The sequence below is a fragment of the Clostridium sp. CAG:221 genome (assembly GCA_000435835.1).
Lineage (GTDB): Bacteria > Bacillota > Clostridia > Clostridiales > Clostridiaceae > Clostridium.
Genome location: FR883398.1, coordinates 1 through 57,671, shown reverse-complemented (window position 1 = coordinate 57,671; position 57,671 = coordinate 1). Strand labels below are relative to the sequence as shown.

Below are 57,671 nucleotides of genomic sequence, written 5' to 3'. Positions count from 1 at the left end.
GTAAGACCACCTAAGATCTTATACTCTTCCATACTTTCTTCAACCTTTAAAATTGCTAATTCTGAAGTATACTTAGAAACTACTTTTGGTTCAATAAACACTGTTGTTCCTCTTGAGGAAGCTTCAATTATTGTTCCTTCCACATACTTTTTAAACTCTGCTTTTATAGGAATGGTATACTTTCCATTTCTCTTACTAACAAAGAAATCTTGAATATATTTTTTATTTTCGCTATTCTTTAAGAACTTTTCCAATCTTTCTTTAATCTTAGCTTCACATTCTTCAATTAATCTTCTTATCTTTTTAAGGTTTTTACTGGCATTGGAATCAACCATAGACCCTCTAATACTTCTATTAATTTCTTCTTCAATATAACTTAAATCAGTAATATTTTCACCATAACTGCTTAAGGTAGGAGCATATCCTTCCTTATCTTTAATAAAAGATTTTACTTTTCTACTACCTCTTAAAAAGCTAGACATAGTAGTTAACTCTTCTGGCTCTAAAGATAAACCTTTTTCAATTTTATCAATATAAGGTACTACATTAAAAATCCCCTCTAAAGGTATATTATATGATGCATCTATGAGCCTTCTACCTTCACTTGTTTCATCTAATCTCTTATTTACTAGCTTTATATTGCTGCTAGGTTCTAATTTATCAATTAAAGCCTTTCCTAAGCCGCTTACACAATATTCTTTAACTATTTCTTTTAATTCAAAATAATTTAATTTTTCTAATGTTGTCTTATCCATTTTTCAATAATCCTTCCTTGTATATAATAGATACAAGTCAACGAAACCTTGATAGATTTCATTTGCTAATATATTTTTGCATATAAAAAGCTGTGGATACTTCCACAGCTTAAAATTCAACTTTAAATAAAGGTATACAATTATACCTGTACATAGTAAATTCGTGGACTTGTATCATATAGTTTAATTAATTCCATAACAAATAAAGGCACAATCACCCCATTTTTTTGGAATCAATATTAAATTAACTATTTGATACTAAACACTCACAAAAATACCTCTCTTCTTTGAAATCTATCTTAATTCTAATATATTAATTAAATTCTATTTTGTCAATATAAAAAGGAGTATGGTAGCTGAAACACCATACTCCTTTTCTCCTAATAATTTACCACTTCATAAATTATACCTGAAAAAGGTTTTAAATTAATACTTAAATTATATAAATTATCATCTTCTTTTGTTGTAGTAACATCACTTCTCACTCCCCATGTACTACCACCATAAATATCACTATCGCTATTTACTATTTCTCTTAACCTAAGCTCCTCTTCAACCTTAAAAGTAAATGGAGCATATTCATTATCAGAAAAATTAAGTGCTACTATGATTCTATGATCATCACGGCCACGTTCATATATATATACTGATTTTTCTGGTGCATTTACTTCTAACCATTTAAAATAACTACTATCATATTCATTTTCATATAGAGCTTCATAGTTATCATAAACTTCATTTAATCTCTTTATATATTTATTAAAAGCATCATGTAATGGCATCTTAATTAATTGCCAATCCTGTTCTCTCTTTTCATCCCATTCCCTAAATTGTGCTATTTCATTACCCATAAAATTTAGTTTCTTTCCTGGATGAGTATACATGTACATATATAATGCCCTACATTGTTTAAACTTATCGTCATAGTCTCCCCACATTTTTTGAATGATAGTAGCTTTTCCATGAACCACTTCATCATGTGAAAAAGGTAATAAAAATAATTCATTATAAAAATATTCCATTGAAAAAGTTAACTTGTAATAATGATTCGGTCTCTCTTTCGGTGGTATCTTAAAATATTCCAATGTATCATTCATCCAACCTAAATCCCATTTATAATCAAAACCTAATCCATTATATTCTACAGGTGCAGTTACTTTGGGATATGCAGTAGAATCCTCTGCTATTATCATTGCAGTAGGATGAAGTTTGTGTAGTCCATCATTCATATTTCTAATAAAATTAATTGCACAAGAGTTTACCCCCCTTGCAGGATTTCCTTGCCAATATATAGCTCTACTTATTGCATCCATTCTTAAGCCATCAAAATGATATTCTTTAAGCCAATAGTTTGCTGATGATTGAAGGAATGAGCATACTTCTCCCCTAGAATGAATAAAGTTGCAAGTTCCCCACTCACTAGCCCCTACATCCCTATGTGGATATTCATAAAGTTCTGTACCATCAAATTTTGCTAGTCCATAATCATCTACAGCAAAATGTACTGGAACAAAATCTAATATTACTCCCACATTAGCTCTATGACACTTATCTATAAGCTCTTTAAGATCCCTATTTGTCCCATATCTAGATGTTGGACTAAAAAATCCAGTGTTTTGATATCCCCATGAACAATCTACAGGATGTTCACATAATGGCATTATTTCAATATGAGTAAAACCATTTTCCTTAACATAATTTATAAGTGTATCAGCAATTTCATTATAACGATACCAACCATTATTAATATCTTTATCCTTTCTAGTCATCCATGATCCCATATGGATTTCATAAATATTTAATGGTTTATTATAACACTTATCCCTGTTATTCATCCATTCATCATCATTAAACTTATATTCATCTAAATCTACTATATATGAAGCAGTATTTGGTCGTAATTCCATTGCAAATCCATATGGATCACAATGATAAACTACTTGTCCGTCTCTTGTATGAATACAATACTTATACATCATTCCTACTCGTGCTTTTTCAGATGTAATACTATATATCCCACTTTGATGCTGTTGTTCCATTGCTTCTTCTTGCCAATCATTGAATTCGCCTACTAATGATACCTTTGCTGCATTTGGTGCATATACTCTAAATAAAATTTTGTCACCTATTTTATGTGCTCCAAAAAATTCATATGCATCAAAAGACTTACCTATATAGAAATCTTGAATATTCATATTGACTCCCCCCAATTATTACAAATACTTCTTTTAACCTCCTATTACTCTTCACTGGTATCTCTTTAAGCTTTTGGGTCTTATATCAATAATATTTCAAAATATAATCACTTGCTTTTCTTTCATCACTTTTATTTATACATTAAAAAAGAGACCTTTGTCTCCTATTATTTCCTTATCCTATGTATATCCATATGTACAATTCTTATGAAAAATCTTATATAATAGTTATCTTTTCTATTATTTAATACTATTCCTCATTATTAATAAGTATGCTAGTCAGTTAAAAATCATTTAAAAAGGCTGGATATTTCTATATCCAGCTCTTTTAATTCACCTTATTTTGTACTTATATTTATTTTATTATACTTCAATATGTTTTATATAAAAATCTATATCCCCATAGCTTGGAAGATTATAAAATCCATTTTTAGAATATTTTTCTAGACTACTCTTAAACTGATATATGTCATCAATATTTTTGATAATTTTTTTAACATTAGCGTTATTTCCATTTACAAAGGTACAAATAAGCAATATTGCTTTATTTGCCTTTGCTTTTCTTGCCTCTATCAATATTCCACTAGATGCTTCTAATAATTGATATGATACATTGGGCATTTGCTCCATATTCCCACCATACAATTCTTTATTAAACTGCCCTATTCTCTCTCTTAAATTATCACTTATATTCTTTGATAAAATAGATAGTACTTTACCACCAAACTTTTCATCAACTTTTGCTTCAATTCCAATGACAATATCATTCTTTTTCACCAATAGTAAATCATGATGTAGCCCTACTCCTTTAGTATCAAATATAGTAACAGCTTCTGGCTCAGCAAAAAACGGCTTATCATTTTCACACTGAATATTGATTAATATATCTTCAATTTCTTTAGGAATATATCCCTTAGCTGCAATAAAATATTCTGCAAGCATTTTTATAGTTACTTCATGCCTCCAATGATTATTTTTCTTAGGTGGAACATATTTAAACCAGTCAGCTTCAGACTTAATATAGTTATTACCTTTTTTCAATACAAGCTTATACATAATTAATTCACCTCTTGCTATATAATTATGCTTAAATAACATAATTTAATATCTATTCTCCACTTTTATGAAAAAATAAAGAGCTATAAATATGCTTTATAACTCTCTTAGCCCAGTAAAAAATATATTCTATGATATACTATTAATCTTGTTACATAACTTATCACATTCATCTACAGTGTATGCCCCCAAAGATTTTGAATGCAAATTCATGGTAAATCTATCCATCCATTCATTTAGAAACTCCTTATCACTACTTCCTTCATAAACTAAAGCAATATTCCAACTTTTATTATACCTGCTTATGTGCCTCATTGTCCCCTTTGATATCCTTGTATATGGAACTGCTAATGGAAGAAGTCTATCAATTATATTTTTCATTTTATATGAAATAAATCCTACATTTCCCTCTGTAAGAAGTATAATTGAATCAGAATTAATAAAATCCATAAAAATTTGATTGAAATCATCATTTACAAGACAAATTCCTGGTGTTTTAATCCAACAATCAGTACATCCTATACAACCATTAATCTTTGTACCATCAGTATTTATTACTTCTAAATTCTCAATTCTTTTTTTAAATACCTGTACTGCATTCATAGCTATAAGATCGTTATTGTTTAAAGTATTAATAAGCAGGTTCCTCTTCATATCACACCTCATTAATAATCATACTTATCTCTTTTAACTATATTCTTATGAAAAAAATAATATACCACTACACTTTTAAACATTTTTTAAACTTATATAAAAAAATAAGAGATGTATTAGAATAATAATTTATTTTTATACATCCCTTATCACCTTTATTTAATCTTCATTATAAAATTATTTATATAAATTAAGTTATTCTATTTTATATTTTTAATATCTTAATATTGTAGATAGGCTATTTTACCTCTTTTCTACGCTCTGCAATAATCAGTATACCTAATGAACATAACACTAGAGAAATCCATACAGATGTTTTCCAATCATCTCCTCCAGTGGCTGGAATTTTACCCTTTGAAGAAGAATTACTTGAATTAGAACCATTAGATGATATGGAATCACCTAAATTAATATTTCCTGATGATGCTCCATTAGATCCTGAACCACCTTGGTTGCTTGGTTTGTCTACATTACCTGGTTTATTTGAATCTACTGAACCACCTTGATTGTCTGAATCATCTGAATCACCAGGATTGTCTGAATCATCTGGATTATCTGAATCTCCTGAGTCACCTGGATTATTTGGTTTATCTGGCTTATCTGGATTATCTATATCTTCTGATTTACCTTCTACCTTAACAATACAGTAATTAGTTATAGAATTATCTGTAGCTAGTTCAACTTTTACATAAGCATACCCCTCTGAAACTGCAGTAATAGTTCCATCTTCTGAAACTGTTGCAACTTCTGGATTAAAGCTAGTCCAAACTAACTCTTTATCTGCTTCAAGAGTAGGCATTGGAGAAATTGTTGCTCCTAAATTAGTTGTTTCACCAACTTTAAGTTGTGCTTTATTTTTATTAAGAGTAATCTCCTCTGCTTTAACTGGCTCAGAAACTACAGCAAAATTCACAGAGTACTGTCCATCTTTCGTAGTAGCTGTAATATAACTTACACCTGGCTCTGATGGAGTGTAAGCAGCCCCTTCCTGTACTGATCCACTAACTTCAACTGGTCCTACCTCTAAAGCACCATTTCCTTCTGTAACTTTCCAATCAAATGGTCCGTATAATTTTTCTGGTCTAGTATATGTGGCACCTGACATAGTACCTGCAGCAACTCCTGGACTTTCTATTCCATTTGCTACAATAAGAATCTTATTATCTGCTCCAGTTGGTGCATAACGAATATCTATTTCACCTGTAGTAGAATTATATGTGAAAAATGTCTGATATGGGTTATTTATCATTTCAACTTTATAACCGTCTGGATACACAGTGTAAATTTTAATGTCAGATGGTAATTTATATCCTTCTTCATTTACTAGCTTACCAGTATAACTACCACCTATATTAAAGAAATCTGCACCATCAAGTTTAACACCAGTAAACTCTGTAGTTATATCTCCTACTTCATGAAGTACATTTTGTCTGTATTTTGCTATAAGATTAGCTGTTTCACCTTGTGTTACATAAATTGTTTGCTCATTATAATTTCTAGCTGAAATAATATCATCTTGATTTCTTTTACTGTAAATTTCATCCCAATTAATATCCATAGATTTTTGTATACCATCTATAGTAACAGTTAAAACTGCATGACCTGCTGGAATAATATCTTCTGAATAATTAACTGTTAGGAATAAGAATCCTGAAAGAGCATCTGCAGTATTTTTACTTACTGAAATAAGTCCAGCTGCATAATCATTGGCAAAATCCTCATCTTCTAAAACTTCCCAACGTATATTTTCTATTTTAGCTGTTGCAGGTTGAATATTAGTTACCTTTACAACAACCTCTCCATCTGGCTTTAATCCTGAGAATTCTTCAATAGATAAATCAAAATCAATAAGTTTATCATTTTTTTCTTCAACTGCTACTACACAAATAGCAGATGAACCACCTGCAGAAACTGTAATAATTGTTTGCCCTGGTGCAATAGCTTTAACAACTCCATATTCATCAACTGTTGCAACTTCTGGATTGCTTGATGTACGTGTAATAGTATTATCTATACCATCAGTATTATTATTAACGCTTAACTCAAATTGTTGTCCTGGGTGTAAAAGTGCAGATGTTTGAGAAAGAACAATTCCTTCTGTAGCATCAACTTTAATAGCATAGCTTCTCTCATTAGCACCATAATCCCCACAAGAAACAACAACATTTCCAGTCCATTCATATTTATAAGTATCATGTTCACCTGGATATGCTTCTTTATGAACATATTCTGTTACATCTGCAGTAAATGTAATTTCTTTAGTTCCTGCGTCACTAATATTATTTACATAGAATGCATTAGCTCTATCAGGTTTTGTTTGAGAATAATTTGGGTCACCAACTCCATCCTGATAACTACGTGTTACTATAGGTGCAACTTGAACAGATGCAATAGATCCATCTTTATCAACTATCTTACCTGTAATAAATGTGCGTCCATCTTTTTCATATATACTAACAGCATTATTTTCAAGTTTAGGTGCAACTGTATCTATAGTAACTGGGAATGAAATAACATCTCCAGTCATATCCATTTCATGTCCATTGAAAGTAGGTTCATTTTCTCCTGGTATTATTGACTCAAAATTTGTAACATCTTTTCCTAATGTATCATCATAAATTTTGTCACCATACTCACCTTCACCATAAGCAGTTATAGTATAAGTACACTTAGTTCCACTAGGTAATACTTGTCCATCCATATCAGTACCATACCAAGTTGGGTATGTGCCATAAAGACTAAATGGAACAAAGGTAGCATAACCTGGATCATAAGTACTTCTGTATGAATAAGATGCCCAATCACGCATATAAACTTCACCTGTTTCATCATCTTTTACTTCAAAAACTAAAAGTTTTGCATCACGAAGTTGATACAATTCTGAATAATCTATACGATCAAAATATTCATCTCCATTAGGTGATAATGTTATATTTTCCTTATGATATACAATTGGATTATTAAGTGCATTTGCATCAAAAGCATTTAAGCCTAGTGGAAGATATCCTATAGTACCAAGCACATCGCTCCTTTGTGTAGATCCAATTATACTAGTATATAAAGAATTTTCATTATTTATTGCTGTAATATCATCTTGTGGTTTATCAAGCCAAGTAGCACTATCAAATATTGGAGATTTAGTCCAGTCACCATAGAATGCTAACATAGGAAGTCCAAGGTCAGGGTTTCCTTTCTTAGTGGCATCTGTTAAAATTACATATCCTTCAATATAAGTTCCATTTTCAAATATTTTATTAAGTTCTTTCTTTTGAGCTTTTTTCAATGAAACTGATTTATCAAAGCTTGTACTACTATTAGGTGCAACACGTATTTTTCCTAAATTAAAAGTTTTTATTACAACATCATTATCAGCAATTACTTCACGCTTACCCCATGCACTTTCAACTATAGTTGTATCAGGTCTCATTAATACTACTTCAACATTATACTTTAACTCATCATCTGACATATTATTTAAATTAAAGTTAATATCATAAACACCTGTCTTTTCTGGATCATCACCAAGTTCTAATTTACCTACAGTTTGGCCATCAACAGTGATATAAGCTGGAGTTGTCATAGCAGCATCTGTATTTACTAATCCTGAACCTTGTTGACGTGGAGAATAATAAACTCCATTTTCATCTTTTTGCGGCACAGCAGTACTAACTAATAATTGACTTACTAAATCAGAAACCTCTTTAGAAGAAATTCCTTCAAAAGCAGTTTGCTTATTTATATATTCACGAACTAAAAGTCCAATACCACTCATATGAGGAGTTGCCATAGAAGTCCCACTCATCATAGCATAGCTTCCTGTGTATACCTCTCCACCTGCAGTAGCTCCTCCTGCTACAGTAGACCAAATATTACCTCCTGGCGCAGTGATTTCTGGTTTTAACTCAAGAGCTTGACCTGATCCCCATGAAGTGAAGGAAGACATTTGTCCTGCTGTAGAATTATCAATTGTAGCATCTTCTTTATAAATTTTTATCTTAATTTCATAGCCTTTTTCTAAAGCTCCAACTATTGTGGCACCATCTTTTCCTGAAATAAATGCTGAACTCATTGCAGCACCATCAGTACTCATTGTAATAAGACTTGTACCATTAGGATCATTATCATAAACTATAACTCCTAGTACACCATAAGGCTCATTTTGGGAATTTACTCCAGAAAAACTTAGGGCATTATTAATCTTATCAGCGAAAGATATTTCTCCACGCTTTACTAACGCAAATCCTGTTTTACCATTATTATATCCATTATTAAATCCTACTTTAGCGTAATCATCATAAGTACCAACTCCATCTACGGCATAAATTGGATATTCCTCATTACCATCAAAATTTGCTTTTAGTGCTCCTGAAGATGAATTGTTATAATAAACATTATGTTCTACACCATCTTCATCTTTCCATGAAAGATAAGGTTGAACAGCAATAGTATTATCTATAGATGCAACACTTAAATTACTTTCATAAATAGCTGGTGAAGACATCATAGATTCATCTGGATTAGATGTTAAACTATTTCCACCATAGTTATTATTGTCAGATGACTTTTCGCTATTACCTGCTGCAGTCATAAGTACAATTCCTGCATTATTTACACGTTTATAAAGTTCCTTTTGCATTGAATCATCATCTGCAAAGCCATTGTCAGATCCTAAACTTAAATTAATCATATCTGCTCCAAGTCTTAAAGAGTCTTCAAGAGCATTAATAAGAACGCCTTCTTGTGCTCCACCATCTGCATCTGGGAATACCTTCATTGCTAATATTTGTGCATCTGGAGCAATACCAGAGAACTTAACTTCTCCTTCTTCTGTACTTGCAAATCCTGCAATTGTACCTGCAACGTGAGTACCATGATTACTGCTAAGTGGAGAAACATCTAAGTCACCATCAGCATAGTCAGCTGCATAAGGTACCTTCACATTCTTATAAAGCATGTTATTATCATAAGTTATATGACTTCCATCTGCTCCTGTAGTAGAGATAAGTTGATTATCTTTTAAGAATTCTTCAAGACTTTCATTTGTATAACGTAAATCCCAATCATCTACTCCGTCAGTTGGATTTCCACTTTTAAAAGAATTATCAGTAAATGCTTCATGGACACGTGAAATTTGTGCATCCCACCAATTTCTTTTTATATCAAGTCCACTATCAAGAACTGCAACTAGCATACCCTTTCCTGTATACCCTTGGTTCCAAGCTTCCTCAACACCTACCATATCATAGCTATATGAATATGTTGCCTTACCTTCTTCTACTACAGAATTTTCAATTGGTTCAGGACGGTCATATACATGCTCAACATAAGCACGCTTAACTCCATCTAAAGCTCTTATTTTATCTAGCATTCTGTATGGTACACGGATAGATATAGCATTAACGATAGTTGTCCAATTATTAATAACTTCAACTGTTTCTTCTGATATTGAAGCCACATTAACTCCCTCATTAGCATTTTCATTAACTAATGTAGTTATTTCAGAAATTATATTTTTTTGATTATCAAGTAATTCTTCAGATACTTCTTTTATATCATCTGAAGCTAAAAATTTAGACACCGATTCTCCTGATGAATTTTCTTCATCAAGAGAAAAATAAGAACTACTATCATAATAGTCCATAACTGGAGCTTCCTCTAACTCCACAATAGCTGTAACAAACTCATCATCCCCATAAAGAGCTTGACCTTTTACCTCATTTATGTTTCCTTCTAATTCGTCAAGAAGAGAAGTCCCTTCAAGCTCCACTGCTGTAAGCATAGTATTATCTTTTAAATCAGCTTGAACATTTGTAGGTAAAAGTCCAGCTAACATAAAAAATGAAATAGTACTGGCAAAACAGCGATTCATTTTTCTCATATTTATACCCCCTTTTTATTTATATCTACAGATTATTTATTTAGTAATTCTATAAAGTATATGTTATATACATATTGTTACTTTGTTCTATGCAGATATTACATTACTATATTACACCTATCCCCCATTTATTGTCAATACTATAATTTTTTCCCTTATTCATCTTTTAAATGACACCTCTTGACAAAGTAAATATCATATGCAATACTCAAGACAACATTTAAAAAAAATAAGTCTAATGGCTATATTATGGAGGGAATTTATATTATGGACTATAACAATTCACCTAATCTACTGCTAGAATCCCTTGCATATTTGGGAAGAAAGGCATCCAATAATACTTGGAAAGTCACTGAGCAAAAGATAAAAAAAAGGAAAATTGAAAATAGCATTTCATTTTATAAAGTATTTGATAAACTTAAAACTCTTACAATTAAAATAGATGAAAATATTTCTATTAGTGATGATATACTCTCTAAATTCTTTTCTAATATTGAAGGATTTCCCTTTAATACTATTGGTTCAACATCAATTGCTTTTTTAATCTTTTATGGAACTTTAGAAAGTTTTAAAGGTAACTTTACTGAACATATTAAAGAAATTCATAAGCTTTCTAATACCAATATTGCTTATAATATTGCCCAAGCTTTAGATATAGCTGATAGCTATAATACTGAAAAATCCATGGACATAACTAAATTTATGGATGGAGTTCTTGCTCTCTCTATTCCTGATAATAGCAAAATAGCTATTTTAGATACTTATAGTAATTACCATAAATATGTTGATGAAATTAGTATTCATTTAAAGGCTTCCATTGATGCTTTAGAAAAAGAGGAAGAATCTATATCTGATTTACTAAATAATTTCAATGATGAAGTAACAACTGTTGGATGTAAGAATTTCTTTAAAGAAATTTCTCAACTTAAACCAATAGATGATGTAAATTATCATATGAAGCCATTTATTTTCGGTATGGATACTAATATAACTTCAAATGATTCTATTAATGATATTAATATTTATTGTGGTATCCTTCGTAAGGAACTTCTAGATATGTTGAATAAACAACATTCCTATATAGATGAAGTTTATGAAGGTTATAATTTACTAGGAGATCGTACAAGGTTTGATATTCTATGCTATATTAATAAGCAAAATGCCTATGGCCAAGAGCTTTCAAAGCACTTTAATCTTTCTAGAAATACCATTCATCATCATATGAATAAACTCATTAATTATGGATTAGTAACTTGCACAACTGATGGTAATAGGGTTTATTATTCGATTAATACAGAAAGCTTTGAAGAACTAATTTCACATCAACAAAAGTTATTTTGTTCTAAAAAGTAAAAAATAAAACTGGAAGTCTTTCTCCCAGTTTTATTTTTTATATTATTTTAATACAGCTTTAATATCATTTACTATTAACTCTTCAGTTAAGTGGTAACGTTCATATAATTCTGCAAGTGGCACTCTATTAGTGAATTCCTTATATGCTCCAAAATTTAATACCTTCATATCCTTATTACCATAGAAGCTTGCTATTTTTTCACCAAATCCACCATTAATAATTCCATCTTCTAAAGTAATTACCACTTGATGATTTTCTGTTAACTCTTCTAACATTTCTTTATCTAAGCCAGTTATATATCGAGGATTGATTAATGTAGCATTGATACCCATTTCTTCTTTTAACTTTTCTTTAACTTTCTTACCTAAGTGATAGAATCTTCCTAAACCTAAGATAGCTATGGTATCTCCTTCATAAGTCTTTTCATAAGTATTTATGTTATAGAAGTTAGGTTCAATTTTCTCTCCTGTGTATACCACTTCCATATTAGGAACACGTATAGCTACTGGATATTTATTTTGATCTATTCCCCATTCCATCATGGCAAGATATTCTTCTGCTGTTGTTGGTGCCAGATATACTATATTAGGAATATTAGCTATTAAAGGTATATCAAAAATTCCCAAGTGAGTAACATCACTTCCTGTAATTCCCCCACTATAAATCATAATTAATGCTGAATTATTATTTATAGCAAGATCTTGTGATAATTGATCATAAGTTCTTTGCGCAAATGAACTATGTAATCCTAATACTGGCTTACAACCTTGTGAAGCTATGGCTGAGGCCATTGCTACTGCATGTTCTTCTGCTATACCTACATCTAAATATTGATCTTTTAATACATTTCTAAAATTCTTTAAACCTACACTACCAGGTGTTGCTGCTGTAATGCCAATAATTCTCCTATCAGCTTTAGCCTTTTCAATTAATAATTCTTCTCCTAAAACTGCGTAAGTCTTTTTACCATTTCCTTTAACTAGTGGTTCTTTAGTTTCTAAATTAAAAGGCATTACCCAGTGGAAAGCTTCTTTATTTTCTTCAGCATCCTTATACCCTTTACCTTTTACTGTATGTATGTGTAATACCACAGGATGATCTACATCTTTCACTGTGTTAAAGGCTTCAATTAATACTTCCACATTATTTCCTTCTTTTACAAAATGATAATCAAATCCTAAAGATTTAAAGAAATTATTTTCAGCTTCTCCATTATTTTCACGAAGTAAAGCTAAATTCTCATAAAGACCTCCATAGTTTTCAGCTATAGACATATCGTTATCATTTACTAAAATAATAATATTTTTCTTAGAAGCTGCTGCATTGTTTAAACCTTCATAAGCTTCTCCACCACTTAATGATCCATCGCCAATTACTGCTATAATATTTTCCTTTGTGCCCTTTAAATCTCTAGCTTTAGCTAATCCACAAGCTAAACTTATTGATGTAGAAGTATGCCCTACTATAAAGAAATCATGAGCACTTTCCTCTGGTGCTGTATATCCTGTAACACTTTTATATTCCTCTGGGTTAATAAAGGCATTTTTTCTACCAGTTAATATTTTATGTGGATAACTTTGATGAGACACATCATAGACAAATTTATCTACTGGTGAATTAAATACATAATGCATAGCTATGGTAGCTTCCACCATTCCTAAGTTAGGGCCAAAATGTCCACCTGTTGTACTTACTTTCTTTATTAAAATTTCTCTTATTTCACTTGCTAGTTTCTCTAACTCTTCTATAGAAAGATTTTTTAAATCTTTTGGTTCATTAATATTATTTAAAATACTTAACATATAACAAATACCTCCTAAATATATTTTAAGCTTATATTCCTATTCTTTATTAGTATATATGTTAGAGTAAACTCCAAGTCAATACTTTTTATACTTCAATCTTGTAAGTTACCTATATGCTAGACACAAAAAAGTGCCTGCTAAATAATTTGACAGGCACTTTATTATATTTAATTAATGATCTAAGCTTGGTTCTAATTCTTCATCTAAATCACTGTTTAAACTAGATTCTTCTTTAAGCAACTTTTTATCATACATTTTTATAAATGGGAAGTAAATTAAAAATGCAATAACTCCATTTATTAATGCTAATAATAATGCTCTCACATCTCCTGCTGTTCCAATAAATGCTCCAATTCCTATTGGTGATGGCCAAGGTACTTGTGCAATAATTGGACTTACTAATTGTAACTTAATTGCCCAGTAAGCTGTTGATGCACAAACCATTGGTGCTAAGAAAAATGGAATTGCAAGGTATGGGTTGTATATTATTGGTAAACCAAAAATAATTGGCTCATTAATGTTGAAAATTGAAGGTACAATACCAGCTCGTCCTAATACTTTCAATTGTTCTGATCTAGCTAAAAATGCTATAAAAATTGTTAAACCTAAAGTTGCACCTGAACCTCCCATAATAACAAATGAATTTTGGAACTCACCAGCAAAAGGAATATTAGCACCTTGAATATTAAGTTGCATATTAGATAAAACAATTGGAGTTAAGAAAGCACCTATAATATTTGCACCATGGATACCTACAATCCATAAAGCAGATATTAATAAGTAGATTACAATAATTCCAAGCCAGCTATTAGTTAAATTACTTACAAATTTAAAAGGAACAGCTATTACTTTGAAAATATCAGTACCTAATGCAATAAATGCACCATTAATTACTAATACAACAAAAGCTACAAGGAAAGCTGGAATTAAAGCAGTAAATGAACGAGATACTCCTTCTGGAACTGATTCAGGCATTTTTATAATTAATTTATGTTTAACACAGAAACGATAAATTTGCACTGCCACAACAGCCATAATAATTGCAGTAAATATTCCAGTAGTACCTAAACGACTTACACCATCTGAACCAATATTCCATCCATTAATAATATTAGTACCTTCAGTTATTTCATTAATTAATGTAATTTTCCCATCTGATAACACTAATTCTGGAAGTGTCATAAAGAAAGCAAATACTGAAAGGAGACCTCCATTTAGAGGATTTAGATTAAGTTCCTCTTCATCAGCAAAAATCTTTGTATATTCATAACCAATAACAATACAGAAATATAAAGCTAAAACTCCCATAGTAGCCTTATTAGCTAACATATACAAATCACTTATACGGAAGAATGTATTATTAAAGAATCCTTCTAAAAAAGGCATTGTTTGTGGAAGTATATTTAATACCAAAAACATAGAACCTACAATTGTAAAAGGTATAGATGCCATACCAGCTGCCATAACAGCACGTACAATACGATATTGTGATATCTTACCCATAGGTCCCATTAAATATTTCTCTAAAAATTGAAACCCCTTATTTGTGTTTTCCATAGATATTCTCTCCTTTCCCACTATACTTCAATTAGAATTCTATATTCTTACCCTAATTGTCTTTTCAAATTGTTTAGCATACTTATATTGTTTATCTTTACGGTCTTTAATTTTTTGTAAACGTTCTAAACAAATGCTGCATAATATTATTCCAATAGTAATGATACTTAAAATAAGCATTTTAGATTTCATATTATTTATTAAGAATGGAAATAACTGACTAAATAGTGGTGAAATCACAGCTACCATAAGAATTGCATTTATGATTAAAGCTATTTTATATGATATTATGCTCTTTTTTGCATTATCAGTAGGCGCATTAAAAAATGTAAATTGCTCTAAAGCGACTACAGACATACAAATTAGCATTCCACCTGGAACAACTGTCGCTACTTTATTACTTATTAATAATGCCGAAAACCAATATAAATTAGAAAAAAATAAAATTGCTGTAATATAACGAATTAATAAAAATCGATTAAAATACATTGTTTTTAAGCTTGTTTCTTCACGACTTTTTTGAAGTTTTTTCTTGCTTGTACTATTCATTTTAAGATTCCCTTAACTTTCTTAATTCAGACATCTCTCTATATACATGTAACATTTCAACAGCCATTTCTCTTAGTACCATGGTAGTCATTAAATGATCCTCTGCATGTACAATAATAACTTCCATTACTATTTCTTCACCATTAACATAATCTTGTAATAAGCTTGTTTGTGCCTTATGAGCTTCCATAAGTTCATTATTAGCATCATCTAATTTCTTCTCTGCTTCTAAAAACTCACCTTCACGCATTAACTCAAAAGCTTCATGTAACATAGTTCTAGCATTTCCACTGTGTAATATTATGTCAAATGAAACTACTAGTAAATTCTCTTTGTTCATATAAATTGCTCCTTTTATTAACTAAATTAAAACCATATTCTATTTTACATTTTGTAATATTAACTTAGCCATATTTGCTATTCCTGTTGGTATTGGAACATATGCTTGTGGTGGAATATTTAACACAGATTTATTAACCTTATTACCTAATTCTGCAAACTTATCATAATACATTCTTGTTTGAGGGCTTACTAAAAACAAATCAAAATCGCTAGATTCTATCATTTTATTTCCTTCTGTTGCTGATACAGCATCTACTGTAATATCATGTCCTTTACCATTTAAAAATTCTGTTGTCTTCTTAGCCATTAAAGATGATGACATTCCTGCTGCACAAATTATTAATACTTTTTTCATTCAACTCACTCCATTTTCATATATTAATTTTATTTATAATCACTTTAATCTAAAGCTTTAACATTTGTTTTAATAACCTTTTTATCATAATGTACTGTGCCTTATTTACCACCTTCTAATTGATGAGTAGCTACTGCTCCTTCCAAAAGAAAATTGTCTGGTAATTTCGTCACTATAATCTCCATCCTCCTTCAATATCCCCCTTACGTTTTATTATACAACCATTTTACATAAATTGGAATGTGTAACTTTCCAAATTTTCTTAATAATTCCACTTCTTAGCATACTTCTATTTTTTCTGGTTATCTTCTTTTTACTAAACTTTTCATTAAACTCCTGTATTTCATCATATGAGTGCTATTCCTTTTTCTTTTGCTAATATAATTCATTTTTATCTCACCATATAATAAAAAGGACTATGAATATCTATCATACTCCTTATTACTTAGCTATATATTGTTATTAACATCTTAGGTACTACTATTACTTTTAAATTAACTTCTATACATTTTGTTATATAAACTTTGTGATAAATTATTTATTAATTTCTTATTTTTTATTGCCTCTATCCATTCATTTGGTATTTGATCCATACCATAATATATACCAACAAGTCCTCCTGTTACTGCACCTACTGTATCAGTATCTTGACCTAAATTTACAGCCTTAAGAACAGCTTCTTTATATGAATTTGTTGTTAATACACACCATAATGCAGCTTCTAATGTATCTATTACATATCCTGAAGATTTTATCTCACTTTCATCTAATTTATAAATATCTCCTGATAATACTCTATTAAAGTATTTTAATTCTTCTTCATCCTTATAATATTCTTGTATAATACCTACTGCATCTAAATATGAATCTTTTAAACTCTTTCCTTTTATTAATCTTATAGCCATTTCAATATAAAAATGACAAGCAATTTTTGATCTCATATGACCATGAGTAATTGATGATACTTCATATATTTTTTCAACTCTTTTTTCTATATCTTCTTCATCTTTTAAGTAAAATGCCAATGGTAATATTCTCATTAACGATCCATTTCCATTATCATGCTCTGATTTTCCACCTGCATCTACTGGATTAATTCCACTTATAATTCTATTAATAGCATCATATGTAGACCTTCCAATATCAAACATCTTTCCTGTAGCTGTATATTCTGATTTTTCATACCATTTAACAAATTTATTAGCCAAACTAGTAACTTTATATTCTCTTTCTATTAAAGCTTCTAATAAACATAATGTTAAACTTGTATCATCTGACCAAGTTCCTTCTGGTTGATTATAAGTCCCATATCCCATCATTCCTTTAACAGGATTATTTCTTAGATTTTCTCTTGATTCAAATTCCACTGGTACTCCCAATGCATCACCTACAGCTAATCCCATGATTCCATCAAGTACTACATTCTTTTTTACTTTAAAGAATTTACATTCTTCATTTCCTAAAAGTATTTTACTGGGAATTTCATCTTCATATTTACTACAAAGCAATACATCATTAGCATCCCTATATACGCAAGATTTGCATATTACTTGTTTTATAACAAATTCACCTTCATCTAATCCCCATCTCTCAAACATTTTATTCTCCTTCTTATTTATTTAATATCCTAACCACTAATTCTAACTGACCATTATCCAATTGAGTGGCACTTTTTATCATCATTTCTTGCCCTTTATCAAATAGCACTTCATATTCAGTAAAACATCTACTTAAATCTGCAATATATGCTGCTGTTGAGCCCTTTGGTGCTTCAATAATCAATTTTAGATTACCAGTAAAAGTACTTTTTTCCAATAAAGATGTACTCATAAATGCCTTCTCTTTAATAATATTATCAACCATATCTTCAAGCGGTAAACTTTTAATATCACCTAATATAGTTTGACTAGTAATTCTATGAACTATTATATCTTCTGGTAACTCACATTTATTTAAGGCCTTACTAATATTTTCTACTATTTCAGCATTTCCTACATGAAACTCCTTCTCAAGTCCTCTTAAAACTGAATTAATATTTTTATAATATTTATTTTCTGTATAGCAAGTAATGGCATCTGCTTCTTCATCTAAAAGATCAAACGACCAATCTTCAAACTCTTGCCCCCACTCTATAACACTATCTTCATCATAAAATCGCCTAAATTTATCAGAAACCTTTTTAGACAGGTTCTTACTTGTATTTTCAACAGTTTCTATGAAGTTTACTCTTGCTTTTGAAACAACATCATCTAATTTGCTAAAGCTACCTGTTTCTAAACATAATTCTAGTTTATTGTGTGGTAATATATCATTTATTAAAGTTATTGTACCATCTTTTAATTTTACAATACTATCTTTACCACAATCTATTACAGAAATAATATTATCAAACTTTCCGCTTTTAATTACCTTACTTATCTGTTTACTTAACTTCTCTGCAGTAATTTTAGCTACTGAATTTACCTTACTTAAGCATTCATCACCGTATTTAAGAATTCCTTTAGCACTGTCTGCATACTTTAATGATTTAAGCATATCTCCTAAAGGTAATATTGCTAACAAACATATTGCTGCTTCTAAGTAATTTCCCCTACATAATGAAATTAAAAAATTAAGTGTATCAGCTGGCTCTCCTATTATTGGTAGCCATCCTGCAATATCAAGACCTTTTTGAATATTATCTAATAATTCATCAATAGCAGATGTAATTTCTATATTATTTTTCTTACAATATGTTTTTACATCTGAAGTAAACTTTTTAGCAAGTTCCTTATCAGTTGTTTTTACATTATTAATGAATTTACTAAAATCACCACTAAACTTTTCCATTTCATTGTAAGCATCTTCTGCTTTTTTCTTTTGTTCATATAACTCATCTAATATGGTATTTGTCTTGCTGTATCTCACATTTAAAGCTTCTATTTCACTAATTGCATTTTTAATTTGCCTTAACTCTTCATTTAAATATTCTAATGAAGAATTAACATTATTAATTGCTATAGAAGCTTGTCCATAATCTACAACTAATTTTCTCAATTTTTCCTCCACTTTCTTTTATACACTTTCTAATTAATTTTACCATATTTTACTTTTTATTACATTGTTTTTTTCTATTTTACTTACAAAAAAGTGTTCATTATCAAACACTTTTTTTATTACATATTAAGTTTACCCATTTAACTTCATTTACTCTACCTAATTTATCCTCTGTTATATATAAACCTAAAATATTATACTTTGTATTTTCATTTATAAAACTAATTATACTTTCATCTGTAAAACAATTAAAATATCTGTTTTTATCATCTACATATTCTTTTTCTCCATATTTAAAGGACATATAGAATACTCCATTATCCTCTAAATTATTATATAAATTATTTAATACTGTTTTTAAATCTTCCCTTTTTATATGAAGTAATGATGCACAGGCCCATATTCCATGGAACTTTTCTTTTAATTCTAATTCTTCAAAAGTGCTTGCTATTACTTCCTTTCCCAATAAAGCTGAAGCCTTTTTTGCTAATTCTTTTGATCCATCTACAGCTGTTACCTCATATCCTAGCTTCATAAAATTCATACTATCTCTACCTGATCCACAACCTAAATCTAATATTTTTCCACCTTCAGGTACTAACTTTAAAAATTCCTTATATGTATTAGTCATATCAACATTTAAAGTTGAATTAAAATATTCTTCACTATTTTTATTGTAATAATCTAAAGTATTCATCTTAATATCTTCTCCTCTTATGTATATATTTTATTTTACTATAAATGTATTCATTTAAATAAAAAAATCAATATGTACTTAAACATACTGATATAAGATAAGCTATTGACATTATATAATTAGAAATATACAATATTTATTCAATAAAAAACTTAAGGTGATAATATAATGAAAAATAAAACATTAAAAAAACTGTCTTTTGTGATACTAGGCTTAATTATTGTTGGTTTAGTATTCATAGCCTCATTCTTTATGAGTTCTTATAGTCCAAACAGTATAGCTATGGATAACTTGGAAGATTCTCAATTGGTAGATGTAACTGTAGATGACTTTATAACATTTACTCCTGAGAATGTAACTGCAACAACAGGATTAATAATATATCCTGGAGCTAAGGTAGAGGCTGAAGCTTATGCACCACTTGCTAACAAAATTGCTCAAGCTGGATATGAAGTTATTATAACTCCTATGCCACTTAACTTTGCTATTTTTGATTACAATATAGCTAATGAAGTAATATCAAAATTCCCTAATATTAAAAACTGGGCAATTTCTGGACATTCTCTAGGTGGAGTAATGGCTGCTAAATATGCCAGTGAAAATAGTGATATTGAAGGTCTTATTCTATATGCTTCATATCCACAAGGTGATGAGCTTAAAGATTCTGATATTGCTGTTACATCAATTTATGGTTCTGTAGATGGTGTAGCCAATTTAGAAAAAGTTAAAGGTGCTAAGGATCTTTTACCAACTTCTACAACTTTTGTTGAAATAGTTGGTGGAAATCATGCTCAATTTGGTAGTTATGGTGAGCAATCTGGAGATAACCCTGCTGAAATATCAGCTGATGAACAAATAGAACAAGCTTCCAAGGCTTCAATTGATTTATTAAATAAAATTTCTAAATAATACAAAAGTGTTGAAAAATTAAGAGAGCTAAAAGTTTAAAAGCTGATTTCTGAAAAGTACAGAAATCAGCTTTTTATTATATATTTAAACATGATTTAATTTTTATGATTTTATATTATTATTCAAAAAACTCTTTGCAATAGCTTACCATTCCACATATATCTTTAAGTTCATTTTTCTTTAATTCTAATGCCATGAAATTTTCACTTGGTACATCAAATGGTGCAGTTATTTTATACTTTGCTGCTTCTTCAAATCCAAAGCGAGGATAATATTTTTCACTACCTAAAACTATCACTGATTCATATCCCAATGCTCTTGCTATATTTAATGATGTATTTACAAGATGACTTCCTACACCTTTATTTTGATATTCTGGCAATACTGATAATGGAGCTAGTGCAAGTGATTCATATTTTTCTTCTCCATTGACAATATGAACTTTTGTATACATAATATGTGCTGCTATTTTTTCATTATCTTCTGCCACTAAAGCTAATTCTGGAATAAAGCTTTCTGAGTTTCTAAGCTTATTAACAAGGTTATGTTCCTGCCCATCTGAATGCTCAGCATTTTTAAAGGCTTCTTTCACTAAATTATATATTTCTTCCTTATCTTTAAGTTCTTCTTTTCTAATTATCATAATGCCTCCCTTACCGCCTTAATAAATTTACCATTCACTTCTAAGTTTATTATATAATTTATTTATTTCATTTAATATGATTTTATTTATTGATTTCTCTATATCTTCTATCTCATCATATGAAATATCATCAATTTTCTTATCAGTAACCTTCCATGATTTCACAACTTTCCATTGCCAATCATTCTTCATTTCTTTTGTTGGAGAAATTATATTAAATGCCTTCTCACAACGCTTTTTAACTTCTTCCGGCTGGTTTATTGAGGTAAGAACAAATGCTAATCTAATACTATCTTTAATTTGAAATTCAAAACAGTATGGTGTTGCACATCCCCATCCACTTTTCACACGCCTCCATTATCACACCTCCTATAATAAATATATATATATATATTATTTTTGAATATTCTATATTTTTACTCTAAAAAAATATCTCCTTTTTAGTAAACATTCTTTAATACTATTCCTTCATACTATTCTCCGCCCCTCCATTCTCCTACTATTTTCTCTTTTGCACCATTTTCCTTAGTTTTTATTAAATCTGCATAGTCATAGTTCTCTCCTAAATATCTATATTTATCACTTCTTAAATATTCAAACAATATTAGAGAATTTTTTATTTTATCATCTCACTTTCTCACTCCAACTTATACCATTTTATCATAACAAGAAAAAGATCTGCTTACACAAAGTATAAACAATTCTCTTTGCTTAATTGTTTTATTTATTGATAATACTCCAAAAATCATCTTCAGATATTAATTTAACTCCATACTCTTTAGCTTTTTTAATTTTTGTTACTCCTGGTTCATATCCTACAACCAATATATCAGTTTTCGCACTAACATTAGTTGTTGTAACTGCTCCATACTGTATTGCCACAACTCTCATTTCAACTCTACTTTTTGTCATTTCTCCAGTAAAAACTACTCTTTTATTTTTAAAAATATCTTCTATTTTATTGTTCTTTGCATTTTCAAGTAATTCCTTTTCCTTTTCTTTTTCAACCTTATCATGCTTCTGAAACTTCTTTCTTACATACCCTGTTAAATCATCATCATCCATAGTTTTATAATTAACTTCATTAGTTAATGCAACCCACTTCTGTGGTCTAGTTATTTTTAATAATTCACATAAATCCAGAACATCTTGCACTGCATTATGCTTTTGATCATTACTAATATTATAGTATTTTAATAAACCTTCCAATGTATAGCTTTCTAATTTTATTATTCTTTTTATGGTATTCATGCTACAATAAAATAACTGATTTTTATCTATCCATTTCCAGTATCTTAGTACATTTCTATCAAACGCTGCATTATGAGTAATTATTGGGTACTTATATGTTTGAATAAATGCTTTAAATTGTCCTTTTAAAACTTCATCTCTTTCAATTGGCTCTAACCCTTGCCCATATCCTCTAACATACATCTCCTTATTTCTTATTCTTGCTAAATGTATTCTGTCTATTTCTCTATAATCCTCTAAAGCTATTGCTGATACCTCTCTAATTCCATCTTTTGGACTAAAACTCATTGGGGTTTCTATATCTAGTATAATAAACCTTTCCTTTTTTTGCATTTCAGCTAAATAATCTGGATGTATACTATGAAGCATATTGTTTATGCTTATAATAACTTCATTATCATCGACATATCCAACAACATCACATTCCATTGTTTTTTCACTATATGCACCTTTATAGTATATTTTTATATTTTTTTCTGCTTTGGGATATATTATTTGCCACTCTTTTAACTTATTTATTTTTTCATCCACAGATAAAAATCTCTTCCATCTTCCCCTAGGTTCTATCATTATTATTTATTCATCTCCTAGATTATGAAATTTCAAAAGCTTATCTACAGTAATATTAATTATAGAACCTTTAAAATTATTATAATATTCATCAATGAATTTAATTTCATTTCTATAACGCCTTAATTTTCTTCTATCTTTTATTTCTATGTCATATTTTGCTTTTAAATTATTAATGGTATCTATATTAAACCAATCAAATATTTTTTCCATTTGATTTTTAAGGTTCTTTAAACTATCAACTGTTAATCCATTTTTATTAATATCTTCTATTATTTTTATAATAGAACTTCTACTAGAACATATAACTCTAAATTCATCACTTACTTTTTCACTATCTACTATCATTCGTTTATACTCATCTTTTTTCCACCTCTCCTTAATTTCATTATTTATTTTCTTCTCATTTAATACTGACAATAAATCATCACCCTTTTTTACTTTTAATATTCTTTATGAATTTTATATATAAATAATTACTTTATCTTTAACTCTTTAATAAAGAAAAAGATATACATGTCTATGACATATATATCTTTTTACCATTTCCATTTTTAATTTACTCTACAAATTTTTAATAATTCATAATTATAATACCCCCAAAAAGTAACAGGAATCATATAACTATTTTCAGCAATCTTAATTACAACAAATTCATCAAAAGCTCTTTTTTAACTATATTTTCTTTCTTATATCAATATCTATTACATTGCCCATTTTAACTTTATCTTTATTATGTTTTATTTTTATCATTTCTGCCACCTTTTAAGTAATTTATTCTACGTCTATATAATAAACTTAAATGGTCACCTATATGGTCCCTTTAAAATATTTTTTAAATTTATTTTTCTTCATTTTCAGTCCATGAATACTCTTTAAAACCCATAGCATATGGGTATGTGATTTTTAGTTTTACTTTATAACTTTTATCTTTAAAAATTCCAAGCGTATTTTTTAGATAATTTGACAAATCAAAATCATCTTTTTCAAATTTCTCTTTTAACAATTCAATTTCTTTTATTCTAACTAATTTAAATTGTCTTAATGCATCTCTTTCGTCCATTTACCTATAAAATAATTAACTCCATAATAAGTATATAATCCATAAGGATGAATTTTTCTTTCAGTTATATTTCCTTGAGAATACATATATTTTATTTTTATTTTTCTACTGCTGAACTTAAATCATCATAAAAGTGTAAGCCTTGCCCCTTTAGAAAATCTTGAGTCTTAGATAATGATAATCTTTCATTATCACTTAGCTCTAAGTTTAATAAATAATCTTTGTTTTCTAAAATGTATCAACAATATCTACCTTTTACTTCTGTAATTGTAACTCCAGCATATTCTAAATCTTCTTTGTATCTTGTTATTTGTCTAATATCTACTTCTAATTCATCTGCTAATTCTTTTCTTGTAACTTTTTTTCTACTTCTAAGAATTGCTAACATCCTAAGTGCATTATTTACTTTTCCCATGATTTCTCCATATTAACATTTATATATTTTTAACTATTATTATCTGGTAATTATATATTTAATACACCTTCTTTAATACTATTCCCTCTTTAAAGCCACCACGTTCTTCAAGCTTTTCTTTTCTCTTATTAAGTAAATCTTCTTCAGTATATCCAAGATTATGTGCAAGTCCAAATAATACTTCCATAACATCAGCTAGCTCTTCTAAATTCTTATCTTCTAAATATTCATTTACTTCTTCCTTAAGCTTAGCTTCTAAAAACTTAGTCTTTTCCTCTCCATAAACTATTTCAGTTTCACACTTTTTCCCATCTGCTTCTATAACTTCAGGTATAAAATCCCTAACTAATTTATTATATTTCTTCATACGTCCTCCTGGTTACTTATTAATTAAATAAAAGTATTCTTTCTGATAATTATAAGCATCTTATTTATTTTTAACAAACCTATTTCTATAGTAACTTTGTACCCTTATATCAATTGCATCTTTCATATGCTTTTTAAACTCTTCTTTATTTATAAACTCTCTTAAATCATCAGTTAAAGCTAAAACATATCCTTCTTTTTCTTTAAAGAAATCACTATGAGTTTGTAATAAATATTTCACTGGATTACTTTTAGCTAATCTAATATATTTTTTACTATCCCATTCCATAAAGTCCTTTGTACTCTTATCCTTTAGCATATCAACTTTATTAGATCCCTGGTGATAAAATTCATAAAAGCTCTTATAAACATCATCTTCATCAATGTCCATCTTTATATCACCATTATTATAAAAGGCTAATAGTACTGGCATTTTATATGTTTTACTCATACTTGTAGTTTCTATCATATTAATAAATTCTCTAGCTCTTGTGTTATATAAAACACTTTCTTCTTCATTTAACTCATTAATATTATTTAAAAACTCCATATAATTAGCAAAAGGACTTAACCCCTTCTTAGTTTTAATATTATCATATATATCATCATCCATATTATTAAAAAATTCCACTCTTGAAGGAACGTGTCCTAAGTCTTCTTTTATACCATAATATTCTTCTCTAATTTTATCTCTAATGGTCATTTCTTTTTCTGCTTGCTTTTTAAATATATCCACCAACTTAAAATCAAAGTCTACAAAACAATCATCTGGAAACTCATAATCACTTTGATTATTTCTCTTACTGGCTTCTTTTGAATAACTTTGTCCACTTAATAAGAATGGTATTAAATTAGCTTTTTTGTAATTTCCTATGAAATCAAGTACATTTAAGTATTGTTTATCTTTATATTTTCTTAAACCTCTTCCAAGTTGTTGTAAAAATACTGTTGGAGATTGTGTAGGTCTTAAAAACATTACCATATCTATTGCTGGAATATCTAATCCTTCATTAAACATATCTACTGAAAATAGTACTTGTACTTCTCCCTTAGCTAAAGCACTTAATGCTTCATTTCTATTAGAAGAATATTCTCCACCTTCACCACTATATACAGCTACAGCTTTTATTCCATTTTCACTAAATACTTTTGCCATATATTCTGCATGATGTCTTGAAGTACAAAATCCTATAGCTCTAGATGACTTATATTTTCTATAATGATTTATTATAAGTTCTGCTCTTTTATTAAGCATTAATGCATCTTCTAATTCCTTATCATTGTACTTACCATTTTTATATTCAATATTATCATAATTTACTGTTTCATCATAAATACCATAATATCTAAAAGGAACAAGCCATCCCTTTTCAATAGCTTCCTTTAATCTTACTTCATAAACCATATTATAATCACAAAGAGCAAATACATCTTTAGAATCTAGTCTTTCAGGTGTTGCTGTAAGCCCTAGTAAAAACTTAGGTTTAAAATACTCCATAATCTTTTTATAATTATTAGACACTGCATGATGGAATTCATCTACAACAATATAATCAAAATAATCTTTTGAGAAATAATTTTCATTTAAATACTCATCTTTTCCTAATGTTTGAACTAATGAGAAAATAAATTTATTTTTAGTATCCTTTTGATTTCCATAGAAAAATCCTATATCATCAGAATTTCTAACATTTTTAAAGCTAATGGCTGCTTGTTTTAATATTTCTTCTCTATGAGCTATGAATAAAACTCTTTCATATTCTCTAGAATCAAAAGCTGCTAAGTAAGTCTTTCCTATACCAGTGGCAGCTACAACTAAACCTTTATCATATCCTTCTTCTCTACTTTGCTTTAATCCATATAAAGCTTCAATTTGAGCACCTCTTGGTTCGAAAATATTAAGAACATTATTTTCTTCACTATTTTCCTCTTTTTCAATATCACTTTGAACCTTTGGTTTCTTCCAAGACTTTGAATAATCTTTTAAAACATCATCAGTTATTTCATATGAATGATTGTAAAATAAATCTTCAAAGGTTTCATAAAACACATTAAAATCATTTGGATTAGAACTTTTATTAAATCTATAATTCCATTCAATTGAAGAGGTCAATGCTCCTCTGGAAATATTAGATGATCCTATATATATTTCACTATCTAATTCATTATGAAACATATATGCTTTAGGATGGAATGATTTCTTTGGATTATTATAAAATCTTAAATCAACTCTACTTTTAAGCTCATCTTTTAAAAGATATAAAGCTGATGGCTGAGTTATGTTAAGGTAGTTTCCTGTTAGTATTCTTATGTTAACTCCTCTATCTAACGCTTCTTTTAAATCGTTAAGAAGCATTTTTACTCCTGATTCCATAAGAAATGAAACTATTATATCTATTCTTTTTGCATTCTTAATGCTTGTTTTTAATCTATTAATTAAGTAATTTTTGTTACCTGTAATTGCATTACTGATTTCTTCTGTAATGCTTATTTCTTTTTCTTTTAGTACTTTCTTAGATATTTTGTTTACCATAATATTAACTCTCCATAATAAAAATTTTATTCCTTAAATTTAGCCTCATCGTTTATTATCTAGATACTATCTTCATTAAATTTAACTTATATTTATCCTACTACACAAATTGCAAAATTATTATATTAGAACTCTTTTTTATAATAATTAAAAATTTTATTCTTAAAATAAAGATGAAACAGTAAACTAATACCATTTCATCTTTTATCATTTATATAAAAATTTAACTATTTTATTAAATTTTTCAACAAAATTGCTATTTATATTTCTAACACTATTCTTTTATATATTAAAATCTTCTTTCTGATTCAATTATTTCTTTCATCTCATTAATTTCATCATCACTAAACTCAGGTACAAGATATTCACTATCTATTGCCTCTTGCATTCTTGCTTCTTTTTCTGATAACTTAGTATAAATTTTTTCATCTATAAAATTATACATTTCTCTCTCTGATACAGTCATTAAATAATAATACCGTGTACTTTCATTTTCTGAAAGCCCTAAACGATGAATTCTATCACGTGATTGTAGCATAAATGTTAAATTATAGTTAAACTCAAAATATACAGCATCATGCACAACTGTATGTAATGAAACAGATTCTCCTAGAGTATTAGGATTAGATACTAATACTTGAATTTCATCATTATCTTCTTTAAATTTATGAATTATCTCATCTCGAACTTCACGAGGAGTTCCCCCATAAATAAGTTCAGTCCTAATACCTCTCTCCCTCAGTTCTTTGGTAATCTTCTCCAAAGTATCAACAAACAGTCCCCATACTACTACTTTTTTATGATTTTTTAATATATCAACAACCAATTGAATTCCCCTATCAAATTTAGGAGAATTAATTTTCCTTAAGTCCCAATAATTGACTTCACCGATAATAGCATCATAAATTCCTTTCTCCAACTCTCTTTTAGTTCTCAAGCTTATCTGATCATAAGAGTCACTATCTATACCATCATTCTCACAAAAACCTAAATCACTATAACTTATTGACTTATTTATTAGTTCAGGATTAGTTGATAATTGAATTAATCTAATCAATATTGCTAAAGGATTTTCTAAAGTCGTATAAATTATTTCAGCTAATCTTAATTGTTCTATAGATGGATTTACTTTTATAATTTCATCAGGGCAAGCTTTTGGAACCCCTAGACTCTCTTTATTTGTTCTCCAAAAATATGGCCTTAATTTTTCATTAATTTCAGTAATTTCATCTTTTCCTGGATTTTTTAATTGATTTTTATCAAACCCAAAATATGAACTATACTCTTTTTTAAATAGAATATTTAAAAAGTTATATACATCTAAATAACTATTAGGTATTGGTGTTCCTGTTAAAACATACTTATAATCTACTTTATCAGCAATCTCTAGCGCTGCTAATGCTCTTTTAGCTTCTACCCCTTTAATACGATGCACTTCATCAAAAACCAACATCGTATCTGCATCTTGTAATAAACACTTTATAATTGAATTTTTAAATTTGGGTAATGCTTCATAATTAACAAGTATTAAATTAGCCATTGACCATTGTGATTCAAAAGCAAATATATTACCATTAACACCTTCATCATGTACAGTAAGTGTATTTAACTTCTTTTTATTTCCAAACACTACCTCAAACTCCTCTCTCCATGACATAAATGCATTAATTGGGCTAATTACTAGTAACCTTTTAATCGGTTGTCCTTTTTTTTTGCTATTTAAATAAGCATACACACCTAATATCATAGTTGTTTTCCCTGCACCAGGTACTGAAAAATTTGCCGCTCTTTTTTGTGTTAGCATATACATTGCAGATTGAAGCTGCAATTCTTTTAATGGTCTAGTTACCTCAGATTCAACTACACTTTTAAACTCATCATATTCTGCTCTCCATCTACTATCATTCTCTTTTAAGGTTAATCCTGATATTCTATACTCCTCAATCGAATATTTTTGATTATTAATATAGTTCTGAATTCGTGAAGAAACCTCAAATGAAAATCCTAATTTTTTTGATTGTTTTTTCGCTATAAAAATAATTTTTTCAAGTTCCCTATAAGTCAAATTTCTAGGAAAATAAGGATACTCGTAATCTCCAGTATATGAGGTAAATTTGCTTTTAAAAGACCTTTTTAAAGTTACTTGTTCATTACTTTTATCTCTAAAAAAGAAGCTTTCATCATTCATATCAAAAATTACTGAATTATCACTTATTTCATATATATTTTGAATCTTTCCAACATTAAATTCTTTCAAGAATTCATATACAACTTCTGTTGCTTCAATAACTTTTACCTCTGAATAATTATTATTCCATAGTTTAGTGAATTCTTCTTTTTTTTGCTTAACACGTTTACTTACATTCTCACTTATATCCCAAGAAAAATCTACATCAAAAGAATCATAATTATTTTCTATGGCATTTGCAGTTTCATTTAAAGAACCATTGAAATATATCATGTCACCTGACGAGTCTTCAAAAATACCCCATTTAGTATGAAATAAACCATTTCTAACTAATCCAAATTTTATGTCTACTCTTCCTATAGAAATTAAATAAGCTAAATTGCCTAACCTATACTTATCTACTTGAGTTAAAATTTCACTTCTAGAACGCTCATAATAGCCTTTTTGAATTTCATTAAAGTCTTCTTCAGATATATTTTGTGATATAATGAACTGTATGTATCCATCATTTTCACATATTTTATCTAGTCCATCTGCATAAATCGAAAGTGCTTTAGAAGAAAAATATCCACTTATCCTTTTATAACTTATTGATTCTTTTAAAACTAAATTATAGAATGCCTCAGACACATTATCTTCAATAGAACTATAACTTCCTTTAAGTTCTTTTTCTAATTCTCTTAACAATCTTATTCCTCCTTTAAAATAAGATTATCAACTTGACTTTTCAATTTTTTAAGCTCATTAATTAATTTGGTTTTATCTTCCTTTGTTAAACTACAAATTATTCCTCTATTTATAGACTCTATACTGTTAATAGCTTTTTCAACTAATTTTATAGGAGTATTTTTCTGTTTTTCATTCTCAGCTTTTTCTGAGTATTTTTTAGATATTGATTTTACATTTGCAATTGCTGTTTGAACTTGTTTATTTTCATTTAATCTTTTAAATAAATCAATATTATTTTTTATTTTCTTATTTGAATCAAAAAAATCAGTAATTACATCAGTGTCATCTTCTATTTCCTCAATAAATCCTTCTTCCTGACTAGAATTAATTACATTTTTTATTATTTGCCTGTATTCCTTTTTAAAATCTTCTTTCGATATACGAATTTGTAATATCTTTGAAAATATTGTATTCAAAATTTGGTCTAAATTATCTGATTTTTTAATATTTTTATATTGAGGAACTAAATCCTGCAATGGCCCATCTAAATCTAATTGCTTTGCTATTGCATAGTTATCTTTATTTGTATTAATAAACTCTAAAAACTTTACAATTAATTCTGCTTCATATATACGTTTATTTACTTCTGTGATTTTAATATTTGAATATTCAGAGTATTCTTTAGCACTCATTATATTATTTACACAAATTGTTTTATATGCATCAATTGCTCTATCAATCGGATCATAGTCTACTTTACCTAATTTTCCAAATTGTATTTGTAATTCTAATGACTTTATTCTTTTTAAATCATCCTGATTTTCAACACATAAATCATCTAATATAACTGCTTCAAAATACTGCTGTTCCATTATCTCTTCATCTTGTTCAAGCAATCTTTTGGCTGTAAAACGTCTATTTCCATCAATTACACGACCATCAGATAATACATATCCTGGTTCAGCTTGTCCCTTTATTCCAATGTCTCTTTTCAATATTTCCATTTCTTTTTTAGTTTTTCCATCCTCTTCAGCTAAAAAGCCTTGAATAACCATATTATACTCTTCATTATGACCTGGAATTAATTGTTCATTTTCACTTTCATATTCGGACAGTGCTACGCCAATACGACCATTTAAATCATTATAATATAGATATTTTAATGGAATAGAATATGTAAAACCATCATATTCCTTTCCATTCGCCTTTCGTATAGGTACATTAACCTTATGCCCTCCATCTTTAATAATATTATCTTTATATAATTCTAATAAATTAATTTTTTCAACCATTTTTCTTCTCCTAAATGTCTATTATTTCTTTTACATACTCAGCATTAAACCAAAATCTTTGCTTTGTAATTCTTTGTCCTGTTGGTAAATCACTCTTATCCTCACCATTTCTACCACCTGGACGTAAATGACCTAAACTATTAAATTTACTTGAAGGTAAATTATTTTTATATATAACTTTCCCATTTTTCTGAGTTACTTCAACTATTTCTAATTTATTTTCAATAATTATCTCACGCACTTTTTCCCATATTTCTTTAAGCCCATGATTTAAATCATATTGAGACATCTTCCAAACCTTTGCATCAAAGAATGTCATTTCACTATCATCAACTCTTTTACCTGAAGGATACTGCTGAAAAATAAAGAAAACCAAGATTTTTTCACTGAAATATTTGTATAAAGAACTTTGTTCCCACTGTGTCTCGCTAATCCATTTATTAAAATCAATTGGCATAAACGACATTGCTTCCGCTGGTTTCTTCATACCAGTTAATCTTATAGTTTTCAGAACTACCTCTACATTATGCTCCCCAAGCTCAAATTTATTACCCTTAATATTAAGCATAGCTCTTGCCAATTTAACAAATGATGCCTTATTATTCAAATATTCAACTCTTAACAACTCCTTTAATTCTGATACTTTTCTTCCTTTAAATCTTTCAATTTTTTTATCCAAATCTTGTTGTGCAGATTCCAGTATTATTTTATCTAAATACATTAGTAATTCTCCTTTTCTGAATAATATCACTATTTACTCTTTAAATCCAATTTTAGCTAAATTCCAACACAATTTTTTACCACTCTTTAGTATATTTTAATTTAAATACAAAGTTTTTTCCATATTTTCCTCAAAATAAACTCTTTATAATTTTAAACAAAAGCATATTAGTATCCATCATGGAAAAGTATTAAGGAAATACTCAAGAATATAAATTAATTACCAATATATAAAATTCATAAATTTTATAATTCGATCTTCACAAACACTCCTTTATATAGTATAATTACATAAGTACAAAGGAGGTAGAGTGCGTGAAGAAAACTATTTGTGAGCTTTTTTCTGGTGTTGGAGGATTTAGAATAGGTTTTGAAAACAATTCTAAAGACTGGACTACTGTTTTTGCTAATCAATGGGAGCCTAGTAAAAAAGTTCAACATGCTTTTGAATGTTATAAATATCATTTTAATGAATTTGGTGGTGTTACTGAATATAGTAATACTGATATATCTCAAGTCCCTACTAATGTTATTCCTGAGCATTCAGTATTAGTTGGTGGTTTCCCATGTCAAGACTATTCTGTTGCAAGTACTGGTGCTAAAGGTATTGAAGGAAAAAAAGGTGTTCTTTGGTGGGAAATTGAAAGAATTGTAAAAGATAAAAGACCTCCATTTATTTTACTTGAAAATGTTGATCGTCTATTAAAATCTCCTACATCACAAAGAGGTAGAGATTTTGGTGTAATTTTATCATGTTTAAATAATCTTGGATATTATGTTGAATGGAGAGTAATCAATGCAGCTGAATATGGTTTCCAACAAAGACGTAGAAGAACTTTCATTTTTGCTTGTCATAAAGATACAAAATTCTACTCTATAAAAGATAAACCTATAAAATCTATTTTACAAAACGAAGGATTTTTCAGTTCAATTTTTAAAGTTGAAGGCTTTGACGAATTACATATAAGCCATTCTACCATAGAATATAAACTTCCTATGGATATTTTAGAAACATCCAATAATTTTAAATTTGATTTTAAAAACTCAGGTGTATGCTTTGAAGGAAATATTTATACAGTTGAAACTTCGCCTTGTGAATTACTACATGATCCACCACTTACTCTACTAGATATATTAGAAAAAGAAGTAGATGAAAAATATTATTTAATTGGTGATGATTTAGATAAATGGACTTATATGAAAGGTGCAAAGGCTATTGAGCGAACTTCAAAAACTGGCCATAAATATACTTTTAGAGAAGGTGCATTATCTTTCCCTGACCCTATAGATAGACCTGCAAGAACAATGCTTACAAGTGAAGGAAGCAAAAATAGAAGTACACATGTTGTTGAAGATTTAACTACTGGAAAACTTAGACTTCTTACTCCAGTTGAATGTGAAAGAATAAATGGATTCCCAGATAATTGGACTAATACTGGAATGACACACTCATTTAGATATTTTACAATGGGTAATGCCTTAGTTGTAAATCTAATAACACTTATGGCTGAAAAACTATCTGATATTATAGAAAAAGAAGACTAAAATTAGTCTTCTTTCTCTATTTGTTCTTTTATATATTTAGCATTTAACCAAAAACATTTTCTCTTTTCATATGTTCCTTGAGGTGTAATCATCAAGTCTGAACTATCCTTAGCTTTTGGTCTTATATGTGCAATTTCTCCATCTTTTATTTTTATAAAGTTGTCATAATCACCTAATTTAATCTTTTCAACGGTGTCTTTCCATACCTTTTTCATGCTTCCTTCCAAATCACTCATTGGCATATTCCAAAACATTACTTTTTCAAGAATTATATCTTCTAAAGATACATCTGCCACTTTATCCTCTTTAGTCTTAAGCTTAAATATTATCCATAAATGCTTTTTATTCTCAAACTTATCTCTTATTTTAGAATCTTCCCATTCTTCATTAACAATTTCACAAAAATCTATTTGTTCAAATGACATTGATTCTTTAGGCATATTATTTGTTTTTAATACAATTGTCTTAATTTCAATATTTGCCTTTTGGAATTCAGATAGATTTTCGAGCTTGTCACCAAACTCTTTCACACATATATCATCTATTACTAATCTATTAAAACTTTTAGATTTTCTTTCTCTCGTAATATCATATTTTTCAATTATCTCTCTAAGTGATAAACCTTTTAGTCTTTCAAATGTGTCTAATACAGCTTGATCAAATGATACTCCCTTAATTTTATCAGATACACTTTTATATTTTTCCTGCTGTATATAAGTCTCTCTAATCATTAGTTCTTCTATTATAGAATCAACATAGGATCTCTTAAGACAAAATGCTCTCTGAGGAGCTTCTACATCAGAAAATGGTTGCTTTCTTTTACTTTTTTCAGCTGTGCTGCCTTTTGTACACGCACCTAAATATAATGTATCTCCTTCAGATATCTCTTCAGCTCGTCCTTCTTTAACTTTATTAACTATTATATTCCAATCTTGTTCAATAACTTTCATGTCTTCATCAGATGGAGTCCATAAATTTATTAATTCGAATTTTAAATCTTCTACGGCCACATCTTTTTCATTTAAATAGAACATTAATAATAATTCTTTACATTTTTTCATTAATGAATTATTATCCCAAGTTTCTTTTGCAACTTCCATATAATCTATAATTGATAATACAATTCTTTCTTTAGCAGAAATTCCTTTCTGTTCTCTTAATAAATCTGATTTTTCTTTTATTTTAATAGATTTAAGAGGAGCAACTTTTAATTCTACACCAGCTTCTTTAAAATCAGCTTCTTTATTTGAATTAACTTTATATCCAAAGAACTCCTCTTCTATAACTTGTCCAAGTCTTCCTTTTGCTTTTTTATTATCAAACCTATGGGTTAATTTTTCACCATAAAACTCTCTTAAGCTTGTATTAAGTAGATTTCTTGCATATTCTTTAATGGACTCTTTATCTTTACTACTATACTTCATAGCTTTCTCCTTCTTACTACATTCTTATTTTTATAAAAAATTCCTACAAATATCTATACCAACTATATAAAATCTGTAGGAATTTTATATTATTATTTTTTTATCCTATCTTTAAGTGATGATATACTTATTTTAATAGGCTTTGCAGGAATCATTTCTCCACTGTCATCTCTAATTGGTCCATACGAAATACAATTTCCTTTTTCTAAGTTAATTAATTTCTTCGTCCATATTTTTCTTTCCTCTGAGCTATTAGCAAATCCATTAGCTACAACTGAAGCTTCCTCTTCTGTTTGTGCAAAATAGACTTTTTGAGCTGAGTTTTGTAATCTACTTATGGTTGCTTTATCCATCTGACCTTTTAAAAATTGAGTTGAAAACCATGCTGACCATCCAAATTTTCTACCTTCTGTCAATATCTTAGTTGATGGTGAATTATCCCCAAAGTTTAAGTTTTGAGCTTCATCTAAAATTACAGCAAAAGGCTTGTCCTTACTTCCATGTTGTGTTTTATAGTTCCATAAGTCCCATAATATCATTTCTGTTATTATTCTTTGTACATCTTTTGTATAACCTGTTAATTGAATTATAAATATTTTTCCACCATCCTTATGTAAATCATCCCATTGGAATTCTTTACTTTCTTCAAATGTATTTTTATCTAATAATACATTTAATTGAGATAATGCTGTTTGTGCATATGAAGATTTATCTTCTTCCAACTCATTTCTAAATGTTCTTAAGTTTAACTTTCCATCATATCTATCTAATCCATTTTGTACAGCTTGGTAAATAGAATTTAATTGTTGAACACCTAATTCTTTATAAACTGCGCCTATAACTGATTTAAATCTTTCTGCTACATCAACTGAATCTTCATAAATGAAAATATCTTCATCTAATTCTTTTTGCCCTTTTTTAAACGGATTTAAAGGGAATTTATCTCTTGCTACTATGAATTGCTTCAATCTATCACCAATATATTCTTTAAATTCTGGTTCCAATTGAGATGATTTAAATCCGTCAGTATAATCAATTATTATGGCAGGCACTCCATTATCAACTAACTCTTTTAAAGCGCATTGAATAAAATATGTCTTTCCATTTCCAGATTTTCCTGTAATAAGCATGTGTCTATTAGCTAGCCCTTTATTTCCATATTCCCAATATATTTTCTTAGTTGATCCTTCTGCTTCTCCTAATAATATTCGCATATCATTTTTAAAATTTTTATTTTCATTATTTTTTTCTATTATTGGCTTAGTATCTATTGGCTCTAAATCTCTATCTAAACATTTATTCACATCTAAATCATTATCTACTTTTTCTTCTGGAAAGTTATCTATTACTTCATTTTCACTATTAATTTCATCTATGCAATCATCATTAACTTCTTCATCAATTTCACTATCTTGTATCCATTCAGTCTCTTTTAGACCTTCTAAGTTTTTATTTCTTAACAAATCATTTATTGGTATGTCTAATTCTCCATTACCTAATCGCATATCTAATTCTGTAATGCCTTCAGCTACCCCATAATAAGCATCATCTTCTGTTAACTCAATATAAAGAATATCCTCATCTTTTCTAATACTTCTCCATGTATTATCTTTTTTAAATGAAATTAGAGCACCCTTACCTATGATATCTTCTAATTCAAATGACACATTATATTCATCATTTAATAATAATTTCTTTAGCCTTGTAATTCTATCAAACTCTTTATCGTTCCATATATTGTTAACACATAATTTTTGAGCATTTGTTATAAATAATTTTATAAAGAAATTCCTAAAGAACTTATTTTTAAAAACTTTTCTATCATTAATTTTATATTGAGTTAATTGGTTTCTTAATAATTCATAAGTATTAGCTAATTGCTTTGAACCTTTATTAACTACAGTCGCAAAATTATATCCAACCTTTACTTCAACAGGATAATAATACACTTTTAAATTATCTTCATCTTTAATATTAATACCAATAAATATTAAATCATCACTATGCATTCCCTTTTCTTTTAAATTTTTAAGTGAAAATATTCCTTCACTTTTATTTAATTTAACTGCACTAGATACCCTTATTATCTCTTCTAAAGAGATTGGAACCCATATTATATCTTCATGATTTAATATACTTAATCCATATTTTAAAGCAGAAATTATACTAAGTTTTTCTCTATCAAACTCACTTTTATTAGCAATTAGATTAAGTAACCATTCTCCATTAATACTATTGAAACTTTTTATTATTTCATTTAATTTTTCTTCATTTACATTTTCAATATTCTTTTTACTTAAAAATTCTTTAATAATATATTTATATTGTTCTGATTTATTTGTAACTGTAATAGTATCATATTGATCTGTAGAAGTATATTGATCACTATAATGAATTACTACTAATTCATCATTGTTATCTTCTTCAAAGTACTCCAATCCAAAACTTGGTTCAATGAAAGTTACCCAATTAGATGAATTAAATAATTTTTCTTTTACTTCTTCAGCTAAAGTTAATGGTCTAGTTACTATTGATGTATCCTTTCTATAAGGGTTTATTCCTCCATTATAGCAGTTCACAGCTAATTCATTTAAGTTTATTGCAGTTCTAATTAATTCATTTTTATTATCTACTAAATTTCTTGTACCAAATCCAATTCTATAATCATTATTGTTATTATTTGATGTTACCGTAGATAATAATCCTCCTAATGATACTCCTGCTTCAAGACTGCTAGCATTATCTTCTGCTGCCTCTTCACTAGCACCAGTTTTATAAAAAGATATATGTGCATATTTATAATTTATATCATTATGTTTATAATACCTTATATTTTGTAATGCCATTCTCATAATATCAATTTCATCAAATTGATTATTCTTTGACTTAAATGATATATCAAATTCTTCTTGCAATTTTTCAATACTATTTATATCAAAAAATCTGTCAAATTCAGATATTCCTTTGCCATTATAAACATTTATTTCAATTGGAATAATATTTTCCGAGTCACTATTAATTTGATTTTTAATAAAATCAAATACACCTCTTACTACTTCCCTATCATTCTTAATATTAATTATATTAATTTTTATAGGAGCTCTATATCCTTTTGGGAATAAATAACTAAAATTATTTATAAATTGATTTAACTTTTCTTTTACTACTTTTGCTACAAATGCATTTGTTTCCCCAACTGAAACAGCCTCTTCTTTTTCATATATTAACCATTCCATATTTACTTTTTGATAAATAGGTTTATATAATTTATTTTTATCTCCATAAATATATGGTAGCAAACTATTTGGAGTTAATCTTTCTAATATATGAGTTTCTACATTATCATTACTTAATTGCTTATTTACTTCTAAGCTATAAGCAATATTAATTGGAGACAATGGAGTAAACATTATCTTATCATCGCTTTTTATAGTACCTATTTTTAATAAATCTCTCTTTAACTCATCATTAGCGATAATGTCTTTTGATTGAATCTCTTCAATTTCTTTATTGAATATATTTAAATACTCTTCATAAAGATTTCTAAGTTCTTCATCTATATATGTTAAGCTAGGTATATTATTTTTTCTGGTGTAGTACTCAATAATATTAAGATAAGCATTTGTTAATTCAGTACTAAGCTTTAATTCCTTCTTTGCTATTTCATCTATCTCAAGTACTCCATATAATATTTTATTATCAATAATACTTTTTTCCTTAATAAAGGTTTCTTTAAGTTTTTCTTCTAAGTAAAATTCATCTGTACCTTGTTTTATTTTATTTTTTTCCCAAGTAAACCCTTCGCACCTTTCTCTCTTTCTATTCATTAAATTTATAGAGTGAATAGGTCTACTTCTGAAGTTCTGTTCTTTGATTTCTAATGGAACTATACCTTTATCAGATTTCAATATAACTCTTAATGAATCATCATCCCATGCAGATGACATATTTGAAATTCTTACTGAACTGTTTTCAGTTACCTCTAAAATATCATCTGAATTATCAACATTAACTTCTTTCAAATTATTGCAAGTTCCAAACTTAATTTCACTTCCATCACTATTAATCTGAATTCTATTTTTATTTCCAGACCCTGTTTTTATTTCATATATTGTCTTAATAGACTTCAAGTAATCCTCTTCTATATTCACAACTGCAACATTAAATTCATATTTTGATTTAGCTTGTTTCTTATGCTCATATACAAGTCTATAGAAAGAAGAGTCATACTTATCTGCTGGTAAAGTAACTGTCATCGTTTTACCTGATACCGTAACAAACTCCTTACTTTTTAGCTGAATGTATTCCGTATATAGCGTTTCAGTAAATTTAAATTTAAGCTTTATTGAATCAAGTTTTCCATTATTAAATACAATTATATGTCTTTTTCTCTTTCCTGATGCAGTATCCGCTTTTGCTTTTTCCCAATACACAACTCCTTCAGAAATAGTTTTATTCATATTCTCTTCATATCCGAGAGGCTTATTTTTTAAATTATCTTCAAAAGATTGCTTTACTGCAACGTAATCAGTTTCTCTCCAATTCTCTTTTTTTAATTTTTCTACACCTTTACTATCAAATAACTTTTCCAATTGCTGTTCTTTATCTTCATATTCTTGATAACCTTCTACTTTTGAATATAAATTATTATTTTCTTTAAGTCTCTTTTGAATACTTTTTACATTAGACTTTGAATAAGTATCTAAAGCTTTATCTGGAAACAATCCTATTTCTTTATAATCCGATTTATCTAATGAATTCTTATTTATAATTGATAGTACTTCCTCATAGTCCCATAATGATACGTTATATACATCTGATAATTTATTATTAATATGGAACTTAACAATTTCCTTATCAATTTTGCTTAATTGTGATTTTTCCATTTCATTATTTAAGTTATTAGAGATATATTTAACATTAAGTGGCATACCCTCTGTTTTCATATCACGGCATCCGTTTTTTATACTATCATTAGGCTCATTACAAATTATTAATAAAGCTGTATTTTCCCACTCATTTTGCTGTTCTTGGGAGGCATTTCTAATTGTAACTAAATATGCTGGTGTAACATTTATTGTTGATGCCACAACAACTTTTACATCATCTTTAAGACTAATAGAAAATGTACTATATTCACTTCCTAACTTATGTCTATAACTAAATTTATTTACATTTTCACTTTGAGATAATTCATTATAAAACTTCTCAACTTGATCTTTTTCATCTAATTGTATATAGTATCTTTCCCCTGCATTAACTTCATTGGACTCAAAATACTCCACTACCTTATTTGATAAATATTTATAAAATTGATTTGACATATTGAGCATCCCCACTATCACTTTTTTTATCTATTAAATTTAATTTACCTAATAAATCAATAACTTCAACTTGAGAATATGAGTCTAAAAATAACCCTCTTCTTTCGTATTCTTTAAATAAATCTTTTAAAGTTATTTTATCCTCCTTTATACATATAGCAGTAATCATAAGTAACATTTCTTGTGTCATATTTAACATATACCCATAGCTACCGCCCCTTATCTTTAAGAAATATTTTTTTCCTATTTCTTCAATCCATAGCGCATATCTACTAATCGTTGCTTGTTCTATTTTTTCTGCTAAAGATTTTTCTAAAGTATTTACTAATTCTTCAAATTCTAATTCTACATCAACAGGTTCTTGGTCAAAATTATTTCTATAGATTTTAATCCATTCATAAATAGTGCTTAAATAATTATTCTTTTCTTCATTAGATAAACTATTAATCATATCTACTATTTCAAAATATGTAAACCCCTTAACACCACATAAGAAATTTAAATGTTCAATTACATTAATATTTATTAACAAATTTCTACTTTCAGCTTTTATTAATGAATATCCATTTACTACACTCTTTCTATTTTTACTTGCTTTTTCCCAATCTAATAAATAAAATACTTTTTCTACCTCAGAAAAATTTGCCTTATCTTTTTTATTTAATTTTATTGATAATTGAGTTATATAATAAAAATAATAATATGCTATTAATTGTTGGAAATTTTTCATGAAAAATTCTTTGTGCTTTATAAGAAAGTTAAAATCTTCCTTAGCTACCTCTGTAATAAAATCTAATTTATTAATATATACTTTTTCAGCCTCTCTCTCTTTTAATCCACTTAATTTAGACAATACTAATTTTATTATCATATTCTTAGTTTCATCTTCTTCAAAAATAGAACTTATATTATTATCACTAAATAAAATATCATACAAGAATTGAGCTATTTTCTTTTCGCCTGCAATTTCCGTTCCCTTATCTAGTTCTATATAATTAAACAGTTTTGCATGGAATACTTTTATATCTCCATCTTTATCTATTAAATACTCTTTTACCAATTCTTTTAAATACTTCTTATCATCTTCATTATTACATTTAACAACTTCTACAATATTATCTATGGATTTAACAATATCAAAATCTTCTTCTAATTCTTTTCCGTTTATAAGTCTAACTACTTCCCCTGTGACACCTGAGAATTTTCTTTTAAACTTAGGCCTCTCTGGATTTCTAGTTCCAAAAGGCAAGAATGGAGCAGCAATATTAATTGTATGTTTTCCGCTACCTGGTTTATCTCCCATGTGCATTGACTTTTTTAACTTATTTATATTTTCTTCATAAACCATTAGCTTTCCATCCTTTCAAAAATAAATTCTTCATCAAAATCATTTTCATATATTAAACTGAATTTTCTATTGTTTCTTTTATCCTCAATTAAAAGTTCATTCTCCATATTTCCATTTAATAAAAGCTTGTCTATAAATTCAACAAATAAAACACCTTGTTCTTTATCGTTCTTTGTAACATGGTATCCATTATTTACTTCCACTATTTTTTTATATAATTGATAATCTACATCTAAAGTTTCATATAATTCTCTTCCTACAATTTCATATCCTAATGTGATATTGCTTTTAAATCTCTCTAGACATTCACTACTAAACTTTTCACACATTCCTTTTTTATTTGTAGCTTTTATTTTCAACTGCTCTGCTACATTAAAATTTTCTAACTTTTCATTTAAGTATATATAGTGTTTCTTAGGTGAGCCATTCCATTTATATATTGCATTTTCTACTTCATCAAACATTATTTTATATTCTTTTCCCATTCCACAATTGTAATAGTATAGATATTTCATATAATCATTATACGCACTATCTTCAAATATCTCCTGAATTGCCTCATTTCCAAGTATATATGCAAATCTAATAATAGTATCTATATACTTTTGTCTTAAGGCTTCTGACACATCATTTAAACTATATATATCACCTAAAATTACTTCTATAATTTCACAAGTACTATCATCAAAGTATTGACTTAGTATATGTTTTAAATTACTGGCAATATTTAGAGTTACTATTAACTGGTCTAGTTTTTCATGTCTTAATCCTAAAGGATTTTCAATACTTATAAGTTTTAATAGTGCTCCTCTTTCTTTTGAATTAAATATCATATTAGGTAAAATAGCATCAATATAATCAATACTTGAACTTGTAATATCAAACTCATCAATATTTGCTGGAACTATTAGCTCATATATAAAATTTAGTAGCTCTCTTGTACCTAATATTCTTTTATTTTTAACCATTGCTTTAATTATGATTTGAGTTACTTTATCAACTACACCTTCAATAGATAAAATTTTATAATTCTCTATTACAGGACTATCTAATTTCTCTTCAATATCCTTTCTAAATGCATTATAAAAAGGATTATTGTCATTTTTATCTACTATTTTATATAATAATGATTTTATATATTTAGATTTTGGACCTTCTGCTGTTAACTCATAAATATTATAATCACCAAAGCTTACTAATTTAAAATTATTTGATGAACTACTTTTACTAATTTTTTCTTGATTGAAAATATTACTATTATTAATAAATTCAATAAGCTTAGTATACTCTTCTTTTACACCATCTGCTTGCAAGAAATTATTTAATACTCCTAAATTAATAGCAAGTATAAGTTTTTCATTTGTTTTTTCTATATTTTTATCACTAAAGCCACTTAAGACCTTTTTTAATGTTTCTATTTCAGTTTGACTTGGATCAAAACTTTCAGTAGCATCATTATGGATTTTAAAGTTACTTATAATTTCCTTATATTCTTCATTAACATATGCTAATAAATGTGACTTTCCATCTCCTACACTTCCACATAATAATACTAACTGTGATTGCTCTGAGTTATTTGCTTCCTTTATTAGTTCAAGTAATTCGTTTTGAATATTTCTATCTACATGAAGATATTTTTTAAAAGTATCTAGCTCAGTACATGATTCAACTGCTTCTTTTGCTGATTCACTTAATTTAGATAATTCATTTAATAAATAACTACCTTTTAACTTTTTGTATGTATATATATATTTCTTTTCTTCTTCGTTTATATTAGTATTATTAGAATTTATAATAATCTCCTCATCTATATCCTTAGTATCTTCAGCTAATATTTTATCAGTATATTCATATCCTAATATCTTCATTGCAGCTTCTTCAATTTCTAATTCTTCTCCAACAAGACTAGCGTCTCTTTCAATACCTTTTTCCTGTACTAATTTCTTTTTATTAGATGACTCTATATATTCCTCAATTTTTCTTTTAATAATATTATCAATTTGATCTAAATTTAAGCCATATCCATTTGGAAATTTTGCTGGTTCGTATTCTGGTACTATTTCTTCATGGTTAGATGCGTATGTTTCAAAGAACCATTTAACAATTACATAAAGCTTTTTATAGATTTTAACTGAATATTCTATATCATTATTAGTACCTTCATGTATTGCTTTATTTCCTGTTATTCTAATAAAATCAAATTCAGATAATATTTTATCACTTATAATTCCTTCTTTATGTAGTTCTCTTATTCTTTCATACTGTGGTACTGTTTTCAGATAATATAATTCTTCTATTTCTGCTACATTAATTAATAACTTTTCAGCAAATAATCTAGACTTCGTTATAGCAGCACTAGAATTGGTATATATATTTTCTTCAATGTACTTTCCCATATTATAAAGATCCGCAAACTCATCTTTTAGAACTTCAAAAAAACTATTATTCATAATTAATCCTTTCTATATTTATAAGAATCCTACTGTATTATTTATACTAATTCTCTCTGTTTGTAACTTAACATAATTATATTTTATTATAACAAACATCTTCCTCATATTTTGTTGTAAATTGTCGAAGTGATTTGGAATATAAATGCATTAATTTAAAATTTATTATTAAATATGTAACTTAATAAATTTTATTACTTTATTTCATTAATCTATTTAACAAATTTAAATTCTATTTATATTATAAAGTAATACTAGTAGAAAAGGACTATTGAAAGAATGATATTACACACTTCTTCCAACAGTCCCGATAAAATCATTTTATAGCAGTTTCTTATAATTAATAATATCTAAATAACTTTAATTTCATCACATAATAATATTTATACTACTTTAACAATTCAGAAGTATACACAGCAGTTTGAACATTTTGTTGGGTTACTATAACAGGCCAATAGAACTCTCCTGACCTCCATTCTGAATCATCAGAATTTTGCTTTAATAACATAAGTGTTGGTTCATCTACTGCCATATCTTTAGATATTCTTAAATCAGTTGTACCACTATATGGTGTATCTGAAAAAGATAATCTAGTTTTTCTTTTTCGTGCCATATTTCTATTAGTTCTACAATAAACATTTACATAATTTTTACTTAAATAATTTATTAAAGATGTAAATGCTTTTTCATCTATACAACTTGAATTTTCTATCTCTATAGTTTTATATATTAAATTAATTACTTTTATAGTTTCATCTTTACTTAACTTAAATTCACCATCTAACCTATTATTGTTATTACTCTTTATTATATTATCTATTTGTGTTAAATATCTATTAATATTACTTTTGTATCCAGTTTGAAATCCTACAATGGTTGTTGTTTTTCCCGGCTTTAATACTTGTGTATTACTAATTAATATTTTTTGAGGTGAGCATGGAATAATCTTACCATTCTGGTCTTTACTTATAAAAATTACACCATGCTCTAAATTACCCTCTTCAAAATCTTCTCTAAGCTTACTATCAAATTCATTAATATTGGACATTCTGTAATAAATATCGTTGGTAGTATAGAATCTAGTTACAGCTAAATCCTCTTTGCTTCTATATCCATACATTCTTGAATGCTGCAACACAGTATCTTGTTGCATTTTTTGTGGTGATCTACCATAATAGAATCCAATAAGATTAGCAATTGTTATTCCTCTATCTAATATTTGTCCACCTATAAATATATTTAAAGGTGTTCTAAGCCTTAATTGCCCATCTTCATCTAATAATGCATTAATATCATTTTCTGAATTTACTATAACTCTAGTTACCCATTGTTCTTTAATAGCTCTTTTTACATATTTATTAACTTCCTCTAAAGAAGGAACATCAAACCCATATATATTTACCGAATTAGCTAAATCATTATACCCATCTTCAATATACTTATCTAGAAGTTTACTATCATATTTAACTTCATCCTCTAATTTTTCAATTAACATACTTATTAAATTTTCCTGTCTATTATGAACTGCTTTAGATATCTCAGTATGAATAATAAAACTAAATTTATTTTTCTTTCCTCTCGGATTTCCACCATTTTGAATAATTCTTATACATCCAGCTACAATAAAATTAATTATTGATGTTCTAAGTCCTATTACCTTATTACTAGTTAAAACTTCCTCATCTTTAAATCTTCTTCTATCAGAACTTTTAATTATTTGTAATTCATTTTCTTCGATAGCATGAAATAAATATTCTCCTAATGGATGTTTATCTTTATCAAAATAATATTCTCCACCTATATAACCATTACCATGTGGTACTATAACAGTATCTGCTGGTTTTACTGGTCTAATATCCTTTTCCCCACCTAACTCAATAGTTTCTGGCTGTAAATATAAAGAATATGGAGTAGCTGTTACTTGTATAAACTTACACGTAAGTTGTAATCTTAAATCATTTATTTGCGAAGCTATTCTTCTTAAATCAAAATCCTCAGTATCCTTATTTTTATCATAACCAATACTACAAAAATCAGCTTCATCGTCTATAATTAAACACTTCTTATCCTTATGTAAAGCATATTTTTCTATAAACTTCATAAGCCTTGGAATATTATTCTTTTCCTTCTTAACAACAATAATCATCTTTTTATCTAATTCAAATTGTGACATATTAGGTGGTATACACATAATATCAAATATTTCAATAATATCTTCATCTCTAAAATCATAAAACTCTTGCTTCATTCTAGCTGTAGTTTGTTTTGCTAAAGCATTTGAATTTTTTGTTAATACTACAGCTAAATCATATCCATTATCAAAAGCTAACGATATAACTCCAATAAAAGATCTAGTTTTACCACTTTGTATCTTTCCTAGCATCATTAAAGGTTTATCATCTATCTCATCAAGTTTCTTTACAGTTTCTATTACACAATTTAATGTTTTTTCATTATATTCTTTACTTTTTACACTAAAGAATTCCCCATCTAATATCATAACTTTCCCTTCTTAAATTTTATAATTATTAATATACTTCATTAAATCCTTTAATAATTAAATAAGCTATAAACTTAATTAAAGAATCTATTTTATTTATTACGTCCTTACTATCACTTACAATAGCTTTTCTTATTATATTAGAGCTATTTTCACTCTTAATAAAAGCAGCTACCTTATATTCATTAATACTTCTCATATTTCTAGCTATATCATCAATTTTAACTGTAAATATTACTTCATTTCCTGATATTCTTATTATTTCACTTAAATTAAACTGACAATTAATTATAGGATTCTTGTCATTAACTTTATAATATATTGCTAATAAAACCTTATCATCTTTATCATTATATTTACACTCTACTTTGTAAGATTTATAATCTACCTTTACTATAGTTGTAATATCTTTATTAAAATAATTAATTTTTATATCACTGACTTTATAAGTATAAGTACTATATGGAATACTTAAATTGTTATAATTTTGATTATCTTTTTTGTTTTTCTTTTTTCTCCCTGGTGGTAAAGGTATAGAATACATACATCCCCTCTTTGTATAACAACTTTCACCATACTTTGTAGAAAGAGTATTATAGCAAATTTCATTTTTCCAAAACTTACAGTTTACAAAGTCAACCTTGTCATAATCTTTCTTTATATACTCTATGTGTGCAGATACGCCCTGCATTCTATTTATTCCCATTGCTTTCTCCATTAAATATTAATTATATATAAAATCTTTACATTAATTTTGAAGCTTCACGCGCTATTTCTTTTAATCTTTTATATATCTCTTCACATCTAGACTTTATATAGCAAATCATACCTGCATGCTTAATAAATTCTTTCTTGTCCATATTTTTAAATTCATAATCTAAGTTGCTTTTAGCTAATGATATAGCTTCATAAAATCCACTTCCACAAGGTCCAAATCCTTCCATTTCATCACTAAAAATTGAACTTACTTGAGTTAACTTAAACTCTACTTTTTCCCCATAAATATAATCTTCTGCTATTATCTTGCTTCCACTTCTATTCCTTCTTATATTTCCATAAGTACATTCACATAAATAAGCCTCAAGCCCTATAAATTCTTTAATTAATTTACTGCCTCTTTAGCTAATTCTTTTAATCTTATTTTATCTTCCATAATAATTTTCTCCTTTGTAATGTAGTATTTATCATCATTCTTTACAATTTTATCCTGTCATATTTAAAGCTAACAATCTTTTTTCCTTTACAACTTTCAATAGTTCTCATAAATCTAAAACAGCTTTCAATACACTATGAACTTGTCTTTTTTTAATATTCCCTCACTTAATCTTTATAAAATTATTCTTCTAACTCCAAAGCTTCTCTTTCTATTTCTTCTAATCTTTTATATATCTCTTCACATCTATATTCAGCATATTTTAAATTACCAACATATTCTTTAAATTCTGTTTTACTTAATCTTTTAAAATCATATTCTAAATCAGCTTCTGCTAAACTTATGGCTTCATAAAATCCAGCAGAACATGGTCCCCAGCCTCTCATTTCAAGTGTAAAAATTGAACTTATATCTGTAAGTGAATATTCTATTACACCATCAAATTCATCATCAACTTCAATTATTTCTCCATCTTCTTTTATAGACACTGATCGTAAAGGATTGTGTCCTAACGTTCCAGCTTCTCCTCTAAATTCCTCAATTAATCCTGCAGCTTCCTTTGCTAATTTCATTCTTTGTTCTAATTTACTCATTTTATTACCTCTTCCCATTGATTTATTATATGTTTATATAATAAATCCTAATAGTGACATATATGGTCTCTTTAATATTTTTTTAATTACTTCATACTTTTTTGATTGCCACTATTTTTAACTATTTGAATAATTCGTTGGCCAAAAACTTAACCTTACTTATATTATAAAAGAGTAGATGTCAGCATAATTGACATCTACTCTTTTATTTATATAAATTTTGTACTTTTTCTATTTCAACTTTAAGTTTTTCAATTAAGTATTCTGGATAAATCACTTTTACTTCAGCACCTTGTTTTAAAATCCATCTTACTAACCCTGTATTTATTCCTACAGAAGTGCTAATAATAAAACAATCTCCATCATCTAAACATTTACGAATATCTATTCTATCTCCAAATTTCTCTATTACTGAATTTATTAAGTTTTTATTTACTTTTAATTCAACTCTTTCAACTTTCTCCGCTCTAAACATATCAAAATTTATTAAACCATAATCTTTTAAATCTATGTTTTCTTTATTGTCATGAAGCTCCTTAATTATTATTTTATATAACCTATCAATTCTATAATGTCTTATTTCTTTAATTTCATTAAATCCAATTAAATAATACCTATTATTATAATAATAAATTTTTTTAGGAATAAAATATTCTACCTTTCTCCTTTTAATTATTTTTTTATAATCATCCCTAGTTGTATTTATAAACTCAATAGTTTTTCTTTCTGTAATAGCATTATGTAAATCAAATAAATTTCTAGTAACATCTATTACACCAGTATCTATCGTTTCTGTAATAACTGAATTTCGTAATATTGCTCTATCAATATATGAGATATTAGATAATATTTTTTCTTTTATATTTCTTTTATAGTCATTTTTAATAAATTTATTACTATATAAAGAGTCTAAAATTACTCTACATTCTTCAATTGAAAATTCGCTTTCATAATGATAACAACTAGTATTATATCTAGCTTTTGTTTCAATTATGTTATATCCGCTATCGATTAACGAGTTTATATCTGATTTCACAGTATTTCTTGTAACATTATGTCCTTGGACTTCTAATAAATCTATTAACTGACTTATCGTAAGTTTATTTTTATTATTAGTTTTCTTCTTTAATAATTCTAATAAAAATATAGTTCTATCTATTCCCATATTGTACTCCTTGTAAATTAATATAGAACTGTTGCTATATCAACTGCATTAACCACTTACTAAATATTCAACCTTATTAAATATACTCACTATATTTTAATTATAATCAAATACAGTAATTGTTTAAATTTTCTACTCTTGTATTAGGTGATTCTTCATTTATTGCTTTTTTTAATGTTGATTTATCTACTGTTTCTTTCTCAAACATTGCATACCACGTATTTCCAAAAGTATATACAACAGATTTAGCTTTAAAGGCTAACTTTGGTATATCTAATACATTAGTCTTATAAAAATCACTTTTCTCATCTTTAGATAATCTGTATATGTCAAAATCCTTATCAATATTTTCCTTATTAAATTTTGCTATTATCTTATTATTTATAATCACCTATTACTTCCCCCTTTAATAATTCTAATGCCTTAACATTTGGAGTTCCGTCATTATTAATTAGTGATGGTATTTCTATTATCATTCCATCATTTTGCTTATGCTCTGAATAAATATTATCGGCTATAATATTTATTATATAAACTCTCCTTCCATTAATTTCAGTAAGCTTATTTTCAATTTCCAGCTTATAATCATCTCTATTTTTTTCTTGCCTGTAACTTTGTTTCCAATGCTTAAAATCAATATAAACGCCTTCTGAAATTTTAAAATCAAAAAACTCATAGTAATCCGCTTCTTCTATTTCATTTAACTTAATATTTAATTCTTTTTCTAATATATACTTTCCAGCAACTTCACCTAAAGCACCCTTATAAATATTATTAAATAATACTGGGCTTAATATATATCTATCTTTCACAAAAGTTGTAGCATATCCATTACAAATAAAATATTCTTTTAACCCTTTATATTTAAATATTGATGATAACCTTGCTTCATCTTCACTTACCTCTGAAACATATCTGTCAATACATCTTTCACTATTTTCAAATATTACTTTATCATTATTAAAGTCAATAACAACATCTGAAAAATCACCTTTCTGTGCATACAAATACTTATTAGTTTTATCATAGCCTTCAATATATAAGTTTTTTATTACATCATTGCTATTATATATCTCTTCATTTGCTGTTGGATATTTTAATACTACTTCTCTTAAATCTCTCCATAACTTAATACTGCTTTCCGTCCATCCACGAGATAATATTCTCATTATAAAATTTTTACCTTTAGAAGAAATTCTTTCAGCCCTGTTCAATACTTTTTCTTCATCTTCATTGTATTTATAGCCAATCTCATTTACAATATTAACAAAAGCTTTCATCTCAGGACTTAATATCTTTTCTTTTAAGCAATTTGTATCTACCTTACTTGCTAGCTCTTCTACTGTGTAAATATATATATTATGATTTTTTACATATGTTCTACACATTCTACCTATAGCTTGCATGACCTCTTTTGTAGCTTGTCTTTTTATACTCTTTGATTTAGTAAGTTCCTGATACTTATAATTAAATTCACTACTTTTTAAATATCTATTAAATCCAAGTTTAATTAAATCATCTAATGTTTTATAGCTTATTTCATCATTTTCATATAAATATTCTATCTGAAAAAAATACTTTAATAAACTCTCCTTATCCAGCCCTTCTTCATTATAAATATTTACTGCAATATTTGTTATATCACCTAAAAAAATAGCATCAATATCTTTCTTACTATATCTTGAATCATTATTCTCAGCACCATTTCCTAATCTTATAAAGTTTTCAATATTACTAATATGATACTGTAAATTTTGACCTGCTCCAGTAGTTTTATATGATGACATTATAAATACTTTTTCACCTTTACTAAGCTTTTCTAGTATTCCTTTTTTATCTTCCTCAAAATTCTCACTTCTAAGAACAATAAGGTTATCTTCATTTATATCTCTATCATAATAATTAGATAGATCTTTTATTGCCTCTCGAAAAACCTCTAAGCTAAAGCTACTATTATTACCTTGTACTTTAGGTAGCACACTATTCAGACATAAAAATGATTTAATATCATCATGTAAAACAAACTCTTTAATAGCCATAAAAATATTACAATATCTCTTCCAAATATAATCACCTTCTGTTGCATTAATACTAAGAATAGAATAATATTTATTTACTAAAGTCCTTTTGATAAATATTTCCTTTAAAATATCATCCATTAATAAATTACCTTTATTAAGATTTAATATAGTTGCATTTATTTTTATTTTACCATTATAATATTCATTCCATATAGACTCTAAATTCTCTTGAATCTTTTGATAAGTATCTTTTGATATATATTTAAATTTATCTTTCAATTTTCTTTGCAAATAATCTAAATCATAATTTCCAGTTACAGTTTTTATAGTTGATGTTGCAGATATTCCAATTATCTTTGCCTTATTAGCCAAATATACAATTATTTTTTCAAGTGTATCATTTATGTCTACAAAGTTAAAAACTGTTTCATTTAAATGTTCATCACTATCCTCAAACTCAAAATACTTATAACCATTATTATAAAAGGACATATCTGGAATAATATCTTTTTCCATATCTTTGACTAATGTATTTTGCGTTAAGTCATTCATTAAAAGATTTATCTGACTTTCTGATAATGAAAACTCTCTATATATGGTTTTAGAGGCATTCTCAATAGTAAATTGATCTTCTTTACTACTTCTTTTATCATTTATATAATTTGAATAATTTTGTGATAAATTTAATACCATATATCTAAATTTATTTAAAAAGCTACTTATGTTTCTGACTAACGAATATATTATGATGTCATCATATTTCCTATTATTGTAATATTGCTCTTTATTTTCAAAATATATATTTACCCTATTTTTATCTTTATCTAATGCTGCCCTTATATAGTTGTAATTGTTTCTAAACAAATAATAAGATGGCTCTACTAATGCGGTGTTTTTTACCAAAAACTTATCTAAACTTAATAAGTATATTTTATAATCATCTATAAATACAGTTGGATATATTTGAGCTATCCATTTAAAATCATTCTCACTTCTTATTACTTCTCTTCTTTAAGATGGCTCTTTAGGAAGATTCTTTTTTATTATATTAGTAATCTCTTTTCTAAATTTAATTTCTAAATTAGCTTTTATTTCTTTCTCTATATTCTCTTTAATTAATTTACTAAAATATTCTTTATTAGATCCAAGCTTTTGTAAGGTCATTAGGTTATCCTCTATCTCCTTAACTACTGGTGTTTTAAATTTATCTGGAATTGTAGTTTTTAAAAAGTTTTCACATAAATAATCATAATTAGACTTCACCAATATTACATCATTTGAGTAATTCTTATTATCATTTTTTATATATACTTTTTAACTCCTCACCTGGAAGGTTCTTCTTAAGATTTGTTATAAAGAATTGTTTTTTATTTCCTTCATATTTATATATGTAATCATATATTACTCTAACAGAATTATAGGCTTTACCATAGCCTGTAGGCATATCTGCTATTAATAACCCATTATTATGCGGTGAAATTATAAAATCTAATAGTGCATTTTTCATTATTACTTCACTGACACTTTATTTACAATTATACACTTATTTTGTGTTATTTTATAACTTATTTTAGCACAATCTTTAAAAGAAACTGTATTTTTTTGATGAAAATAAAATTGGTTTTAAAATAATGAAATTATTAAGATAAATATGAACTGTTAAAAGAATTGTGTAATATCAATTCTTTCAACAGTCCCGACTTGTCCTTATACTAATTTTTCTAAAACTATAAATACTAATATCCTATATAATTTTTAATCTATTAATGTTATAACTACTCCTCTAGTTCCGTATCATTAGATTCTTTGGCTACTCTTTTGAATTTAAACTTAAATTTGCCATTTGCATTTATAGCTTGTACTATTTCTGAGTAAAGCGGGTAATCCCCAATACCGATTAATTTTACCCAACACTTTGCTCTAGTTAATGCTGTAAATAATTTATTTCTATATGAAATATCTTCTTCACGCTCTGCTATATATTCAGCACCAATTACATAAACCATTGGTGCTTCATTTCCTTTTGCTCTTAATATTGTTGATATTGTTACAGCATTATCCTCCCAATACTTTTCTTTTTTTTCATTTTGCCAACGATCTTCTTTTAGAATATTTGCTTTACTACATGCAGGAATATAAAAATTTATATTTTCATAATTCAATCTACTAGTAATCTTATTAATATATTTATCTTTATCTAATTCATTTAAAATAATTACTAGTATATCTCTTGAAGGATTTAACTTTTCAATATTTATATCATACACTATACATTCAACTAACCTATTTACTGCCTCATCTTCTGTGTTATATTTTTCAAATGAAAAACATTCTCCTTTATAAAAATCTCTTATAGGATTTGGTGAATTTTCTTCTGGTCTTACTAGTACAATATCATTGCCACTTTTTTTAAAATCACCTTTCACGACGTTATAGCCTATATTTTCCCAATCCTTTTGAGTTGTATATCCTGTTAACATTCCATCTTCTCTAAAAAAACCCATTCCAATTGCATGAGCTGATGTTAATATTTGATGTGGTGTTCTATAACATTTACGCATAATTTCAGATTTTCTTATTCCACCTTTATATACTCCAGTAACTAAGGATGAATCTCCAAATATTTCTTTACTTGATGGTATCTTTGTATTATTTAAACTTTGTAATTCATCATATGCCCATATAATTCTTCTTAATTCTTTGCCATTATCACTTTTTATAGGCTTTATCGATTTATAACACATATAATAAAATGATTGCTTATTATTATATTTATACTTTTCATCTCCTACTAAATCCTGACCTTCATCAATAAAAATTGCATCAAATTCTTCTTTAAGATTTCCTTTTTTCTCTTCAAGCAATCTTTTTGAAATATAATTAATACTTACTTCCGGTGGTACAAAGCCACCTAAATCATTCTTAACATCTGATGCATTTAAGAATTTACAATTATTTATTTCAGCAATTTCTCTATATATTCCATTAACCTTAGCACTTCCCCATGCATGAAGAATTTTTAAGTTTGAATTCTCATCATATGACATTTCACCATTAGTAAATGCTTTTATATACATATTGATATTATTTTTAATAGTGTCATATAAACTTTGCGTAAAGAAAGTAATAGCTATTTTCCAATCTGGATGCTTTAAATGCATATATACAGCTTTTTGGCAAATTAATAAAGTTTTACCTGATCCCGCTATCCCTCTTATTCTTTGTGGCCCCTGAGCAATACTCTTAGATATTCTTTCTTGTTGAATATCTAAATCATATATTTTTTGTTTGACATTATTTAATATATCTAGCTTTGTTCCCTTTGGAATGTCCATATTAAGACTCTCAGCATAATTTTGTTCATATCCCATTATTGATAACATATTACTATATACTTCATCATTTAACTCCATTGTAGCTTGTAAATTAAATATTTCATTTATCTTGTCTATTAATTTACTGTCATTTAAATCATCTTTAAACAATATATTTTTTTCATTTATATTGTCTAATATACCTGCTTCATAAAAATCATTTTTACATATATATGGTAACGCCAAAATACCTTTTGATTTATAATTTCCTCTTACAACCCTATTAACATCTAACCTACCTCTTAATGCATATATATAATCATCAGATTGTTCTATTTGTTCTAATATTTTTATCCTGCCTTTCTCTTTTATTTTATCTAATGTTAACTCTGAGACTTCTATTTCTATAAGACCAAGTTTTTTATCAATTAATAATATATCCGGTTCTTTACGTTTCTCTCCAACATTAAAAAATAGTGGATATTTATAATAACCTAACACCTCTCTATTACTAAATGCTGATTTTACTACTTTCCATAATATTTGCTCCCCTTGTTTAAACGGTTCTTCACCTTGAATAAAATTACTCATGTTTCATCCCCACTTTTCTATTCTACAATATTTATAATTAACATTTATAATTTAATTATAAAATATTATTTTATATTTTTATGTCGAATTTCGTCATTAAATATTTTTTAATCATCTTTAATATTTAGTAATAGAAAACCATAATATCTACTTATAGTAGGTTTTATAAATTCCGTAACCTTTAAAGCAAAGCACTTTTGAATATTCCATATAAATAATTTTCCTTTTTTAAAACTTTAATTTTTTTATAAAATTATTTTTCTTACTATCTAAAAAACTATTTGTAATTATTAAGCACTTTTTTATGTTCTTTAATTACATCTTCAATCAATTCCTTTGGTTCTAAGACAGTACATGATGTTCCCATTCCCATAATCCATGAAATAATTTTTGTTTTTCCTTCTACAGTTGCAGTATAAATAAGATATCCCTCTTCCATATAATCTTCTATATGCTCATCTTGTGTCCAAGAATATTCTTTAAAACTCATTGCATATGGATAACTTATCCTTAATTTTATTTCATATTTCTCATCTTTAAACAATCCAATAGTATTTTTCAAATAATTATTTAAATCAAAATCATCTTTTTCAAACTTATCATCTAGCAAGCTAATTCTCTTCTTGTAACTTTTTTTCTACTTCTAAGAATTGCTAACATTCTAAGCGCATTATTTACTTTTCCCATGTTTTCTCCATATTACATTTATATATTTTCAAATACTAATTTTCTTATTACAGTGGATATTTAAGCGTTATTAGTTATAAATATTTTTATTAATGCTCAAAAAAGCAGCTATTATTTAGCTACTTTTTTATGCTTTATTAATTAATATTTATTAGATATTAATATCTTTAAAATTTTCTTTTGTCTTTCATCTAGTATATCTTTATTCCATAATTCATTATTTTGTAAGAATATTTTACTAGAATTGAACACATCTATACTTCCACTTAAATACTTTTTCTTTTTATCTTTAAAATCTAAATTGCTTAATGAACTATTCTTCTTTTTACTAAGCAATACCAAATTAGCTAGTTTATTAGTCCAATACTCTCTTTCTTCTTTTGAAAAATTTTTAACCCACTCACTATCTTCTTTAGGGTTTTGAGGCAATACGTGTTCTACTGTAATATATTTATGATTAGATAAATGTAGCGTATTATCCCCCATTAAATATTCTATTTTTAATAATAAATATTTAGCATATTGTTTTCCATATATATTACCTTGTAAAATTATATTAAGGCTCTCTAAATCAACCTTAAATATTTCATTATTTTCAAATAATTCTTGTAAATTTTCTAACGTAGTTTTTTCTATAGCCTTAAGTATTTCATTCATTGCATCCAATCTTTGGTGTTAGTATAAAGTAGTGGACACATTAAATC

43 protein-coding genes (1 of these 43 running past the window's edge) are annotated in these 57,671 nt (G+C 27.3%); 3 read left to right on the top strand and 40 right to left on the bottom strand.

What is annotated here, in order from left to right:
• The 5 genes from Q5O44_RS06770 to Q5O44_RS06750 form a co-directional block, all read right to left on the bottom strand.
• Positions 1-755: the 5' end (the start) of an endonuclease MutS2 gene (locus tag Q5O44_RS06770; RefSeq protein WP_022167643.1), read on the bottom strand. It extends 1,135 nt beyond the left edge of the window; the window shows 755 of its 1,890 coding nt (coding positions 1-755); its start codon is at positions 753-755; the stop codon falls past the left edge of the window.
• Positions 756-1,135: 380 nt separating this feature from the next.
• Positions 1,136-2,950: a 1,4-alpha-glucan branching protein GlgB gene (gene glgB / locus Q5O44_RS06765; RefSeq protein WP_022167642.1), complete on the bottom strand. Its 1,815-nt coding sequence runs from the start codon at positions 2,948-2,950 to the stop codon at positions 1,136-1,138.
• 363 nt (positions 2,951-3,313) lie between these two features.
• Entirely contained in the window at positions 3,314-4,048 is a 735-nt protein-coding gene (locus Q5O44_RS06760) for a hypothetical protein (protein WP_302637545.1), read from the bottom strand.
• A gap of 87 nt (positions 4,049-4,135) precedes the next feature.
• Positions 4,136-4,660 carry a flavodoxin family protein gene (locus Q5O44_RS06755; RefSeq protein WP_022167640.1) on the bottom strand — a complete coding sequence of 175 codons (525 nt, stop codon included), beginning with the start codon at positions 4,658-4,660 and terminating at the stop codon, positions 4,136-4,138.
• A gap of 238 nt (positions 4,661-4,898) precedes the next feature.
• Positions 4,899-10,538 (bottom strand): S8 family serine peptidase, encoded by a 5,640-nt coding sequence (locus Q5O44_RS06750; protein ID WP_022167639.1) that lies wholly within the window; start codon positions 10,536-10,538, stop codon positions 4,899-4,901.
• Positions 10,539-10,805: 267 nt separating this feature from the next.
• Here Q5O44_RS06750 and Q5O44_RS06745 point away from each other — a divergent pair, with 267 nt between their 5' ends.
• Complete coding sequence (locus Q5O44_RS06745) at positions 10,806-11,891, top strand: helix-turn-helix transcriptional regulator (protein ID WP_022167638.1); 1,086 nt, start codon at positions 10,806-10,808, stop codon at positions 11,889-11,891.
• A 42-nt stretch (positions 11,892-11,933) separates the two neighbouring features.
• Here Q5O44_RS06745 and Q5O44_RS06740 read toward each other — a convergent pair whose 3' ends face one another.
• The 8 genes from Q5O44_RS06740 to Q5O44_RS06705 form a co-directional block, all read right to left on the bottom strand.
• Entirely contained in the window at positions 11,934-13,694 is a 1,761-nt protein-coding gene (locus Q5O44_RS06740; protein WP_022167637.1) for a 1-deoxy-D-xylulose-5-phosphate synthase, read from the bottom strand.
• 174 nt (positions 13,695-13,868) lie between these two features.
• The gene (gene celB, locus Q5O44_RS06735; protein ID WP_022167636.1) at positions 13,869-15,254 is read right to left on the bottom strand and encodes a PTS cellobiose transporter subunit IIC; all 1,386 of its coding nucleotides are present in this window, start codon (positions 15,252-15,254) and stop codon (positions 13,869-13,871) included.
• 39 nt (positions 15,255-15,293) lie between these two features.
• Positions 15,294-15,803: a hypothetical protein gene (locus tag Q5O44_RS06730; RefSeq protein ID WP_022167635.1), complete on the bottom strand. Its 510-nt coding sequence runs from the start codon at positions 15,801-15,803 to the stop codon at positions 15,294-15,296.
• A gap of 1 nt (position 15,804) precedes the next feature.
• Positions 15,805-16,143, bottom strand: coding sequence for a PTS cellobiose transporter subunit IIA (locus Q5O44_RS06725; RefSeq protein ID WP_022167634.1), 339 nt, complete (start codon positions 16,141-16,143; stop codon positions 15,805-15,807).
• Between the two features lie 39 nt (positions 16,144-16,182).
• On the bottom strand, positions 16,183-16,500 hold the full coding sequence (locus tag Q5O44_RS06720; RefSeq protein ID WP_022167633.1) for a PTS cellobiose transporter subunit IIB: 318 nt from the start codon (positions 16,498-16,500) through the stop codon (positions 16,183-16,185).
• Between the two features lie 494 nt (positions 16,501-16,994).
• Positions 16,995-18,098, bottom strand: a complete 1,104-nt coding sequence (locus Q5O44_RS06715; protein WP_022167632.1) for an ADP-ribosylglycohydrolase family protein — start codon at positions 18,096-18,098, stop codon at positions 16,995-16,997.
• A 13-nt stretch (positions 18,099-18,111) separates the two neighbouring features.
• Entirely contained in the window at positions 18,112-19,536 is a 1,425-nt protein-coding gene (locus Q5O44_RS06710; RefSeq protein WP_022167631.1) for an ADP-ribosyltransferase, read from the bottom strand.
• Between the two features lie 103 nt (positions 19,537-19,639).
• The gene (locus Q5O44_RS06705) at positions 19,640-20,233 is read right to left on the bottom strand and encodes a bifunctional 2-polyprenyl-6-hydroxyphenol methylase/3-demethylubiquinol 3-O-methyltransferase UbiG (RefSeq protein WP_022167630.1); all 594 of its coding nucleotides are present in this window, start codon (positions 20,231-20,233) and stop codon (positions 19,640-19,642) included.
• Between the two features lie 168 nt (positions 20,234-20,401).
• Between Q5O44_RS06705 and Q5O44_RS06700 the strand changes: the two genes are divergently transcribed.
• Positions 20,402-21,142 carry an alpha/beta hydrolase gene (locus Q5O44_RS06700; RefSeq protein WP_022167629.1) on the top strand — a complete coding sequence of 247 codons (741 nt, stop codon included), beginning with the start codon at positions 20,402-20,404 and terminating at the stop codon, positions 21,140-21,142.
• 118 nt (positions 21,143-21,260) lie between these two features.
• On the opposite strand, the gene Q5O44_RS06695 is transcribed toward Q5O44_RS06700, so the two are convergent.
• The 11 genes from Q5O44_RS06695 to Q5O44_RS06645 form a co-directional block, all read right to left on the bottom strand.
• Complete coding sequence (locus Q5O44_RS06695) at positions 21,261-21,785, bottom strand: GNAT family N-acetyltransferase (RefSeq protein WP_022167628.1); 525 nt, start codon at positions 21,783-21,785, stop codon at positions 21,261-21,263.
• Positions 21,786-21,812: 27 nt separating this feature from the next.
• Positions 21,813-22,133, bottom strand: a complete 321-nt coding sequence (locus Q5O44_RS06690; protein WP_022167627.1) for a hypothetical protein — start codon at positions 22,131-22,133, stop codon at positions 21,813-21,815.
• A 372-nt stretch (positions 22,134-22,505) separates the two neighbouring features.
• Complete coding sequence (locus Q5O44_RS06685; RefSeq protein WP_022167626.1) at positions 22,506-23,606, bottom strand: BRCT domain-containing protein; 1,101 nt, start codon at positions 23,604-23,606, stop codon at positions 22,506-22,508.
• 6 nt (positions 23,607-23,612) lie between these two features.
• Positions 23,613-24,026, bottom strand: coding sequence for a hypothetical protein (locus Q5O44_RS06680; protein ID WP_022167625.1), 414 nt, complete (start codon positions 24,024-24,026; stop codon positions 23,613-23,615).
• Positions 24,027-24,447: 421 nt separating this feature from the next.
• On the bottom strand, positions 24,448-24,669 hold the full coding sequence (locus tag Q5O44_RS06675; RefSeq protein ID WP_022167624.1) for a WYL domain-containing protein: 222 nt from the start codon (positions 24,667-24,669) through the stop codon (positions 24,448-24,450).
• A 238-nt stretch (positions 24,670-24,907) separates the two neighbouring features.
• A complete protein-coding gene (locus Q5O44_RS06670) occupies positions 24,908-25,084 on the bottom strand; it encodes an HTH domain-containing protein (RefSeq protein WP_022167623.1) in 177 nt (58 codons plus the stop codon).
• A gap of 58 nt (positions 25,085-25,142) precedes the next feature.
• A complete protein-coding gene (locus Q5O44_RS06665) occupies positions 25,143-25,451 on the bottom strand; it encodes a nucleoside triphosphate pyrophosphohydrolase (RefSeq protein ID WP_022167622.1) in 309 nt (102 codons plus the stop codon).
• A 60-nt stretch (positions 25,452-25,511) separates the two neighbouring features.
• Positions 25,512-27,983 carry a DEAD/DEAH box helicase family protein gene (locus tag Q5O44_RS06660; protein ID WP_022167621.1) on the bottom strand — a complete coding sequence of 824 codons (2,472 nt, stop codon included), beginning with the start codon at positions 27,981-27,983 and terminating at the stop codon, positions 25,512-25,514.
• A 289-nt stretch (positions 27,984-28,272) separates the two neighbouring features.
• Positions 28,273-30,858, bottom strand: a complete 2,586-nt coding sequence (locus tag Q5O44_RS06655) for an SNF2-related protein (RefSeq protein ID WP_022167620.1) — start codon at positions 30,856-30,858, stop codon at positions 28,273-28,275.
• A 2-nt stretch (positions 30,859-30,860) separates the two neighbouring features.
• Positions 30,861-32,132, bottom strand: a complete 1,272-nt coding sequence (locus Q5O44_RS06650) for a hypothetical protein (protein ID WP_022167619.1) — start codon at positions 32,130-32,132, stop codon at positions 30,861-30,863.
• A 10-nt stretch (positions 32,133-32,142) separates the two neighbouring features.
• Positions 32,143-32,853 (bottom strand): DNA mismatch repair enzyme MutH, encoded by a 711-nt coding sequence (locus Q5O44_RS06645; RefSeq protein WP_022167618.1) that lies wholly within the window; start codon positions 32,851-32,853, stop codon positions 32,143-32,145.
• Between the two features lie 314 nt (positions 32,854-33,167).
• Between Q5O44_RS06645 and dcm the strand changes: the two genes are divergently transcribed.
• Positions 33,168-34,397 (top strand): DNA (cytosine-5-)-methyltransferase, encoded by a 1,230-nt coding sequence (dcm, locus tag Q5O44_RS06640; RefSeq protein ID WP_022167617.1) that lies wholly within the window; start codon positions 33,168-33,170, stop codon positions 34,395-34,397.
• 2 nt (positions 34,398-34,399) lie between these two features.
• Here the strand turns inward: dcm and Q5O44_RS06635 are convergent, their stop codons facing one another.
• The 16 genes from Q5O44_RS06635 to Q5O44_RS06560 all read right to left on the bottom strand — a co-directional run bounded on the left by Q5O44_RS06635 (position 34,400) and on the right by Q5O44_RS06560 (position 57,624).
• Positions 34,400-35,821 (bottom strand): Sau3AI family type II restriction endonuclease, encoded by a 1,422-nt coding sequence (locus tag Q5O44_RS06635; RefSeq protein WP_022167616.1) that lies wholly within the window; start codon positions 35,819-35,821, stop codon positions 34,400-34,402.
• Positions 35,822-35,913: 92 nt separating this feature from the next.
• Positions 35,914-41,145 (bottom strand): DNA phosphorothioation-dependent restriction protein DptH, encoded by a 5,232-nt coding sequence (gene dptH, locus Q5O44_RS06630; RefSeq protein ID WP_022167615.1) that lies wholly within the window; start codon positions 41,143-41,145, stop codon positions 35,914-35,916.
• A complete protein-coding gene (dptG, locus tag Q5O44_RS06625) occupies positions 41,126-42,493 on the bottom strand; it encodes a DNA phosphorothioation-dependent restriction protein DptG (protein ID WP_022167614.1) in 1,368 nt (455 codons plus the stop codon). The genes dptH and dptG overlap by 20 nt, the downstream gene beginning before the upstream one ends.
• The gene (dptF, locus tag Q5O44_RS06620) at positions 42,493-44,943 is read right to left on the bottom strand and encodes a DNA phosphorothioation-dependent restriction protein DptF (RefSeq protein WP_022167613.1); all 2,451 of its coding nucleotides are present in this window, start codon (positions 44,941-44,943) and stop codon (positions 42,493-42,495) included. Before dptF ends, dptG begins: the two co-directional genes overlap by 1 nt.
• 388 nt (positions 44,944-45,331) lie before the next feature.
• Positions 45,332-47,443 (bottom strand): Z1 domain-containing protein, encoded by a 2,112-nt coding sequence (locus tag Q5O44_RS06615; protein ID WP_022167612.1) that lies wholly within the window; start codon positions 47,441-47,443, stop codon positions 45,332-45,334.
• Positions 47,444-47,471: 28 nt separating this feature from the next.
• Positions 47,472-48,149: a hypothetical protein gene (locus tag Q5O44_RS06610; RefSeq protein WP_022167611.1), complete on the bottom strand. Its 678-nt coding sequence runs from the start codon at positions 48,147-48,149 to the stop codon at positions 47,472-47,474.
• Positions 48,150-48,186: 37 nt separating this feature from the next.
• Positions 48,187-48,387, bottom strand: coding sequence for a hypothetical protein (locus Q5O44_RS06605; protein WP_022167610.1), 201 nt, complete (start codon positions 48,385-48,387; stop codon positions 48,187-48,189).
• Positions 48,388-48,778: 391 nt separating this feature from the next.
• Entirely contained in the window at positions 48,779-49,189 is a 411-nt protein-coding gene (locus Q5O44_RS06600) for a hypothetical protein (protein WP_022167609.1), read from the bottom strand.
• Between the two features lie 205 nt (positions 49,190-49,394).
• Complete coding sequence (locus tag Q5O44_RS06595; RefSeq protein ID WP_022167608.1) at positions 49,395-50,354, bottom strand: YafY family protein; 960 nt, start codon at positions 50,352-50,354, stop codon at positions 49,395-49,397.
• A 106-nt stretch (positions 50,355-50,460) separates the two neighbouring features.
• A complete protein-coding gene (locus tag Q5O44_RS06590) occupies positions 50,461-50,745 on the bottom strand; it encodes a hypothetical protein (RefSeq protein ID WP_022167607.1) in 285 nt (94 codons plus the stop codon).
• A complete protein-coding gene (locus tag Q5O44_RS06585) occupies positions 50,732-53,278 on the bottom strand; it encodes a hypothetical protein (RefSeq protein ID WP_302637527.1) in 2,547 nt (848 codons plus the stop codon). Before Q5O44_RS06585 ends, Q5O44_RS06590 begins: the two co-directional genes overlap by 14 nt.
• A gap of 108 nt (positions 53,279-53,386) precedes the next feature.
• Positions 53,387-53,638: a hypothetical protein gene (locus tag Q5O44_RS06580; RefSeq protein WP_022167605.1), complete on the bottom strand. Its 252-nt coding sequence runs from the start codon at positions 53,636-53,638 to the stop codon at positions 53,387-53,389.
• A 31-nt stretch (positions 53,639-53,669) separates the two neighbouring features.
• Positions 53,670-53,882, bottom strand: coding sequence for a hypothetical protein (locus Q5O44_RS06575; protein WP_022167604.1), 213 nt, complete (start codon positions 53,880-53,882; stop codon positions 53,670-53,672).
• 268 nt (positions 53,883-54,150) lie between these two features.
• Entirely contained in the window at positions 54,151-56,280 is a 2,130-nt protein-coding gene (locus Q5O44_RS06570) for a DEAD/DEAH box helicase (protein WP_022167603.1), read from the bottom strand.
• 277 nt (positions 56,281-56,557) lie between these two features.
• On the bottom strand, positions 56,558-56,890 hold the full coding sequence (locus Q5O44_RS06565) for a WYL domain-containing protein (RefSeq protein WP_022167602.1): 333 nt from the start codon (positions 56,888-56,890) through the stop codon (positions 56,558-56,560).
• Between the two features lie 218 nt (positions 56,891-57,108).
• Positions 57,109-57,624, bottom strand: a complete 516-nt coding sequence (locus Q5O44_RS06560) for an HNH endonuclease family protein (protein WP_022167601.1) — start codon at positions 57,622-57,624, stop codon at positions 57,109-57,111.
• Positions 57,625-57,671 lie beyond the last annotated feature (47 nt).

Excerpts from the sequence above, each read along its gene's own strand:
- Q5O44_RS06675 (WP_022167624.1), bottom strand. The coding sequence starts at position 24,669 with ATGGACGAAAGAGATGCATTAAGACAATTTAAATTAGTTAGAATAAAA.
- Q5O44_RS06740 (WP_022167637.1), bottom strand. The coding sequence starts at position 13,694 with ATGTTAAGTATTTTAAATAATATTAATGAACCAAAAGATTTAAAAAAT.
- Q5O44_RS06560 (WP_022167601.1), bottom strand. The coding sequence starts at position 57,624 with ATGAATGAAATACTTAAGGCTATAGAAAAAACTACGTTAGAAAATTTA.
- Q5O44_RS06745 (WP_022167638.1), top strand. The coding sequence starts at position 10,806 with ATGGACTATAACAATTCACCTAATCTACTGCTAGAATCCCTTGCATAT.
- Q5O44_RS06750 (WP_022167639.1), bottom strand. The coding sequence starts at position 10,538 with ATGAGAAAAATGAATCGCTGTTTTGCCAGTACTATTTCATTTTTTATG.
- Q5O44_RS06720 (WP_022167633.1), bottom strand. The coding sequence starts at position 16,500 with ATGAAAAAAGTATTAATAATTTGTGCAGCAGGAATGTCATCATCTTTA.
- glgB (WP_022167642.1), bottom strand. The coding sequence starts at position 2,950 with ATGAATATTCAAGATTTCTATATAGGTAAGTCTTTTGATGCATATGAA.
- Q5O44_RS06605 (WP_022167610.1), bottom strand. The coding sequence starts at position 48,387 with ATGGAAGGATTTGGACCTTGTGGAAGTGGATTTTATGAAGCTATATCA.
- Q5O44_RS06650 (WP_022167619.1), bottom strand. The coding sequence starts at position 32,132 with ATGGTTGAAAAAATTAATTTATTAGAATTATATAAAGATAATATTATT.
- Q5O44_RS06755 (WP_022167640.1), bottom strand. The coding sequence starts at position 4,660 with ATGAAGAGGAACCTGCTTATTAATACTTTAAACAATAACGATCTTATA.
- Q5O44_RS06595 (WP_022167608.1), bottom strand. The coding sequence starts at position 50,354 with ATGGGAATAGATAGAACTATATTTTTATTAGAATTATTAAAGAAGAAA.
- Q5O44_RS06700 (WP_022167629.1), top strand. The coding sequence starts at position 20,402 with ATGAAAAATAAAACATTAAAAAAACTGTCTTTTGTGATACTAGGCTTA.
- Q5O44_RS06730 (WP_022167635.1), bottom strand. The coding sequence starts at position 15,803 with ATGAATAGTACAAGCAAGAAAAAACTTCAAAAAAGTCGTGAAGAAACA.
- dptH (WP_022167615.1), bottom strand. The coding sequence starts at position 41,145 with ATGTCAAATCAATTTTATAAATATTTATCAAATAAGGTAGTGGAGTAT.
- Q5O44_RS06610 (WP_022167611.1), bottom strand. The coding sequence starts at position 48,149 with ATGGGAATAAATAGAATGCAGGGCGTATCTGCACACATAGAGTATATA.
- Q5O44_RS06645 (WP_022167618.1), bottom strand. The coding sequence starts at position 32,853 with ATGTATTTAGATAAAATAATACTGGAATCTGCACAACAAGATTTGGAT.
- Q5O44_RS06670 (WP_022167623.1), bottom strand. The coding sequence starts at position 25,084 with ATGGGAAAAGTAAATAATGCACTTAGGATGTTAGCAATTCTTAGAAGT.
- Q5O44_RS06660 (WP_022167621.1), bottom strand. The coding sequence starts at position 27,983 with ATGGTAAACAAAATATCTAAGAAAGTACTAAAAGAAAAAGAAATAAGC.
- Q5O44_RS06715 (WP_022167632.1), bottom strand. The coding sequence starts at position 18,098 with ATGTTTGAGAGATGGGGATTAGATGAAGGTGAATTTGTTATAAAACAA.
- Q5O44_RS06600 (WP_022167609.1), bottom strand. The coding sequence starts at position 49,189 with ATGAGTAAATTAGAACAAAGAATGAAATTAGCAAAGGAAGCTGCAGGA.
- Q5O44_RS06685 (WP_022167626.1), bottom strand. The coding sequence starts at position 23,606 with ATGATAGAACCTAGGGGAAGATGGAAGAGATTTTTATCTGTGGATGAA.
- Q5O44_RS06695 (WP_022167628.1), bottom strand. The coding sequence starts at position 21,785 with ATGATAATTAGAAAAGAAGAACTTAAAGATAAGGAAGAAATATATAAT.
- Q5O44_RS06615 (WP_022167612.1), bottom strand. The coding sequence starts at position 47,443 with ATGATATTAGATGGGGAATTCTTTAGTGTAAAAAGTAAAGAATATAAT.
- dptF (WP_022167613.1), bottom strand. The coding sequence starts at position 44,943 with ATGAATAATAGTTTTTTTGAAGTTCTAAAAGATGAGTTTGCGGATCTT.
- Q5O44_RS06705 (WP_022167630.1), bottom strand. The coding sequence starts at position 20,233 with ATGAATACTTTAGATTATTACAATAAAAATAGTGAAGAATATTTTAAT.
- celB (WP_022167636.1), bottom strand. The coding sequence starts at position 15,254 with ATGGAAAACACAAATAAGGGGTTTCAATTTTTAGAGAAATATTTAATG.
- dptG (WP_022167614.1), bottom strand. The coding sequence starts at position 42,493 with ATGGTTTATGAAGAAAATATAAATAAGTTAAAAAAGTCAATGCACATG.
- Q5O44_RS06725 (WP_022167634.1), bottom strand. The coding sequence starts at position 16,143 with ATGAACAAAGAGAATTTACTAGTAGTTTCATTTGACATAATATTACAC.
- Q5O44_RS06665 (WP_022167622.1), bottom strand. The coding sequence starts at position 25,451 with ATGAAGAAATATAATAAATTAGTTAGGGATTTTATACCTGAAGTTATA.
- Q5O44_RS06635 (WP_022167616.1), bottom strand. The coding sequence starts at position 35,821 with ATGAAGTATAGTAGTAAAGATAAAGAGTCCATTAAAGAATATGCAAGA.
- Q5O44_RS06575 (WP_022167604.1), bottom strand. The coding sequence starts at position 53,882 with ATGAAAAATGCACTATTAGATTTTATAATTTCACCGCATAATAATGGG.
- Q5O44_RS06570 (WP_022167603.1), bottom strand. The coding sequence starts at position 56,280 with ATGAGTAATTTTATTCAAGGTGAAGAACCGTTTAAACAAGGGGAGCAA.
- Q5O44_RS06760 (WP_302637545.1), bottom strand. The coding sequence starts at position 4,048 with ATGTTATTTAAGCATAATTATATAGCAAGAGGTGAATTAATTATGTAT.